The sequence below is a fragment of the Aquaspirillum sp. LM1 genome, from assembly GCF_002002905.1.
Lineage (GTDB): Bacteria > Pseudomonadota > Gammaproteobacteria > Burkholderiales > Aquaspirillaceae > Rivihabitans.
Window position 1 is genome coordinate 1,256,965 of sequence record NZ_CP019509.1, and the last position, 57,671, is coordinate 1,314,635.

Annotated in this window: 49 protein-coding genes and 1 pseudogene (2 of these 50 only partly in view); 18 read left to right on the forward strand and 32 right to left on the reverse strand. The window is 62.3% G+C overall.

What is annotated here, in order from left to right; translation table 11 throughout:
* The 7 genes and pseudogenes from BXU06_RS05465 to BXU06_RS17280 all read right to left on the reverse strand — a co-directional run.
* Positions 1-192, reverse strand: the start of a protein-coding gene (locus BXU06_RS05465; protein ID WP_077297571.1) for an HDOD domain-containing protein. The gene continues 1,149 nt to the left of window position 1, outside the view; the window shows 192 of its 1,341 coding nt (coding positions 1-192); the start codon lies at positions 190-192; its stop codon lies beyond the left edge, outside the window.
* The gene (locus BXU06_RS05470; protein WP_077297573.1) at positions 189-920 is read right to left on the reverse strand and encodes a trans-aconitate 2-methyltransferase; all 732 of its coding nucleotides are present in this window, start codon (positions 918-920) and stop codon (positions 189-191) included. Before BXU06_RS05470 ends, BXU06_RS05465 begins: the two co-directional genes overlap by 4 nt.
* Entirely contained in the window at positions 917-1,831 is a 915-nt protein-coding gene (motB, locus tag BXU06_RS05475; RefSeq protein ID WP_077297575.1) for a flagellar motor protein MotB, read from the reverse strand. Before motB ends, BXU06_RS05470 begins: the two co-directional genes overlap by 4 nt.
* 26 nt (positions 1,832-1,857) lie before the next feature.
* Complete coding sequence (motA, locus tag BXU06_RS05480) at positions 1,858-2,724, reverse strand: flagellar motor stator protein MotA (RefSeq protein ID WP_077297577.1); 867 nt, start codon at positions 2,722-2,724, stop codon at positions 1,858-1,860.
* 154 nt (positions 2,725-2,878) lie between these two features.
* On the reverse strand, positions 2,879-4,264 hold the full coding sequence (locus BXU06_RS05485) for an aspartate aminotransferase family protein (protein WP_077297579.1): 1,386 nt from the start codon (positions 4,262-4,264) through the stop codon (positions 2,879-2,881).
* Between the two features lie 70 nt (positions 4,265-4,334).
* Positions 4,335-5,669: a glutamine synthetase family protein gene (locus BXU06_RS05490; protein ID WP_077297581.1), complete on the reverse strand. Its 1,335-nt coding sequence runs from the start codon at positions 5,667-5,669 to the stop codon at positions 4,335-4,337.
* Positions 5,670-5,693: 24 nt separating this feature from the next.
* Positions 5,694-5,876: pseudogene (locus BXU06_RS17280) on the reverse strand (gamma-glutamyl-gamma-aminobutyrate hydrolase family protein); the annotation flags it as partial.
* Positions 5,877-6,224: 348 nt separating this feature from the next.
* Between BXU06_RS17280 and BXU06_RS05495 the strand changes: the two are divergent.
* The gene (locus BXU06_RS05495) at positions 6,225-6,770 is read left to right on the forward strand and encodes a cupin domain-containing protein (protein WP_077297583.1); all 546 of its coding nucleotides are present in this window, start codon (positions 6,225-6,227) and stop codon (positions 6,768-6,770) included.
* 33 nt (positions 6,771-6,803) lie between these two features.
* Here BXU06_RS05495 and BXU06_RS05500 read toward each other — a convergent pair whose 3' ends face one another.
* From BXU06_RS05500 to BXU06_RS05520, 5 genes are all read right to left on the reverse strand, one after another.
* Positions 6,804-7,412, reverse strand: coding sequence for a TetR/AcrR family transcriptional regulator (locus tag BXU06_RS05500; protein ID WP_077297585.1), 609 nt, complete (start codon positions 7,410-7,412; stop codon positions 6,804-6,806).
* Positions 7,409-8,437, reverse strand: a complete 1,029-nt coding sequence (gene waaF, locus BXU06_RS05505; protein WP_077297587.1) for a lipopolysaccharide heptosyltransferase II — start codon at positions 8,435-8,437, stop codon at positions 7,409-7,411. The genes BXU06_RS05500 and waaF overlap by 4 nt, the downstream gene beginning before the upstream one ends.
* A 107-nt stretch (positions 8,438-8,544) precedes the next feature.
* Positions 8,545-8,748 carry a zinc-finger domain-containing protein gene (locus BXU06_RS05510; protein ID WP_077297589.1) on the reverse strand — a complete coding sequence of 68 codons (204 nt, stop codon included), beginning with the start codon at positions 8,746-8,748 and terminating at the stop codon, positions 8,545-8,547.
* A 98-nt stretch (positions 8,749-8,846) separates the two neighbouring features.
* A complete protein-coding gene (locus tag BXU06_RS05515) occupies positions 8,847-9,770 on the reverse strand; it encodes a branched-chain amino acid transaminase (RefSeq protein ID WP_077297591.1) in 924 nt (307 codons plus the stop codon).
* A 182-nt stretch (positions 9,771-9,952) separates the two neighbouring features.
* On the reverse strand, positions 9,953-11,827 hold the full coding sequence (locus tag BXU06_RS05520) for a methyl-accepting chemotaxis protein (protein ID WP_253189528.1): 1,875 nt from the start codon (positions 11,825-11,827) through the stop codon (positions 9,953-9,955).
* A gap of 298 nt (positions 11,828-12,125) precedes the next feature.
* On the opposite strand from BXU06_RS05520, the gene coaBC reads away from it, so the two are divergent.
* Positions 12,126-13,310: a bifunctional phosphopantothenoylcysteine decarboxylase/phosphopantothenate--cysteine ligase CoaBC gene (gene coaBC / locus BXU06_RS05525; protein ID WP_077297593.1), complete on the forward strand. Its 1,185-nt coding sequence runs from the start codon at positions 12,126-12,128 to the stop codon at positions 13,308-13,310.
* Between the two features lie 24 nt (positions 13,311-13,334).
* On the opposite strand, the gene accD is transcribed toward coaBC, so the two are convergent.
* The 10 genes from accD to BXU06_RS17285 form a co-directional block, all read right to left on the reverse strand.
* Positions 13,335-14,201: an acetyl-CoA carboxylase, carboxyltransferase subunit beta gene (gene accD, locus BXU06_RS05530; protein ID WP_077297595.1), complete on the reverse strand. Its 867-nt coding sequence runs from the start codon at positions 14,199-14,201 to the stop codon at positions 13,335-13,337.
* Positions 14,202-14,287: 86 nt separating this feature from the next.
* Positions 14,288-15,079 carry a tryptophan synthase subunit alpha gene (gene trpA / locus BXU06_RS05535; RefSeq protein WP_077297597.1) on the reverse strand — a complete coding sequence of 264 codons (792 nt, stop codon included), beginning with the start codon at positions 15,077-15,079 and terminating at the stop codon, positions 14,288-14,290.
* 65 nt (positions 15,080-15,144) lie between these two features.
* The gene (gene trpB, locus BXU06_RS05540; RefSeq protein WP_077297599.1) at positions 15,145-16,344 is read right to left on the reverse strand and encodes a tryptophan synthase subunit beta; all 1,200 of its coding nucleotides are present in this window, start codon (positions 16,342-16,344) and stop codon (positions 15,145-15,147) included.
* Positions 16,331-16,957 carry a phosphoribosylanthranilate isomerase gene (locus tag BXU06_RS05545; protein WP_077297601.1) on the reverse strand — a complete coding sequence of 209 codons (627 nt, stop codon included), beginning with the start codon at positions 16,955-16,957 and terminating at the stop codon, positions 16,331-16,333. The genes trpB and BXU06_RS05545 overlap by 14 nt, the downstream gene beginning before the upstream one ends.
* On the reverse strand, positions 16,957-17,748 hold the full coding sequence (truA, locus tag BXU06_RS05550) for a tRNA pseudouridine(38-40) synthase TruA (protein WP_077297603.1): 792 nt from the start codon (positions 17,746-17,748) through the stop codon (positions 16,957-16,959). Before truA ends, BXU06_RS05545 begins: the two co-directional genes overlap by 1 nt.
* Positions 17,745-18,431, reverse strand: a complete 687-nt coding sequence (locus BXU06_RS05555) for a CbiQ family ECF transporter T component (protein WP_077297605.1) — start codon at positions 18,429-18,431, stop codon at positions 17,745-17,747. Before BXU06_RS05555 ends, truA begins: the two co-directional genes overlap by 4 nt.
* A gap of 1 nt (position 18,432) precedes the next feature.
* Positions 18,433-21,471: a FimV/HubP family polar landmark protein gene (locus tag BXU06_RS05560; RefSeq protein WP_216352546.1), complete on the reverse strand. Its 3,039-nt coding sequence runs from the start codon at positions 21,469-21,471 to the stop codon at positions 18,433-18,435.
* Between the two features lie 206 nt (positions 21,472-21,677).
* Positions 21,678-22,646 carry an Asd/ArgC dimerization domain-containing protein gene (locus BXU06_RS05565; protein WP_171982117.1) on the reverse strand — a complete coding sequence of 323 codons (969 nt, stop codon included), beginning with the start codon at positions 22,644-22,646 and terminating at the stop codon, positions 21,678-21,680.
* A gap of 202 nt (positions 22,647-22,848) precedes the next feature.
* Positions 22,849-23,082, reverse strand: a complete 234-nt coding sequence (locus BXU06_RS05570; protein WP_150125112.1) for a hypothetical protein — start codon at positions 23,080-23,082, stop codon at positions 22,849-22,851.
* A 258-nt stretch (positions 23,083-23,340) separates the two neighbouring features.
* The gene (locus tag BXU06_RS17285; protein WP_150125113.1) at positions 23,341-23,598 is read right to left on the reverse strand and encodes a hypothetical protein; all 258 of its coding nucleotides are present in this window, start codon (positions 23,596-23,598) and stop codon (positions 23,341-23,343) included.
* 326 nt (positions 23,599-23,924) lie between these two features.
* Here BXU06_RS17285 and BXU06_RS05575 point away from each other — a divergent pair, with 326 nt between their 5' ends.
* Positions 23,925-25,967 carry a methyl-accepting chemotaxis protein gene (locus tag BXU06_RS05575; protein WP_077297614.1) on the forward strand — a complete coding sequence of 681 codons (2,043 nt, stop codon included), beginning with the start codon at positions 23,925-23,927 and terminating at the stop codon, positions 25,965-25,967.
* Positions 25,968-26,062: 95 nt separating this feature from the next.
* Here the strand turns inward: BXU06_RS05575 and BXU06_RS05580 are convergent, their stop codons facing one another.
* The 3 genes from BXU06_RS05580 to BXU06_RS05590 all read right to left on the reverse strand — a co-directional run bounded on the left by BXU06_RS05580 (position 26,063) and on the right by BXU06_RS05590 (position 29,330).
* On the reverse strand, positions 26,063-26,539 hold the full coding sequence (locus BXU06_RS05580; protein ID WP_374754325.1) for an acyl-CoA thioesterase: 477 nt from the start codon (positions 26,537-26,539) through the stop codon (positions 26,063-26,065).
* Positions 26,540-26,568: 29 nt separating this feature from the next.
* Positions 26,569-27,462 carry a DMT family transporter gene (locus BXU06_RS05585; protein WP_077297618.1) on the reverse strand — a complete coding sequence of 298 codons (894 nt, stop codon included), beginning with the start codon at positions 27,460-27,462 and terminating at the stop codon, positions 26,569-26,571.
* A 197-nt stretch (positions 27,463-27,659) separates the two neighbouring features.
* On the reverse strand, positions 27,660-29,330 hold the full coding sequence (locus BXU06_RS05590) for a SulP family inorganic anion transporter (RefSeq protein ID WP_171982118.1): 1,671 nt from the start codon (positions 29,328-29,330) through the stop codon (positions 27,660-27,662).
* A 321-nt stretch (positions 29,331-29,651) separates the two neighbouring features.
* On the opposite strand from BXU06_RS05590, the gene BXU06_RS05595 reads away from it, so the two are divergent.
* From BXU06_RS05595 to BXU06_RS05640, 11 genes are all read left to right on the forward strand, one after another.
* Complete coding sequence (locus BXU06_RS05595) at positions 29,652-30,437, forward strand: energy transducer TonB (protein ID WP_077297619.1); 786 nt, start codon at positions 29,652-29,654, stop codon at positions 30,435-30,437.
* Between the two features lie 192 nt (positions 30,438-30,629).
* Positions 30,630-31,205 carry an ANTAR domain-containing response regulator gene (locus tag BXU06_RS05600; protein WP_077297621.1) on the forward strand — a complete coding sequence of 192 codons (576 nt, stop codon included), beginning with the start codon at positions 30,630-30,632 and terminating at the stop codon, positions 31,203-31,205.
* 17 nt (positions 31,206-31,222) lie between these two features.
* Complete coding sequence (locus tag BXU06_RS17290; protein ID WP_150125114.1) at positions 31,223-31,498, forward strand: hypothetical protein; 276 nt, start codon at positions 31,223-31,225, stop codon at positions 31,496-31,498.
* 202 nt (positions 31,499-31,700) lie between these two features.
* Positions 31,701-32,966 carry a CmpA/NrtA family ABC transporter substrate-binding protein gene (locus BXU06_RS05605; protein WP_077297623.1) on the forward strand — a complete coding sequence of 422 codons (1,266 nt, stop codon included), beginning with the start codon at positions 31,701-31,703 and terminating at the stop codon, positions 32,964-32,966.
* Positions 32,967-32,981: 15 nt separating this feature from the next.
* Entirely contained in the window at positions 32,982-33,875 is an 894-nt protein-coding gene (ntrB, locus tag BXU06_RS05610; RefSeq protein ID WP_077297625.1) for a nitrate ABC transporter permease, read from the forward strand.
* 15 nt (positions 33,876-33,890) lie between these two features.
* Complete coding sequence (locus BXU06_RS05615; RefSeq protein ID WP_077297627.1) at positions 33,891-34,685, forward strand: ABC transporter ATP-binding protein; 795 nt, start codon at positions 33,891-33,893, stop codon at positions 34,683-34,685.
* A 100-nt stretch (positions 34,686-34,785) separates the two neighbouring features.
* The gene (gene nirB, locus BXU06_RS05620; RefSeq protein ID WP_077297629.1) at positions 34,786-37,254 is read left to right on the forward strand and encodes a nitrite reductase large subunit NirB; all 2,469 of its coding nucleotides are present in this window, start codon (positions 34,786-34,788) and stop codon (positions 37,252-37,254) included.
* A complete protein-coding gene (nirD, locus tag BXU06_RS05625) occupies positions 37,254-37,562 on the forward strand; it encodes a nitrite reductase small subunit NirD (protein WP_077297631.1) in 309 nt (102 codons plus the stop codon). Before nirB ends, nirD begins: the two co-directional genes overlap by 1 nt.
* Positions 37,563-37,809: 247 nt before the next feature.
* The gene (locus tag BXU06_RS05630; protein ID WP_171982119.1) at positions 37,810-40,506 is read left to right on the forward strand and encodes a nitrate reductase; all 2,697 of its coding nucleotides are present in this window, start codon (positions 37,810-37,812) and stop codon (positions 40,504-40,506) included.
* A 383-nt stretch (positions 40,507-40,889) separates the two neighbouring features.
* On the forward strand, positions 40,890-41,654 hold the full coding sequence (gene cobA, locus BXU06_RS05635) for a uroporphyrinogen-III C-methyltransferase (RefSeq protein ID WP_253189529.1): 765 nt from the start codon (positions 40,890-40,892) through the stop codon (positions 41,652-41,654).
* A gap of 647 nt (positions 41,655-42,301) precedes the next feature.
* Positions 42,302-43,963, forward strand: coding sequence for a methyl-accepting chemotaxis protein (locus BXU06_RS05640; protein WP_077297635.1), 1,662 nt, complete (start codon positions 42,302-42,304; stop codon positions 43,961-43,963).
* 24 nt (positions 43,964-43,987) lie between these two features.
* Here BXU06_RS05640 and BXU06_RS05645 read toward each other — a convergent pair whose 3' ends face one another.
* The 7 genes from BXU06_RS05645 to BXU06_RS05675 form a co-directional block, all read right to left on the reverse strand.
* On the reverse strand, positions 43,988-44,272 hold the full coding sequence (locus BXU06_RS05645) for a hypothetical protein (protein ID WP_077297637.1): 285 nt from the start codon (positions 44,270-44,272) through the stop codon (positions 43,988-43,990).
* A gap of 509 nt (positions 44,273-44,781) precedes the next feature.
* Positions 44,782-45,567, reverse strand: a complete 786-nt coding sequence (locus BXU06_RS05650) for an enoyl-CoA hydratase-related protein (protein ID WP_077297639.1) — start codon at positions 45,565-45,567, stop codon at positions 44,782-44,784.
* Between the two features lie 126 nt (positions 45,568-45,693).
* A complete protein-coding gene (locus tag BXU06_RS05655) occupies positions 45,694-46,485 on the reverse strand; it encodes an alpha/beta fold hydrolase (RefSeq protein ID WP_077297641.1) in 792 nt (263 codons plus the stop codon).
* A 298-nt stretch (positions 46,486-46,783) separates the two neighbouring features.
* A complete protein-coding gene (gene nagZ / locus BXU06_RS05660) occupies positions 46,784-47,863 on the reverse strand; it encodes a beta-N-acetylhexosaminidase (RefSeq protein WP_077297643.1) in 1,080 nt (359 codons plus the stop codon).
* 153 nt (positions 47,864-48,016) lie between these two features.
* Entirely contained in the window at positions 48,017-48,613 is a 597-nt protein-coding gene (locus BXU06_RS05665) for a CoA pyrophosphatase (protein ID WP_077297645.1), read from the reverse strand.
* A 79-nt stretch (positions 48,614-48,692) separates the two neighbouring features.
* Positions 48,693-48,920, reverse strand: coding sequence for a SlyX family protein (locus BXU06_RS05670; protein WP_077297647.1), 228 nt, complete (start codon positions 48,918-48,920; stop codon positions 48,693-48,695).
* A 99-nt stretch (positions 48,921-49,019) separates the two neighbouring features.
* On the reverse strand, positions 49,020-50,501 hold the full coding sequence (locus tag BXU06_RS05675; RefSeq protein WP_077297649.1) for a methyl-accepting chemotaxis protein: 1,482 nt from the start codon (positions 50,499-50,501) through the stop codon (positions 49,020-49,022).
* A gap of 539 nt (positions 50,502-51,040) precedes the next feature.
* Here BXU06_RS05675 and BXU06_RS05680 point away from each other — a divergent pair.
* From BXU06_RS05680 to BXU06_RS18055, 4 genes are all read left to right on the forward strand, one after another.
* Positions 51,041-52,621 carry a methyl-accepting chemotaxis protein gene (locus BXU06_RS05680; RefSeq protein WP_171982120.1) on the forward strand — a complete coding sequence of 527 codons (1,581 nt, stop codon included), beginning with the start codon at positions 51,041-51,043 and terminating at the stop codon, positions 52,619-52,621.
* A gap of 197 nt (positions 52,622-52,818) precedes the next feature.
* On the forward strand, positions 52,819-54,090 hold the full coding sequence (locus tag BXU06_RS05685) for an O-acetylhomoserine aminocarboxypropyltransferase/cysteine synthase family protein (protein WP_077297653.1): 1,272 nt from the start codon (positions 52,819-52,821) through the stop codon (positions 54,088-54,090).
* Between the two features lie 445 nt (positions 54,091-54,535).
* Positions 54,536-56,344, forward strand: a complete 1,809-nt coding sequence (locus BXU06_RS05690) for a calcium-binding protein (RefSeq protein ID WP_077297655.1) — start codon at positions 54,536-54,538, stop codon at positions 56,342-56,344.
* 537 nt (positions 56,345-56,881) lie between these two features.
* On the forward strand, positions 56,882-57,671 hold the 5' portion of the coding sequence (locus BXU06_RS18055) for a cache domain-containing protein (protein WP_150125116.1). 179 nt of this gene lie beyond the right edge of the window; the window shows 790 of its 969 coding nt (coding positions 1-790); its start codon is at positions 56,882-56,884; its stop codon lies beyond the right edge, outside the window.

The window sequence follows — 57,671 nt, forward strand, 5'->3', positions numbered from 1 at the left end:
GCGCGTGCGTTCAATGCGCCCGGTGCTGCGCAGCACCTGGAACGCCATCAGCGGGTCGGCCAACACCACATTGGACAGATCGGCCAGATTGAACTGGTCGCTGGGCATGCGGCGAAATTCCTCGACGCGGGTGCATGTGGCCTGCAACACCGGCAGGCGATGGAGGGTCAGGGTGTCGAGCCAGGTAGTCATGTTGTCAAACGCCAAATGAACAGGGTTGAAGCGGTTGCATCGTCAATCGGGATGCATTCGTCAGGTTGGACATCCGGAACGGCAAAAGAGTTGCTGATGAACCAGGCGCCCGGCACAGCTTCTTGTTGAACTTTATGCCAGATTCGTGCCATCGGCTCGGGGGATAAATACGCATAAATCACATCATGCCCGGCCAGTGGTGCTTGCCACAGATTGCCCAAGGTAATGCGCACTTGGGGTAAGCCGGCCAGCCGCGCCCGCAGGTAAGCCCACAACCACGGCAGCCAGGCGCTTTCCACCCCATGCAGCTGCAGGTCGGGACGGCGCTGGGCCAGGCCAAACAGCAAACGCCCGGTGCCGCAGCCCAAGTCAAGCAGGCGGGCACCCGGCGGCAGACGGGCGGCCAGCACCTCCAGCACCGCGCGGGAGGTCAGAAACAGCGGAACACGGTCGGTCAGCACATTGCGGCTCAGGCCAAACAGCAGCAAGGCAGCCAGCAGGTAGGCCCACGCCGGCAGCTGGGCATCCAGCGCCAGCACCATGGCCGGCAACATCAGCAGGTGCAACAGCCACCACCAGCGCGGTGCCTGACGCCAGATGGCCAGAGCCAGCGCCAGCGGCGGCTGCAGCCAGACCAGCGGCCAGGGCGCACCCAGCAGGCCCAGCAGAACGGCCAGCGCCAGCGCCATCGCAAAGATGGACAGCTGGCGCAGATAAAATACCGTCATTGTGCCGCAGGTTGGCTAGGTGCAGCCGGGGGAGATCCTGCCGTGGTCAGCCCTGGCGGCGCGTAGACCGTGGCCCCAGCTTCGCTTTCCCGCATGATCGAGGCTTCGGTTTCCTTGTTCAGCACCACAATGGAAATGCGCCGGTTGATCGGATTGAGCGGGTTGGCCTTGTCCATCGGCGTGGCCGACCCCTGGCCCACCACGCGCAGCAGCTTGCTGTCCTGCAGTCCGCCGACAATCAGCTCGCGACGGGCGGCATTGGCCCGATCCGCCGAGAGCTCCCAGTTGCTGAAGCCCTTGTCGCCTGCTGAATACGGCGAGGCGTCGGTGTGGCCGGAAATTGACAGACGGTTTTGCACTTCATTGAGCTGCTTGCCCAGCTCACGCAGCAGTTCACGCGTGTGCGGCAGCAAGTGTGCGCTGCCCGAATCGAACATGGGCCGGTTTTTCTCATCGACAATCTGCACGCGCAGACCTTCGGTGGTCATTTCCAGCAGCAGCTGATTTTTATACTGCTGCAGCACCTTGTTGTTTTCAATGGCTTCCTTGATGCGCTGCTGCAGCTTTTGCAAGACCACTTTTTCCTTGGTTTTTTCATCCAGCACATCTTGCGACTTGCGCTTCTGGCCATCGGAGCGGGTGAAGTCCGGGCCACCGCCCTTGATGGCGCTGGTGGTATCACCTGAGCGGCTACCGCCCATCAGCGCCACCTTGAGCGGGGTGCGGAAGTATTCTGCAACCCCGTTCAGCGCCCCCTGCGATACCGAGGACAACAGCCACAGCAGCAGGAAGAAGGCCATCATGGCCGTCACAAAGTCGGCGTAGGCAATTTTCCAGGCACCACCGTGATGGCCGCCATGACCCTTCTTGATGCGTTTGACAATAATGGGGCGTTGAGATTCGTCTGCCATGATTCCTGCCTTGTCTCAACCTGCGATCAACGACCGCCGCTGCGAGCTTTCTTGAGGTGTTCTTCCAGTTCCAGGAAGCCCGGACGATCTTCGCTGTTGAGCGCCTTGCGACCAAATTCCACCGCCACCGGCGGTGCGTAGCCGTTCAGGCTGGCCAGCAGGGTGACCTTGATGCACTGCAGGACGCGATGCACGTCGTTCAGGCGGTGTTCCATGCGGTTGGACAACGGACCGATAAAACCGTAGGAGATCAAGATACCGAGGAAGGTACCCACCAGCGCGGCGGCAATCAGCCGGCCCAGTTCTGCCGGGGAAACCCCCACCGATTCCATGGTGTGCACCACCCCCATCACCGCCGCCACAATACCGTAGGCCGGCAGGGAGTCGGCCATGCGGGCCAGGGCACCCACCGGCATGCTGCCTTCGTTGTGATGGGTTTCGATTTCGATGTCCATCAGGTTTTCGATTTCGAAGGGGTTCAGGTTGCCGCCCACCATCAGGCGCAGGTAGTCACACAGAAACTCGATGGCCACTTCATCCGCCACCACAATCGGGTATTTGGAGAAGATTGGGCTGTTTTGCGGGTCGTCGACGTCGGCTTCAATCGACATCAGGCCTTCCTTGCGCACCTTGGACAGCAGTTCATAGAGCAGGGCAAACAGCTCCATGTACAGCGCCTTGTTGTAGCGCGAGCTGCGAAAGCAGTCCGGGATGGCCCTGAAAATGGCTTTCATCGGCGCGCCACCGTGGGCGGTGATGAAGGCCCCGACAGCGGCACCCACAATGATGATGAATTCTGCCGGTTGCAGAAGGGCCGCAACGTGACCGCCAGCAAAAATGAAGCCGCCGATAACGCTGGAAAAAACGATGATGTAGCCGATGATTACAAACATGTACCGAGATCCCTGGGTTTTGTTATCTATCGTCTGCTTCCGCCTCAAGTTAAGACGGGACGCAACAAACAGAAAAGCGGGTCGATTCTATCAAACCCGCTCGCCATTGCGAAAACTTTTATCCTCATTGAATTGAGGGGGTTTCGCTGGCAGCTTACACCAGCCCGCGTGCTTCCAGTGCCTGGACGGTCAGGTCAACACAACGTGCGGCCAGTGCAATCATCTCATCAATTTCTGTCGTGGTCATTACCAACGGTGGTGCGCAGACCATGCTGTCGCCGACGGCACGCATGATAATGTTGTTTTTAAAGAAGATATCCCGACAGATTGTGCCGACAGTTCCCGGTTCGGCAAACAGCTCGCGCCGCGATTTGTCCTTGACCCAGGTAAAGGCTGCCAAAAACCCCACACCGCGCACATCGTCCAGATACGGATGGCCGGCAAAGGTTTCCCGCCATTTTTGCTGCAAATACGGGCCGGTTTTTTCGCGCACCTGATCAACAATGCCCTCATCGCGGAGAATTTTCAGGTTGGCCACTGCCACGGCAGCCGCCACCGGATGACCGGAATACGTCATGCCGTGGTTAAAGTCGCCGCCTTCCTGAATCAGCACCTGGGCCACCCGGTCGCTGACCATCACCCCGCCAATCGGCTGGTAGCCGGATGACAGGCCCTTGGCAATCGGCATCAGATCGGGCTCGATGCCAAAATGCTGGCTGCCAAACCACTGCCCGGTACGGCCAAAGCCGCAAATCACTTCATCGACCACCAGCAGGATGTTGTACGCGCGGCAGATGCGCTGGATTTCCGGCCAGTAGCTGTCTGGCGGCACAATCACCCCGCCCGCGCCCTGAATGGGCTCGCCAACAAAGGCGGCAACATTGTCTGCGCCCAGCGCCAGGATTTTGGCCTCCAGCGCCTGCGCGGCTTTCAGACCGTAGTCGTGCGGGCTCAGCTCACCGCCATTGACATACCAGTATGGCTGCTCGATATGCTCGATGCCGGGAATGGGCAGGTCGCCCTGTTCGTGCATATAACGCATGCCGCCCAGCGAAGCGCCGCCGATGGTGGAGCCATGGTAGCCGTTCCAGCGGCCAATCAGCACCTTCTTGCTGGCCTGGCCTTGTGCCGCCCAAAAGTGGCGGACCATGCGAATCACCGTATCGTTGGCTTCCGAGCCGGAATTGGTGAGAAACACATGGTTGAACTGCGGTGGGGTCAGTTCGGCCAGCAGCGCCGACAGTTCGATCACCGGCGGGTGGGTGGTCTTGAAAAAAGTATTGTAGAACGGCAGTTCGCGCATTTGCTGGTAGGCAGCGTCAGCCAGTTCCTCGCGGCCATAGCCCAGATTGACGCACCACAGCCCGGCCATGCCGTCGATGATGCGATTGCCTTCAGAGTCCCAGATATACACGCCATCGCCCTTCACCACGACGCGGCTGCCGGTCTGGTTCAGCGATTGGGTGTCAGAAAACGGATGCAGGTGGTGGGCAGCGTCCAGCGCTTGCCAGTCAGCGGTGCTGCGGGTTGCTAAGGTCATGGGCGTATCCTTGTGCAAGGGCAATCGCCTGCTGCCGGGTCAGGGCCGGGCAGCAGGTACAGACAGATGATCAGACATGCAGCAGCAGGAACTTGCGTTCCCACGGGCTGATGACCCGGAAGTATTCAGAAAACTCTTTTTCTTTCATGGCAATGTACAGCTCGACAAAACGCGGGCCCAGAATCTCGGCAATTTCCGGGCAGCCCTTGAGCCGGTTCAGTGCTTCTTCGGTGCCATGCGGCATTTCGTAGGGCAGCGAGTAGGCGTTGATCTGCACCGGCTCGGCGCAGTCAATCTGCTTGACCATGCCCAGATAACCGCAAGCCAGCGACGCCGCCATGGCGATGTACGGGTTGACATCCACCCCCGGCACGCGGTTTTCCACCCGGCGTGCTGCCGGGCTGGAGTGCGGCACGCGCAAGCCCACGGTACGGTTGTCAAACCCCCATTGCACATTGGTCGGTGCCGCCGAGTACGGCGTCAGCCGCCGGTAGGAGTTCACATACGGGGCAAAAAACGGCATGGTTTGTGGCAGATAGTGCTGCAGGCCGCCAATAAAATGGAAAAACGCCTGCGATGGCTCGCCGTCTTCATTGGAAAACAGGTTCTGTCCGGTGGCAGTGTTGATCACACTCTGGTGCATGTGCATTGCGCTGCCCGGCTCGCCTTCCATCGGCTTGGCCATGAAGGTGGCGTACATGCCATGGCGAAACGCCGCCTCGCGCACGGTGCGCTTGAACAGGAATACCTGGTCGGCCAGATCCAGCGGATTGCCATGCAGGAAATTGATTTCCATCTGCGCGGTGCCGATTTCGTGAATCAGCGTATCCACTTCCAGATTCTGCGCGTGGCAGTAGTCGTAAATATCCTCAAACAGCGGGTCGAATTCGTTGACCGCATCAATCGAATACGAGCGCCGGCCAAATTCGGCCCGACCGGTGCGCCCCACCGGCGGCGTGACCGGAATATCCGGGTCCGGGTTGGTGGCAATCAGGTAAAACTCCATTTCCGGCGCAATCACCGGCGACCAGCCGCGCTGGGCGTACAGATCCAGCACCCGGCGCAACACGGCGCGCGGGGCCGCTTCGGACATCTGCCCGTCCGACTTGTAGCAGTCGAAGATAATCTGCGCGGTGGGATCCACTGCCCATGGCACAAAGCGGATGGTGTTCTGGTCTGGCTGCAGGATCATATCGGCGTCCACCGGGTCCAGCACGCTGTCATCCGGATAATCGCCGGTCACGGTCTGGATCAGCACCACCTCGGGCAGGCGCATTTCCGGTTCGCTGATGAATTTATCCTTGGGCACGATTTTACCCCGCGCCACGCCGGTCATGTCCGGCACGATACATTCCACTTCGGTAATCCGATGCTCTCGCATCCATTCCACCATATAGCTGCTCATGCGAGTTCTCCTTGCGGGCGTGTGTCAAAACCAGGGCGGGCACATGGCCCGGCCCGGCGGGCCCGGTGCTGCCGACAGGCAGCGTCCAGGGCGGTAAATAGGGCCAGCGAGGCTGGAGGGGCCTGATAACTGCCATTCCGGATGCCATTGCACAGCATACGTCCAGCCGGGAGCGCCGGGAAGCCTGAATGCTTCAATCAGCCCATTCCGTGCGCGGGCGTCCCCCGATGACGGTTCAGGCCAGCGTCAGCATGCGACGGCGACGCTGACGCATGGATTAAGTTGTTAATTTCTGCGCCAACTGCGATTACCATGTGGCATGGTGGCGGCTAAGCCATACGACAATGGCAGCGGGCAAGGCCGGCGGCAGATCGCAGGATTTGTTTAAAAAAATCTACAATTCAGACAGATTGTCGGTGAATTCTGCCGATAAACAACGCGACATGCCAAGAAAAACGGTTTTTGCCATGCAGCATTCGTGCCATCGTCGCGCCAGCAGGCCGCAGATGCGTCTAGAATTGTGAACAGTGTGATCAAATTGCAGAAGGGGTTGTCATGGATGTGGGCGCGCGCTTGCGCATGGTGAGGGACAAATACGGACTGTCACAGCGTGAACTGGCCAAACGGGCCGGGGTCACCAATGGCACCATTTCCCTGATTGAACAGAACCGGGTCAGCCCGTCGATCAGCTCGCTGAAGAAGGTGCTGGAAGGTCTGCCCATGTCGCTGGCCGATTTCTTCACCTTTGATGCCGAGCCGGCGGCGCAGCAAGTGTTTTATGGCCGTGATGAACTGCCCGACCTGGGCAATAACGGCATTGAGCTGCGTCTGGTGGGCGTGGGCCATGAACGGCGCGATATCGCCATCCTGCGCGAGCGTTACGAGCGCAATGCTGACACCGGCCCGGACATGCTGCAGCATGATGGCCAGGAAGGCGGCGTGGTGATTTGCGGCCAGATTGAAGTCACTGTCGGCAGCGAATCGCGCGTGCTGGGGCCGGGTGATGCCTATTACTTTGACAGCCAGCAGCCACACCGTTTTCGCAATGTGGGCGATACCCTCTGCGAAGTGGTCAGCGCCAGCTCGCCGCCCACCTTCTGAGTCGTTCTGAGTGGGTGGGCCAAGGCAGCCCGTTCAGTCGGCGGCGGGTCGGGCCGGGCCAAGCACCAGCTTGAGCATGCGCTCGGCCAGCGCATCCACCGAATCCTCGCCATCGCGCTTGAACCACTGCACCGACCAGTGCAGGCTGCCCAGCAGCATGCGCCGCAGCAAACGGGTGTCCTGACCGACCACGCCAGCGGCAGCGGCTTCGTCCAGCGCGGTTTGCCACAGCGCTTCGTAGCGGTCACGCAGAATGATCAGCCCTGGCCGCTGCGCTTCCGACACGCTGCGCCATTCATACAGCATCACTTCCAGCGCCGCCTGGTTTTCTCCCAGCAGGGAATTCAGATGGACATGAATCAGCGCCGACACCTTGTCGTGGGCGGTAGCCGCCACATCCAGCGCGGCGGCCAGTTTTTCGGTGGTGCTGGTAATGCCCAGCGCCATCACCGCCACCAGAATTTCTTCCTTGGTGCGAAAGTGATAGAACAGGCTGCCCGATTGCAGGCCGACGGCATTGCCCAGGTCGCGCACGGTGGTGCGTTCGTAACCTTGATCGCGAAACAGGCGCGCAGCCGTGCGCACCAGTTCGGCGCGCCGGCTGTTGTCTTCGGGAGGGGGAGGTGCGGCTTTACGCGTCATGGCAACATATCAGGAAGAAGTCGTTGGGCCGCAGACCACACCCGTTCCGGGGCGAGCTGCGTCAGACAGTGCGTATGCCCCAGCGGGCATTCGCGTTTGAAACACGGGCTGCAGTCCAGCTTCAGGCTGACAATTTCGGCCCGGTTGGTCAGCGGCGGGGTAAAGCCGGGGCTGGACGAGCCATACAGCGCCACCAGTGGCACATTCAGCGCAGCGGCAATATGCATCAGACCGGAGTCATTGCACACGGCCAGTTGCGCCAGCGACATCAGATCAATGGCCTGATCCAGCCCGGTGCGGCCACACAGGTTGACCAGCCCAGTGGGCTGACCCGCCAGTTGGGCAATTTCCTGGCCCATGGCCTGATCCTTGGCCGAACCAAACACCCACACCTGCCAGCCACGCGCCAGAAAATCCTGTGCCAGCCGGGCAAAATGCGCGGTTGGCCAGCGCTTGGCCGCGCCGTATTCGGCCCCCGGGCACAGCGCCAGCACCGGGCGCGCCGCATCCAGGCCCACTTGCGCCAGCGCCTGTGTCCGGCTGTCTGCGGCCACCTGCAGTTGCGGGTGGGCAATCGGCTTGGCGGGCAAAACGCCCGGCGCTTCGGCCAGCGCACAGAAGCGCTCCACCATGGTGGGCAGCGCGGTTTTGTCCAGCGCGCGGGCGTTGTTGAGCACGCCGCGCCGCCATTCGCCCACAAAGCCGGTGCGCAGCGGAATGCCGGCAAACCACGGCAGCAAGGCCGATTTGAGCGAATTGGGCAGCACCACGGCCTGATCGTAGCCCTGTGCCGCCAGTTGACGGCCCAGCCGCCAGCGTTCGGCCAGGCGCAGCGCGCCATGGCCAAACGGGTTGACCACGCCTTGCCGCACAGAGGCCATCCGCGCCGCCAGTGGCAGGGTCCACGCCGGGGCAAAGAGATCAATGGCCACGCCAGGGTGGCGCTCGGCCAGCCGGCGGTACAGCGGCTCGGCCATCACGGCGTCGCCCACCCAGGATGGGGCGATGACTAGAATCTGTTGCATGCACTCACTGTCGACAGCCCGGCCTGCGCCCAGGGGCAGCGCCGGTCAAAAAATGAAAAAGGTGCGGCCAGGCCACACCTTCTCGTGCTGTGGCAGCCGGCCACGGCTCAATGGTGATGCTTGACCTCGCCCACCAGCTTGTAACGGGTGCCACAGTAGGGGCACAACGCTTCGCCGCCGTTTTCCACAATGGGCAGGAACACGCGCGGGTGCTGGTTCCAGGACACCATATCAGGCATCGGGCAATGCAGGGGCAGATTATCGGCGTTCACTTCAATGAAGCGGGCGCGGTTTTCTTTCAGTTCGCTCATGGTCGTGCTCGGTAGTATAGGGGGAAAAAACCGCCAACCGGCACATCCGGTCAGCGGATACGGTCAGATGACGCTGCCACGCGAAATCAACGACAGGGTCAGACCACCAGGGTCAGCCAATCTGCGTGCGTGCTGTCTTCACCCTTGACGCAGGCAAAGTAGCGACGCTGGATTTCGGTGGTGATCGGGCCGCGTTTGCCTTCGCCAATCTGGCGGCGGTCGAGTTCGCGAATCGGGGTGATTTCAGCGGCGGTGCCGGTAAAGAAGGCTTCGTCGGCGCTGTACACTTCGTCGCGGGTGATGCGTTTTTCCACCAGTTGCAGGCCCATTTCCTGGGCAATGGTCACCACGGTGTCGCGGGTGATGCCTTCCAGCGCGCTGGTCAGGTCCGGGGTGTACAGCTTGCCCTTGCGGATGATGAAGATGTTCTCGCCCGAGCCTTCGGCCACGTAGCCTTCCACGTCCAGCAGCAAGGCTTCGTCGTAGCCGTCGGCAGTGGCTTCGTTGTTGGCCAGGATGGAGTTCATGTAATTGCCGTTGGCCTTGGCCTTGCACATGGTGATGTTCACGTGGTGGCGGGTAAACGAGCTGGTTTTCACCCGGATGCCCTTTTCCAGACCATCTTCACCCAGATAAGCACCCCACGGCCAGGCGGCGACAATCACTTGCACGTCGTCTTTTTTCGGTGCCACGCCCAGCTTGCCCGAGCCATAAAACGCCATCGGGCGGAAGTAGCACGACTTCAGGCCGTTGGCCTTGACCACGTCCAGGTGGGCAGCGTTGATCTGTTCCTTGCTGAACGGCAGGCTCATGCCCAGGATGTGGGCGGAACGGAACAGACGGTCGGTGTGATCCTGCAGACGGAAAATCGCCGGGCCTTGTGCGGTTTCGTAAGCGCGCACCCCCTCGAACACGCCCATCCCGTAGTGCAGGGTATGGGTCAGCACATGGGTGTTTGCCTCGCGCCAGGGCACGAGCTTGCCATCAAACCAGATAAAACCGTCGCGATCAGCCATCGACATGAGAAACTCCGTTCACTCGCTAGTGTGCAAAATAATCGGCGATTATACCGCCACACACGGGCGTGTGGCGCGTTGGCGCACGACAAAATTGCCAGATCGGTGCAGCCCGGCGCATGGCCCGCCCAGAACAATCGCCCCTGCCGGTTTTGCCGGCAGGGGCGATCAAGGTGGCCAGCGCGGCATTACAGCCGGAAGCGCGCCACCAGGGTTTTCAGCGCTTCGCCACACTGGGCCAGGCCATGGATGGTGTGCAGCACATCCTGCAGGTTTGCGTCGGTTTGCTGGGTTTTCACATTCACCCGCTCGGCGCTGCGCGCCATATCGTGGGTGGCGCTGCCCTGTTCGGCGGTGGCCAGCTTGATATGCGCCATGCGCTGGGCAATGTCGTCAGCGCGTTCGCGCACGGCGGCCACCCGCAGGGCGGCGTCTTCGGTGTGTGCCATGCTGTGGCTGACCCGTTGCTGGGTGGCACCGACATGCTCGACAGCGTCGCCGGTCTGGTCAATCACCTGATCCATGATATTGGCAATCTGCACGGTGGCTGCCGACGTGCGCTCGGCCAGCTTGCGCACCTCATCGGCCACCACGGCAAAGCCGCGTCCCTGCTCGCCGGCACGCGCGGCCTCAATCGCCGCATTCAGCGCCAGCAGATTGGTCTGGTCGGCAATGTCGTGAATGGTGTTCACAATGCCGCGAATCGCTTCGGACTTGCTCGACAAGCCGGTCATCACCGTTTGCAGCGCGCTGATGGCACCGACCACCGCCTGCATTTCTTGCGCCACCGCCTGCATGCCATCCTGCGAACTGACCGAGCCCTGGCGCGACTGCGCTACCAGCGCTTCGGTTTCGCCGACATGCTCGGCAATCTGGTTGATGCTCACCGTCACCTGCTCAATGGTGGCGGCGGTGTTGGCCAGCTCGCTGGACTGAATGCGCGAATCGTCGGCAATCTGGCCGGCGCTCTGGTCCAGCCGTTTGGCCGTGTCGGCCAGCGATTCGGCATGCTGGCGCACGCTGGTGAACATCTGCTGCAGCGCGGCGACAAACTGGTTGAACGCCTGGGCAATTTCCGCCAGCTCATCCTGGCCTTTCACCGGCAGGCGCAAGGTCAGGTCGCCCGAGCCGCTGGCCACGCTGCGCATGGCGTCGCGCATTACCGCCAGGCCGCGCATCATCCGGGCAATGCCCATCCAGGCGGCTACCGAAGCCACCAGCATACAGCCGGCCAGCGTGGCCAGCATGGTGTACAGCATCTGCTTGACCGGTTCCATGGCGGCAGCCTGTGGCACCAGCACACCCATCAGCCAGCCGGTTTTGCCCACCGGCTGCAGCACCGCCAGCATGGTGGTTCCGGCCAGATCCAGCGTATGAATCGCGCCGTCTTTGGGCACCGCGTCCGGGCTCAAGCCGGGCACCACGTCGCCAATTTTTTTCAGTGCAGAATCTGCCGTCGGGTGGGCAATGATTGCGCCGTCCTGGGTCATCAGAAACGCATAGCCATTGCCGGGCAACTGAGTGGCCACCACTTCTTCCACCACCCGCTTGAGGGTCACATCACCGCCAATCACGCCGACCAACTGACCATTGCGGCGCAGGGCCTGGGCAAAGGTGATGATTGGCTGCTTGGTCGAGGCGTCGATATACGGCGGCGAGGCAATCGGACCTTCGCTGGCTGCGGCGGCCACATACCAGGGCCGCACAGTCGGGTCGTAGCCTGCCGGCACCAGCACCGCCTGGGTAAATTGGGTCATGGTTTTGTCTGGCTGGCCAAAATAGGTGTCGTCAAAGTGGCCGGCGTCATGGGTCTGGTCGAGAATGCCCTTCAGCTCGCCGTGGCCCACACGCGGCAGTGCCGCACCAATAATCAGCTGGCGGGTGCTGACCCATTCGCTGACAAACGCTACCTTGCTGGCGGTGGCCTGGCTGATGCTGTGGCGCACCCCTTCTTCGGCGGCAGCGTAGGTGTGTACATAAGCCACCGTGGTCAACACCGCCGCCAGGCCGGTGACCACCAGCAGAACAAACGCCAGCAGGCGATGACGCAGTGAATTCATCATGATGAGATGCTTTCTTATCGTGTACCTGGGTGAGGCTCAGGTCAGCAGGCCCTGGTCAGGGTAAGGCCAGGGCGCAGGATAGGCTAGGTAAAATTACTGTATATGGATATAGCAAACTCTTAACTAATTTGCCGGCACAAAACACGGCGCGTGGATGCCATCCCGTCTTGCCAGGGCAGGTGTGCGCAGCCAGAGCGCATGGCACAATACACGCCAGCACAGGCTGCGCCGGCGCACGCGGGCGCAGCCAATGGCCAGACATCAACCTGGTATTTTGACTTAATTAAAAGATGAGACGATGACAGCACAGCATTTTCTGCTTGGAGTCACTGGCGGGGTGGCCGCGTATAAATCTGCCGAACTGGTGCGCCTGCTGATCAAGGCCGGACACAGTGTGGAAGTGGCGATGAGTGAATCGGCCACCCGTTTTGTCAGCCCGGTGACGTTTCAGGCGCTGTCTGGCCGGCCGGTGTACACCGACCTGTGGGACAGCCGGCCAGACAACAATATGGCGCATATTGAGCTGACCCGGCGCGCCGATGGCTTTTTGATTGCCCCGGCTACTGCGGATGTGCTGGCCCGGCTGGCGCACGGCCAGTGCAACGACCTGATCACCACCCTGGCGGCGGCGCGCACCTGTCCGCTGGCGGTGGCACCGGCAATGAACAAGCAGATGTGGGACAACCCGCCCAATCAGCGCAATATCGCCCAGTTGCGTGGCGATGGCGTGGCGGTGTTCGGACCGGGAACGGGCGAACAGGCCTGCGGTGAAGTGGGCGATGGGCGCATGCTGGAGCCAGAGCAACTGGCTGACCTGCTGATCGGGCTGACCCAGCGCAAAAGCCTGGCGGGTCGGCGGGTGCTGCTGACGGCTGGCCCTACCTTCGAGCCGATTGACCCGGTGCGCGGCATTACCAACCTGTCCAGCGGCAAGATGGGCTACGCGCTGGCGCGCGCCTGCCGTGACGCGGGTGCCCAGGTGACGCTGATTTCCGGCCCCACCGCGCTGGCGTGCCCGCCCGAGGTGAGTTATGTGGCCGCCGGCAGCGCACTGGCCATGCATGCAGCGGTGATGGCGGCGGTGCCGCACCACGACGTATTCATTGCCGTGGCCGCCGTTGCCGACTACCGGGTGGCCAATTTCAGTCAGGAAAAGATGAAAAAAACCCCGGGCGATACACCCGTGCTGCAACTGACCGAAAACCCGGACATTCTGGCCAGCGTGGCGGCCCTGCCCGACGCGCCATTCTGCGTGGGCTTTGCCGCCGAAAGCCACAACCTGATTGCCCACGCCCAGGCCAAGCGCCAGCGCAAGAAAGTGCCGCTGCTGGTGGCCAATCTGGCCCAGCATGCCATGGGCGCTGACGACAATGAAATTGTCCTGCTTGACGCGGCAGGCGAACACCCGCTGCCGCGCATGGACAAGCTGGCCACAGCCCGCGCCATTGTCAGCTATCTGGCCAGGCTGTTGCCAGAACGCTGAAAACGGGTTAGCAGCCAGCCGGCGTTATGCCACCGCTGGCTGCCGGGTCAGCAGAGTCAGCAGATCCGCCAGGCGCTGACGCAGTTCGCGCCGATCGACGATCATGTCGATGGCACCTTTTTCCAGCAGGAATTCCGCCCGCTGAAAACCTTCCGGCAGGGTTTCACGCACGGTTTGCTCAATCACCCGTGGGCCGGCAAAGCCAATCAGCGCGCCCGGTTCGGCAATCACCACATCGCCCAGAAAGGCAAAGCTGGCGGAAACGCCGCCCATGGTCGGGTCGGTCAGCAGCGAGATGAACGGCAGCTTGTGGTCGGTCAGCAGCTGCAGGGCGGCGCTGGTCTTGGCCATCTGCATCAGCGAGTTCAGGCCTTCCTGCATGCGCGCGCCGCCGGAAGCAGAAATGCAGATGAATGGCGCGCGCTGTTCAACCGCCGCCCGCACGCCGCGCACAAAGCGCTCGCCCACCACCGACCCCATCGAGCCGCCAATAAAGCGGAACTCAAACGCCGCCGCGACCACCGGCACATTGTGAATGCTGCCCTGCATCACCACCAGCGCATCGTCTTCGCCGGTGCTGGCCTGGGCGGCGGTCAGCCGTTCCGGGTATTTCTTGCTGTCCTTGAACTTGAGAATGTCCACCGGGGTGACGTCACTGCCAATTTCAAAGCGGCCTTCGCCATCCAGCAGCATGTCCAGCCGCGCGCGCGCGCCAACGGCATTGTGGTGGCTGCATTTCGGGCAGACATGCAGATTGTTTTCCAGATCGGTGTGGTACAGCACCGCTTCGCAGGCGGCGCACTTGCTCCACAGCCCTTCCGGCACGGCGGACTTGTTGCTTTTGCTGTCTTTGTTGATCTTCGGGGGAAGGAGCTTGTTCAACCAGCTCATGATATCTCCAGGGCCTGACGTCATTCGGGCCGACGTCAGACGGGGGTTGGGTCAGGCAGGCGCGGGCGGTGGCCCGCGCCGTCGGGTCAGGCGTCCAGCGCGGCGCGAATATCCGCCAGCAGGGCTTGCAGGGTGGCGGCGGCCTGGTCCAGCGGTGCGTTTTCCACCGCCTGCACCAGCCGGCTGCCAATCACCACGGCGTCGGACACATCGGCCACCTGGCGGGCCGTCTGGCCGTCGCGAATGCCAAAACCCACGCCAATGGGCAGCTGGATATGCTCGCGAATGGCCGCCACCCGGCGGGCCACTTCGCTGACGTCCAGATTGGCTGCGCCAGTCACGCCCTTGAGCGACACATAATAGACATAGCCGCGCGCATGGCGGGCAATATCGGCCAGACGCGCCGCCGGTGTGGTGGGCGCAATCAGGTAAATCGGTGCCAGCTGTTCGGCGTGCAGCGCCAGCGACAGCGCTTCGGCTTCTTCGGGCGGGCAGTCCACCGTCAGCAGGCCATCCACCCCGGCGGCGCGGGCGGCCTGGGCAAATTCGCCGTAGCCCATGGCTTCCACCGGGTTCAGATAACCCATCAGCACCACTGGGGTGGTGGTGTTGTGCTGACGGAACTCGGCCACCAGTGCCAGCACGTCGCGCAGGCCCACGCCGTGGACCAGCGCCCGTTCGCTGGCGCGCTGAATTACCGGGCCGTCGGCCATCGGGTCAGAAAACGGCACGCCCAGTTCAAGGATGTCGGCCCCCCCGGCCACCAGCGCGTCCATCAGCGCTACGGTCAGGCCAGGGTTGGGGTCGCCTGCAGTGATAAACGGAATCAGGGCCTTGCGGCCTGCCAGTTCGGCAAAACAGCGGTCAATACGGTTCATGCAGTATCCATTTCTGCCCGGCGCGGTCAGCACGCCGGGGTCAATACGGTACGGAGGCTGGCAGCTTACAGCGTCATGCCCACCAGGCCGGCCACGGTGTTGATGTCCTTGTCGCCCCGGCCCGACAGATTGACCAGAATCACCTGATCCTGGCTCAGGGTGGGGGCCAGCTTGGCGGCGTAGGCCAGCGCATGGCTGGACTCCAGCGCCGGAATAATGCCTTCGTAGCGGCACAGGTCGTGGAAGGCCACCAGCGCTTCGCTGTCGGTCACTGCCACGTATTCGGCACGGCCACTGTCTTTCAGATGGCTGTGCTCCGGCCCCACGCCAGGGTAGTCCAGCCCGGCGGATACCGAATGGGTTTCGATGATCTGGCCATTGGCGTCCTGCATCAGATAGCTGCGGGTGCCGTGCAGTACGCCAGGGCGGCCAGCTGACAGCGGTGCAGCGTGACGGCCAGTGTCCAGGCCATCGCCGCCGGCTTCCACGCCAATCAGGCGCACGCCTTCCACCGGGATGTACGGATAAAAAATTCCGATGGCGTTGGAGCCGCCGCCCACGCAGGCCACCACGGCATCCGGCTGGCGGCCAATCATTTCCGGCATTTGCACCTTGGATTCTTCGCCAATCACCGACACAAAGTCGCGCACCATCATCGGGTAGGGGTGCGGGCCGGCGGCGGTGCCCAGGATGTAGAAGGTGCTGTCAACGTTGGTCACCCAGTCGCGCATGGCTTCGTTGAGCGCGTCTTTCAGGGTTTTCGAGCCGGATTCCACCGGCACCACGCTGGCACCCAGCAGTTTCATGCGGAACACATTGGGGGCCTGACGCTTGACGTCCTCGGCACCCATGTACACCACGCATTCCATGCCGTAGCGGGCGGCCACGGTGGCGGTGGCCACGCCGTGCTGGCCAGCACCGGTTTCGGCGATCACCCGCTTCTTGCCCATGCGCTTGGCCAGCAGCGCCTGGCCAATGGCGTTGTTGATCTTGTGCGCCCCGGTGTGGTTGAGGTCTTCGCGCTTGAGGTAGATCTGTGCGCCGCCGCAGGCTTCGCTGAGCCGGCGGGCGTGGTAGATCGGGCTGGGGCGGCCAACGTAGTGCTTGAGTTCGTTCTGGTATTCGGCCAGAAAGTCTGGGTCGTCTTTATAGCGGGCGTATTCGCGCTTCAGTTCGTCCAGCGCAGCCATCAGGGTTTCGGCCACATAAGTGCCGCCGTAGCGCCCAAAGTGGCCTTGTGCGTCGGGAAGGTCATACGGATGCATTCTGAACTCCTGCAATAAATGCCGCCATGCGGGCAGCGTCCTTGATGCCTTTGCTGGCTTCCACGCCGCTGGAGACATCCACGGCGGCCGGGCGGGTGGCGCGAATGGCCTGGGCAATATTGTCCGGCTCCAGGCCCCCCGACAGAATCAGCGGCAGCGGCAGGGTGTCCGGCAGCAGCGCCCAGTCGAAGGTGGCCCCGGTGCCACCGGGCACCCCCGGCACAAAGGCATCGGTGAGTAAACCACGCGCCCCGGTGTGGGCAAGCGCGTATTGTAGCAAATCCAGGCCGGGCTGAACGCGCACGGCTTTCAGGTACGGGCGGGCAAACTGGCGGCAAAAGGCCGGTGATTCGTCGCCATGAAACTGCAGCAGGTCGATGGGCACGGCGTTGAGCACGGCGTGCACTGCGTCTGGTTCAGGATCGACAAACAGCGCCACCACGCTGACAAACGGTGGCAGCGCGGCCACAATCGCCTGCGCCTGCTCCAGGCTGACATGGCGCGGGCTTTTCGGGTAGAACACCAGTCCAATGGCGTCCGCGCCCAGCGCAGCGGCCAGTTGGCCATCTTCGGGGCGGGTGATGCCGCAAACCTTGATGCGAACGGCAGACATTACAGATCCTCTCGACGCGGGCCATACAGGCCGGCAGGGCTGGGCAGGCCAAATTCAGCCGGATAGCGCACCCCGGTCAGGTAGAGCCCGTCGGGCATGAAGGTAGGGGGGGCGATGCGGCGGTTGCGCGCGGCCAGCAGCTCGGCCATCCAGGCCGGCGGCTGCTTGCCCTTGCCCACCACCAGCAGCGCGCCCACCAGATTGCGCACCATATGGTGCAGGAAGGCATCGGCTTCCAGGCTGAAGGTCAGGGTGTCGCCGTCGGCGTCGATGTCCAGCCGGGTGAGGGTTTTCACCGGGGTCTTGGCCTGGCATTCGGCGGCGCGGAAGCTGGAAAAATCATGCTGGCCCAACAAATACCTGGCGGCCTCGCGCATTCGCGCGACCTCCAGCGGCACATGAAACCAGCCCACCTGGCCGGCGGCAATCGCCGGGCGTACCGGGCGGTTGAGCAACACATAGCGGTAGCAGCGGGCATAGGCCGAGAAGCGGGCGTGAAACTGCTCGGGCACCGGTTTGGCCCAGCACACCGCCACGCCTGATGGCAAATGGCTGTTCACCCCGCGCACCCAGGCACCGGGCGGGCGCGCCACGTCGCAGTCCAGGTGTACCACCTGGCCGCTGGCATGCACCCCGGCGTCGGTGCGCCCGGCCGCATGGCAGCGCACCGGCACGCCAACAATCGCGGCAATGGCGCGCTCCAGCGCGTCCTGCACGGTATTGCCCTTGGGCTGGGTTTGCCAGCCGGCAAATCCACGCCCGTCGTATTCCACCCCTAATGCAATTCTCATCCGCTATATAACCACCCGGACAGCCCCACCGCCAGCAGCAGGGCGATCAGGGCCAAGGTGTCCCACCCAGTCAAAACACGCAATTGTAACGTCAACACCTGCTCGCCGTCCTGTGTGGCAGCAGGCGGGGCGGATAACAGCTGCCAGACATCGCGCCAGTGCGGCGATGCGCCGCCGGTCAGCCGCTCGGTTTCGGCCAGGGTCAGCCACAGCCGCAACGCAGCGCGGTTGACGTCCAGCCCCAGCCCCACCAGCGGCCAGCACAGGCTGCGCAGCCCCAGCAGCCAGTCCTGGCGCGACTGGCGGGCAAACAGCCATTTCATGCACCACAGCAAGGTAAGCAGGCGCAGCGCATGCGCCAGCCCTTCCATCACTCCTTCGCGGGTGGGTGCCCAGTCAGCGCTCCACAGCGCCTGGCCGGGCACGCTCCAGCCCATGGCCGCCACCAGGGTGATCAACAGCCAGCGCACCCGGCGCAAAGCCTGCCACGGCACCGCCGGCTGTCGCCAGCCGGCCAATAGGGCCATCAGGCCAGCGGCCAGCAACTGGCATGGCCCTGACCACAGCGGCAGCATCAGCGCCAGCGCCAGCCAGCCGGCCAGCGGCACCAGCGGATGAAAAAACCCCGACCCGGTCAGCGGGTCGGGGCGGGAGGCGGTCAGCTTCACCTTGTCCTCGGGCAATTCAGAGTTTTTCCAGCAGGCTCATGGCGGTGTCACGCTGGGCGTCAGTGCCTTCCGACAGCACTTCAGCCAGAATTTCCCGTGCGCCATCCTGGTCGCCCATGTCGATGTACACCTTGGCCAGATCCAGCTTGGTGTCTACCTGTTCCGGGGTGACAATCGGGCCATCGTCATGCGGCAGCTCTTCGTCGGGCAGCTCGTCCATCGACGGCGCATCCGCCAGTGCAGCGGCCAGCGCCCCCCGGTCAAACGATGGCGTCATGGCCGGAATGGCGTCCTGGAACACCGCATCAAAGTCAAACGCCAGGTCTGGTGCCGACAGTGGCATGGCCGGCGGCGGGGCCGGTTCGCTCATTTCGTCCTTGAGCGGATTGTCGTCGGCGGCGTTCTCGTCGATCGGCTCGGCCAGTTCGGCAGCCAGTGCGCCATCGTCCGGCATTTCCAGCGGCATGTCGGCGGCTTCCAGCACGGTGTCGTCCGGTGGCGGCAGGTCGTCCATCGACGGCGCATCTTCCAGCGCAGCCGCCAGCGCGGCCAGATCCAGCGCCGGGACTTGTGGCACGGTGTCTTCCAGAATGCCATCAAAATCCAGCGCCATGTCTTCATGCAAGCGCTTGGCCGCTTCTGCGGCCGCCGCCGCTCGGGCGGCTTTTTCGGCCTTGGCTTCGGCTTCCTGCTTGGCCTGCTCGGCGGCAATCAGCGCGTCGATGTCGAGTTCTTCTTCCGCTTCCTCGACGGGTGCCGGCTCGGGGGCCGGGGCGCTGGCCGGGGTGGGCTGGGCAAACAGGTCGTCCAGATCGTTCTGGCTGAGCGTGTCGGCCACCGGGTCGGCAATCGCTGCCGGGGTGGCGGGTGCCACGGGTTTCGGTGCCGCTTCGGCTGCCGCTGGCGCAGCAGCGGCTGGCGCGGTACCCACATCGCCAAAGTCAAACAGCTCATCCATCGAGAAGTCTTGCGAGGCTGGCGGTGGCGGCGGCGGCGGGGCCTTGACTTCTTCGGCTTGCTTGCCCTTGTTTTCCAGCTGGAAATCGTAATTGAGCAGCGGTTTTTCTTCCTGCTCAATGTCGGAAGCATCCGGGGTAAAGCTGCCGCCACCCTGCATCACGGCATCGTCAGGCAGCAGGAAGTCGTCGCCGTCCATGCCAAACGGGTCTGCCTCAACCGGAGCCGGGGCCGGCGCGGCTGGCGCGGGCTTGGCAGCTGCCACTTCGACCGGGGCGGGGGCGGGTGGTGGCAGATCGGGTTCATCAAAACCAAAATCAACGGCATCGACCGGTGTGCTGACCACGGGTGCGGCGTATAGCGGATGATTCGGGTCAAGGCTGCGACCCATTTCCAGCGCCTGCAGCCACAACGGGCTGGTCTTGCTGACGGCATCCAGCAGGCGGGCGGCCTGGGCATTGAACTTGTCCACCAGCGGGGTGGCGTAGTACACCTTGAGCAGTTTCAGGCGCAGTTCATGGCGGTCTGGGGTTTTTTGCAGCGCGGCCATCAGCACGGTTTCGGCCTGGGCCAGTTTGCCGTATTCAATCAGCCGATCGGCCACCTGCAGCGGGTCTTCCTCGCTGGCGTCGCTGGCCACAGCTGCCACACTGGCCGGCAAGACCTCATCTGCCGGTGCGTCTTCCTTGGGCTTGCGTGGACGACGGGCCAACAGGCGGGCAAAAAAGGCTTTCAGCGCATCCTGGCGGCGGTGGGCGTAGGCCAGCCCGGCGGCCAGAATCGCCGCTGCGCTCAGCCCGCCAACCAGCACCATGCTGTCGCTGCTGCCAAGGCTGCTGGCACTGGCCGGGGCGGCGGCAGAAGCCGGTTTTTTCGATTCACCGCCAGCAGCAGCGGCTTCGTTGTCTTCGGCCTGTTTCTGCGCCTGAGCACCCGCTTGCGAGCGCAGCGCCAGCAGGCTGCGCATTTCTTCCAGCTGGTTTTCCAGCACGCCAATGCGGTCGCCGGCTTCTTTCAGCTGCTTTTCCCGGGTGACCAGTTCTTCTTCCAGCTGGGCCGCGCGTTCCTGCGGCTCTGTGGGCTTGCCCTCTACCTTGGACAGTTTCAGCACATCCTGCTTGCTGTCGGCGGGGGCCACTTGCGCACTGGCGTCGGTTGGCGCGGTTTTGCCCTGACTGGGTGGCTGCGCCGCGCTGGCGCTGGCGGCGTCAGCCGAGCGCAGCACATAGTTGCGCCAGTCCTTGACCTGGGCACGCACGGTGTCCAGCGCCTGGGCGGGCGGAATGGCGCGCACGCTGGCGGCGGTGGGCACGTCCAGGGTTTCGCCGGCACGCAGCTTGTCCATATTGCCGGCAAACGCCCCGCTATTATTGCGGTACAGGCCGACCATCATTTGTTCCAGCGACGCGTCGGCGGGCTTGAGCCGGGCGGCAACGCCCGACAGGGTTTCGCCGGGCTTGACTTTGTGCTGCCCCGCTACGGGCAATGGTTCATTGCTGGCCTTGCTGTCTTGCGGCGGGCTGGCAGGGGCGGGCTTGCTGGCGCTGGCCGCAGGGGCTACTGGTGCAGGAGAGGTTGCTGCCGGGGTGGCCGGGGTGGCTGGCGCAGGGGCAGCGGGGGCGGGCGTTGCCGCTGGTGCCGGGTTGGCGGCAGGCTTGGCCTGCTCGGCGCTCACCGGCAACGCTGGCAAGGGGCCTTCCACCGGCTCAAGCAGCGCGGTGAATTCCTTGAAGATGCGCGCGCCGTCGTCGTTCAGCTCCAGCAGCAAAAACAGAAAAGGATCGCTGATGGGCTGGCTGCCCTGCACCCTGGCCACCAGCTTGCCATCCGCTTTGCGGCTGACGCTGACTTTCAGGCTGTTGAGCACCTCAGGGTAATCCATCTGCATTTCGGCAAAGGCGCTGGGCGGTGCCAGGCTGACCTTGAGCTTGCTCAGGTCCTGGGTACGAATGCCGGTAATGTCCACTTCTGCCCGGAACGGCTGGCCCAGCCCGGATTGCACATGCATGCGCCCCAGCCCGCCGGCAGCAGCCGGGAGCGTCGTGCTGATAAGCGCCAGCGCCAATGCACTGGCGGTAAGTTTCGATCGAATCGCCACGAAGCCTGCCCTTACGAGTGTCTGAAACAGGTCCATGCACCGCCCACGCGGCGTGCTGGACACGCGTCAGCCCACAGTCGGGCCAACGCTAATCTCACGGATGATAACCAGCATGGAGGTAAAATGCCATGCGAATTCAGTGTTTCTACCACCAGTCTGCCGGCATTGGCCAGGCGGACAGGCGCTTATATATATCAGAAAAACCCTCAGGCTGGCTGATGCAGCGCCGCCAGCGTGCGCGCCGACAGGCGCAGCGCATGCAGCGCCGCCCAGCGCACCGGGTCAAACGCCACCCAGGCGCACAGTTGGCTGCCCTGCTGCTGCAAGCCGGCCACGGTGAGATCGGGCCGGCTGGCGGCGTCAGCCGGGCTGAGTGCCGCGGCGTCGTCTTCCAGCCGGATCAGCGTATTGGCCGCCCACACCGTGCGCACCGCATCCAGGCTGACGGCGCTGCCGCGCAAGGTCAGCGCCAGGGTGGCACCAAAAAACAGCGGGGCAGTGGCCAGGTTCAGGCTGATGCCCACTGCCGGGCTGCCCAGCAGGCGGCTGATGTCGGCATGCTGGCGCTGATGCTCGGCCAGCGAGGCCGGCAGCAGGTTGAACGCCATGCGCCGGTCGAATACCTGCGTGGTGGTTTCGCTCAGGTTGAACAAGGCGGTGGTTTGCCCGGCCAGTTCGTCCATGGCCGCCCGGCCATGCGCCGAGACCGGCAGCAGTGCGGTGATATCGGCCATTTCCACGCCGGCTGGAGCCAGGCCGTCCAGCAGCGTGGCCAGCGCCAGGCTCAAACCGTCCGGACAGACCACTCGCTGCCCAGCCGCCGGGCCGTTGCCGTTCAGGTCGGCCAGCACCAGCGCCGGGTTATGCCGCTGGGCGGCAGACAAGTCCAGCACTGCTGCGCCGGCTTCGGTGGCATCTGCTGCCAGGCCATCGGCCAGCGCCGCCGGCACAGCCAGCAAGACCAGCTGAACCTTCGCAAAATCAAAGCCTTCGGCGTCTCCCACACTCAGGTCATGACGACGGAAGGTCACCGTGTCACCTTCGGCTGCTGCCCGTTCGCTGGCCAGCGGGTAGAGTTTTCCCACCGGAAAACGGCTGTCGCCCAGCACCTCCAGCAGGGCCCGGCCCAGGGTGCCGGTGGCACCGACCACGGCGATGTCAAGGGTAGCGCTCATTGATGTCATCCTTGTGAGAAACAAATACGTGAAACCTATAAGCACACCATTGTATCAGGCCAGGGGCAAAAATCGGGGCGGTGGCCGACAGATTGTGCATCCACTGCGCCTGTGCCCGGCGGGCGGGTGCCACCGTCGGATTGGGCAAAACAGCCGGTCCGGGTGGGGCAAACCGCCGGAAAAAATGCAAAATATTTATCCATTAACCTTGGCCAAACCCGCCTGGTGTCAGCGTAAATTTCCCTTGCTGCATAATACCGCCACCCAGGAAGGGCCTGAACCCCAGGGCCTCCGCACTCGGAATGAATATTGTAGAAACAGGCCATTTTGCACAAATTTTAGGCAGAAAAGCATCAAAAAAGTACCTGCCAAGCGTGGCGATCATTCCGTTTTTGAGATTCCAGAATAAGTCAAGAAAATTTTGAGTGGTATTCATTCAGTTTTGAGCAGTCAAAGCCATTTTTTGGGCTGTCTGCACCATAGGTCTGCTTAAATTTTGTGCAGATTTCCTACTTTGTACGCTGCATGTCATCCGAATGCGGAAGCCCTGGCCTGAACCCGCAGGCAAGACAGGCCGCCCTCCCTTGAGCACCCGCCGGCAAGGGTCATCAGCCAACATGGCTGGCCGACGGCAAGCTTATTGTGCAAAAACCGGGTTGGATTCCATAAAAGTCAATGTAAATCATGGCTTTATTTAATTTGGTTTGATAGCCATCTGCTGATCTGGCTTCACCTGGTTCACCGGCCATGCCAGCCCCTGCCGAGCAACGGACATTTTGCGCCATCTCCCCCTTCTGGCCAGGGCCTCCGCACTCGGAATGAATATTGTAGAAACAGGCCATTTTGCACAAATTTTAGGCAGAAAAGCATCAAAAAAGTACCTGCCAAGCGTGGCGATCATTCCGTTTTTGAGATTCCAGAATAAGTCAAGAAAATTTTGAGTGGTATTCATTCAGTTTTGAGCAGTCAAAGCCATTTTTTGGGCTGTCTGCACCATAGGTCTGCTTAAATTTTGTGCAGATTTCCTACTTTGTACGCTGCATGTCATCCGAATGCGGAAGCCCTGCCCTTCTGGCCACCCCCTTCAGGCGGCTGCAGCATTGCACGATAATGCTAATCATTATTTATTTTTTGTGAAAAACTGCTTGTGTCATAGCCGGGATTTTTGGTATCACTGATTTGCCAGGCAAGCACAACCGGGGAGTTTGTCTGATTGTTTTCACAAAAAAAGACGCGGCCCCTGTGCGCCAGCGTCTCCCCGCCAAGAGGAGAGTTACCTTGCGCATCAAGAATTTGCCACTGGCCACCGCCATTGCCATCATGGCTTCGCTGGTGATTGCGGTTGTTTTTTCCGCCCTGATCGGTTTTTTATCCTGGTCGTCCAACCGCACGGCGGTCAGGCAGGTGCATGAGCATCTGTCCCAGCAAATGAGCGCGATTGCCATTGCGCTGGAAGACAATTTTCTGGCCGCCCAGCAGTCGGCCAAGCTGCGGCTGAACATGTACAAAAACATGCTGCCAGCGCAAAATTTCAGCCTGAGCCAGGAAGGCATCACCACTGAAGGCTCGCTGGCCGGGGTGCCGGTCATCAAGGTGGGCGATCTGGCGCTGAACAACAACATGGCTTTCCTGGAAAAAGTGAAAACCATGCTGGAAGCCGATCCGGCTGTGATGGTGCTGCACAATGGCAAGTTTGTGCGGGTGGCCACTTTCCTGAAAAAAGACGGCAAATCCCAGATTGGCGTGCCGCTGGCCAACGACAGCCGGGAAGCGCAAACCCTGCTCAAGGGCGAAACCTTTTATGGCATGGTCAACCGCAGTGGCGTGTACTACATGTCGATTTTCGAGCCGGTTTACGACAGCAAAAAAACCCTGATTGGTGCCATTTCGGTGCGGGTGGGCGTGGATGACATCATGGCCCGGCTGCGCCAGAGCATCAGCGGCATCAAGGTGGCGCAAACCGGCTATGCCTATGTGATGCAACCGGGCAAAACGGTGGAAGATACCATCATGCTGGTCCACCCCTCGCTGGCCGGCAAACGGGTGGGCGACCTCAATAACACCCAGCTGACCGAGACGGTAGGTGCGCTGATCAATGTGCGCAATGGCGTGCTGCACTACCCATGGACCGACAGCAAGACCGGGGTGAGCGGCGACAAGATTGCCGCAGTAGCCGAAGTGAAACATGCTGGCTGGATTGTTGGCTCGGGCAGTTGGGAAGCCGAATTCACCGCCGAAGCGCGCAGCCTGCGCAACGGGCTGATTCTGGCGGCGGCGCTCTGTGGCGTGCTGACCGTGGCGCTGATTGCCTGGGCCATCCGCCGTGGCCTGGCCCCGGTGCAATTGCTGGTGGAAAGCGTGCGGGAAATGGGCGCGGGCAATCTGTCGCGTAATCTGGCCGATGTGCCGGCCAATAGCCACAATGAGGTAGACCGCCTGCAGGGCAGCCTGAGCCGCATGCAGCAGGACATGGCCGGGGTGATCCGGCGGATTACCCAGTCGGCGCAGGCGCTGGGCCAGGTGGCAGGCCAGCTGGACCAGGGCTCGGATCGGGTGCTGACCAGTTCTGGCCATCAGGCTGATGCCGCCAGCACGCTATCCAGCGCGGTGGAAGAAATGGCCAGCAGCATTGGCCATGTCAGCGACAACGCCAGCCGCGCCGAACAACTGGCCCAGCACACCGCCGACGCCGCCCAGGCCGGCAGCCGCAAGGTAAGCGAAGTGGCCAGCGAAATGCACCAGGTGGAAGCCGAAATCATGTCTGCTGCCCAGGTGGTGCATGCACTGGGTCAGCGCACCAGCGAAATCAGCCAGGTGATCCAGATCATCAAGGAAGTGGCCGATCAGACCAATTTGCTGGCGCTCAACGCCGCGATTGAAGCTGCCCGTGCCGGTGAACAAGGCCGGGGCTTTGCCGTGGTGGCCGATGAAGTACGCAAGCTGGCCGAACGCACCACCCAGTCCACCCTGGAAATTTCCCAGTCGATTGGCTCGGTGCAGCAGGAGTCCGGCGAAGTGGTGCGCCGGATCGAGCAAGTGGTCGAGCGCATCGGCAGTGGTGTGCAGGCGGTGGAAGACGCGGGCCGGGTGCTGGGCGAAATTGAAAGCCAGAGCAAGCAGGCGGTGGATGCGGTGGCCGGGATTGCCAGCAGCATGCGCGAGCAGAGCGGGGCCAGCCAGAGCATTGCCGACGGGGTGGAAACCATTGCCAATATGTCGGAAGCCAATAGCCAGTCCTGTCGCGACAACCGGGAACACACCCAGCAACTGGGCCAGCTGGCCCGCGAGCTGGACAGCATGGTGTCGGGGTTCCGGGTGTAAATCACCACACGGCAACCCAATCAGTGCCAAGGCCCGTCTGCAACCATGCAGGCGGGCCTTGGTGTTTTACCATCGGGCAAAAGCCTGCGCAGCGCTTACACATCGGTCAGCAGCGTCTCTTCCGCCAGTGCCCGGCGCAGCGCCTTGCGCCGCACGGCCTTGGCGAAGCGGGCGCGTTCTTCTTCATTGGCGGGCTCAAAGCCGGGAATCTCCACCGGGCGGCCCTGTCCGTCCACCGCCACCATGCTGAAATAACAGCTGTTGGTGTGCCGGCTGACGCGGGTGTGGATGTTTTCCGCCACCACCTTGATACCCACTTCCATCGAGGTGCGGCCCACATGATTAATGGCGGCCAGGAAGGTGACCAGCTCGCCCACATGAATCGGCTGCTTGAACGTCACCTGATCCACCGACAGGGTGACCACATACTGGCCGGAATAGCGGCTGGCGCAGGCGTAGGCCACCTGGTCCAGCAGCTTGAGAATGGCCCCGCCGTGAACATTGCCAGAAAAATTGGCCATGTCCGGGGTCATCAGCACGGTCATCGACAAAAAGCGGGTATTGTCTTGCAGGGACATTGGCAAACACTCCAGTTCAGGGTTCAGGCGGCGCGCCGGGCGCGGTAGAGGGTCAATCCGGCAAGCATACTCAATGCCAGGGCAATCAGGCCCATGCCGGTAAATTCAGCCAGCGACGGGCGTTCGCCCAGCTGCAGCCAGGCGGCCAGCACGGCAATGGCCGGAATGATCAGCACATTCAGCCCGGCGGCACCGGCAGACAGCCGGCCCAGTAAAATCAGCCACACCAGCCAGCCCAGCCCGCCAGCAAAAATGCCGGCAAAGCCCAGCGTCAGCCACAGCCCCGGCTGTTGCCAGGCAATCGCCGGGCCGGGCAGCCAGAGTGTCAGCAGCAGCAAGGGCAACAGGCCGTAGAGCATTTGCCAGAAGGTCAGCGCCAGCACATCCACCGGCTGGCGGGCGCGTAGCTGCTTGGCCACAATGGCGCTGATGGCCCAGCTGATGCCCGCAGACAAGGCCAGCAGATCGGCCGCCCAGGCACCGTGAAACTGCCAGGGCTCCAGAATGGCCAGCAGGCCAAGCAGCGCCAGACCAATGGCCAGCCACTGCGCGCCGCGCATGCGCTCGCCCAGCCATAGCCAGGCCAGCGGCAAGGTCCAGAACGGCATGGTGTACACCAGCACCGATACCTTGCCCGCGCCCCCGGCCAGCAGCGCCAGATTGGACAGCCCGGTAAACCCGGCGGTCTGGGTCAGCCCCAGCAGGGCGGTGGCCCGCCACGGTGGCGGGGCCAGCGGGCGGCCACTGAACAGCAGGATGATGCCCAGGGTGAGGGTGGCAAGCATGGTACGGCCCAGGGCAAACTCCAGCGGCCCCATCCAGGCCAGGCCAATTTTGGTGGCCACCCAGTTGTAGCCCCACACCAGCCACAAGGCCAGCAGCAGGGCCGGGTAGGCCCAGGCAGCGCGAAACGACATGCACGACAATCCATTGGGGGAAAAAAACGGCCACCGCGCCATCACTCGGGCGGGGCATGGCCAAGGCCGGCAGGGTAACCCAGGCGGGCGGGATGCGCCAGCGCAGGGCCAGGGGAGTGTGCAGATGAAAGAGCGCCGCCACCCGGCAGTGTGTCACCCGGAAAGGGCGCACACTGCCAGACAGACACCAGCAGGGTTTACACGCTGTCGGTTTTCAGCAGCTCATTGGCGCGCACCAGCGCGGCGGCCAGGTCGGGCTGCACATTGCGTTCGCCCACATGGGCGGCCAGTTGCGAGTCAACCAGCATCTTGGCGGTGTCGCCGCCCGCGCCGCACAGCACCAGCGTGCGGCCAGCGTGGTGCAGCTTGCTGTACAGCTCGTCCAGCGCCAGCAGGCCTGTGGTGTCCAGCAACACCAGCCGGTGCAGTTGCAGGATCACCACCTTGCAGTTGCCGCTGTCCACCAGCGCGGTGTCCAGGGTGTCGGCAGCGCCAAAAAACAGCGCGCCCTCCACCCGGAACGCGGCGCAGCCTTCCGGCAGGGTTTTGCCGGCAATCGAGTGGCGCTCAAACAGATAGGCGTGGTCGGGCACCAGCTTTTGCACTGTGGTGCTGCTGGCCATGCGCTGGATGAAGAACACCGCCGCCAGCAGCAGGCCAATCTGTACCGCCACGGTCAGGTCGAAGGCCACGGTCAGGGCAAAGGTCATGGCCACAATCAGCGTATCGCGCTTGGGAAAATGCAGCGCCTTGCGGATGTCCCAGTCGCCCATTTTCAGTGCCACCGAAATCAGAATCGCCGCCAGCACCGCCAGCGGGATATAGCGCGCCAGCGGTGCGGCCACCAGGATGATCAGCAGCAGCAAGAGCGCGTGAATGATCCCGGCCATGGGCGTTTTGCCGCCGTTGTTGATATTGGTGGCGGTGCGGGCAATAGCGCCGGTGGCAGCAATGCCGCCAAAAAACGGCACCACCATATTGGCGATGCCCTGGGCAATCAGCTCCTGGTTGGCATCGTGCTTGTCGCCGGTCATTGAGTCGGCCACCACGGCGCACAGCAGTGATTCGATCGCGCCCAGCAGGGCAATGGTGAACGCCGGGGCCAAGAGGTCGGACAGGTGATTCAGATCCAGCGTCAGCATGCGAAACTCGGGCAGGCCCTGCGGAATGCCGCCAAACTTGCTGCCGATGGTAGCCACTGGCAAGCTCAGCACCACGGCCAGCACGCTGGCCAGCACCAGCGCCACAAACGGCGCAGGCAGAATCTTGCCCAGCCGCTTGGGCCACAGCAGAATCAGCGCCAGGCTGCCACCCGACAGGATCAGCGTGGCCGGGTCAAACTGGGCCAGATACTGGTTCAGGGTTTGCAGGGTGGCAAAAAAGCCGGAAGGCATTTGCGCCACCGGCAGGCCGAAAAAGTCTTTCAGCTGGGTCAGAAAAATCAGCACGGCAATGCCGTTGGTGAAGCCAGTCACCAGCGGCATCGGAAAAAACTTGATGATCTGGCCCATGCGCAACAGGCCCATGGCAATCAGCATCAGCCCGGCCAGAAAGGTGCATAGCAGCAGATTGGCCACGCCATACTTCACCACAATGCCGTAGAGGATGACAATATAGGCTCCGGTGGGGCCGCCAATGCACAGCCGGGTGCCGCCCAGCGCCGAAATCAGGAATCCGGCAATCACCGCAGTAAAAATGCCAGACTGGGGCGAAACGCCACTGGCCATGGCAAACGCCATGGCCAGTGGCAGGGCAACAATGCCAACCACCACGCCGGCGGCCAGGTCGTCGCGAAATTCGCTGACGGAATAATGTTGCAGATAATCGAGTAAACGTGGCCGGAACAGCCGCGAGGTCAGGGCAGACATGGTGGGGCTTCCTTGTGCCGGCGGGTGCGCCGGGATAGTGTCTCTCTCCAAAATGCCGCGCGCCCGGCCCACCCGCCAGGCGGGCGCATGCGCGGCTTCTCCTGAAGGCTCGTGGCGGCCTTCTTGATTGATCAGAAGCCACTGACGCTGGCGCATGGCCAGCGTCAGTGGCTTCCTGAGGGCATGGGCCACTGGCCTGGGAGGTACACGGTCACCCGGCAGGCTGCCATGTGGTGGCCAACCGATTTATGCCAAAAGCTTATTTGTCCCCGGCCACTATGGTAACACTTTATTTTCATGGCAAAACAGGATTGACCACACATGCCAGAAGGATTTTTGCTTTCTTCCGCGTCCACGCTGCCGCCATTTCGGTATGGTGCGGGTCTGGATGCCCGCTGGTGCGCCTGTGCGCTGGGCTCTGTGCTGCTGCACGGGCTGGCGCTGGCGCTCTGGCCCAGCAGCCCACCGCCTCTGAGCGTGCCGCCCGAACCCCTGGCGGTGCGGCTGGCGCTTCCTGGCCCTTCTGCCCCAGCGGTGATGCCCGCGCCAGTGCCACCCCGCGCAAGCCCCGCTCGCCCCAGCCAGAGCAAGCCCGCGCCCAGCGTCCCCATACGGCACACCACCCGCGCAATGGCCTTGCCCATCAGCTCACCGGTGCCAGCCAGCCCAATGCCAGCGGCACCGGCAGCGGCAGCGGCAGCGGCAGCCCCCAGCGCTGTTGCCAGCAATTCAGCCCCCGTTGCCAGCCCGGCCAGCAGTGGCGCAGGCGACAGCAGCCGTCCGGTCAGCACCACCCCGGCGCGCTGGCAGGCGGCCTATCTGCATAATCCGCCACCGGAGTATCCCTGGCAGGCGCGTCAGCGCAGCCAGCAAGGCGTGGTGTGGCTGAGTGTGGAGGTGTTGGCCAGCGGGCAGAGCGGCCAGGTCAGTGTCTTGCGCTCCAGCGGGGTGCCATCGCTGGATCAGGCGGCGCTGCGTGCCGTCAGCCGCTGGCGCTTTGTGCCGGCGCGACAAGGGCAGACCACGGTGGATTCCAAAGTGGAAATCCCGATCCGCTTTCGCTTGAGCGACGAAGACAGCCCGACCGACTCCGACTCAGCCCAATAAGCGAGGCCAGCTGATTGACATCCTCCCCGGGTCAAACGCCAGCCTTGTGGCGAGGGGTGTGCCAAGAGGCACTTACTGGTGCGCATGAGCAAGAATGGGGCGCGAGCGAGCGCTAAAATGGGGCGTACTACTGAGATTGCGCACGATTCTTGCATGGTCTTACCCTGAAACCACGCCATCCCCGAGGGAAACATGCTCAAAGTCCTGTTGGTCAACGACACCCCCAAGCATCTGGGACGGTTAAGGGATGCCCTGACCGCCGCCGGCTGTCTGGTGGTGGGAGAAGCCGACAATGCCTTTGTGTTGCCTGGTCAGGTGTCGGCGCTGGCACCGGATGTGATTATTGTTGATACCGAATCGCCCAGCCGCGATACGCTGGAGCAGGTGTGCGTGGTCAGTCAGTCTGCCCCGCGTCCGATTGTGATGTTCACCGACGACGGCGGCAACACCAGCATCCGCGCGGCGATTCAGGCCGGGGTGACCGCCTACGTGGTGGAAGGGCTGGCCGAAGCCCGCCTGCTGCCCATTTTGCAGGTGGCGCAAGCCCGCTTTGAAGAAGAGCAGCGCCTGCGTGCCCAGGTGACCGCTGCCGAAACCCGGCTGGCTGAACGCAAAACCATTGAACGCGCCAAGGGCTTGCTGATGAAAAGCCGGGGCTTTAGCGAGGCCGAGGCCTATAACGTGTTGCGCAACAAGGCAATGCAAAGCAATGTGAAGCTGGCCGAAGTGGCGCAGCGGATCATCGATATGGCCGATTTGCTGGGGTAAACCGGCAACGGGCCGGCGTGTTGTCCCTGACGGCCAGCGCCAGGGGGCGACAACGCGGGCTGACGTTGGCTTTCTTGCCTGTTTATGGTGCAGCCCACCCTGTTATGGTGCGTGCCGTTGCGGTAGCGCCGGCTTTTCTGGTGGATTCCCTTGTTGATGCGCCAGGCCAGACCAGGCTGTTTGCGCAATCTTCCGGGCTTTATATTGCAGTGCAGCAGTATTTTCTTGCTGCTGTTTGGGCAAAACAGCCATTGACACGCTTTGCCAATAAACCTGGCACACTCCATGCTTAATGCTGAACCAAGCACCAAAGGCGGTGCGTGATAGTTCAGCATTACCCCAAATATAACGGGCGAGGCCACCAACGGCGGTGGGCTCGCTTCAGGACAAAGGCGTCCCTCAAGCTGCAGCACTGCTGCGCGCTTGACGGACGCCTTTTTTATTGCCCAATTTTTTTTGAAACACCCCATAACCCCTCTGAACTGGAGTGCCCTCATGAGCGATACAAAGCCGCTGGCGACCCCTAGCCGCCGTGATTTTCTCAAGACCTGCGCCGCAGGCGTGTCCGCCTCGGCCATCACCACGCTGATTCCAGCCGGGGTCAAGAGTGCCGCCTATGCAGGGGGGTCGGATGCACCGGAAAAAGCCGCCGTCAAAATCGGTTTTATTCCGCTGACCGATTGCGCGCCGATTGTGGTGGCCGCCACGCAAAATTTTGGCAAGAAATACGGCCTGACCATCACCCCGAGCAAGGAAGCCTCGTGGGCGGCGGTGCGCGACAAGCTGGTCAACGGTGAGCTTGACGCCGCGCATGTGCTGTACGGCCTGATCTACGGCGTGCAGATGGGCATTGGTGGCCAGCAAAAGAACATGGCCACGCTGATGACGCTGAACCAGAATGGCCAGGCCATCACCCTGTCCAACCAACTGCGTGACGAGAAAAAAGTGGTAGACGGTGCCAGCCTGAAAAAACTGATCACCGCCGAACCGCGCGAATACACCTTTGCCCAGACCTTCCCCACCGGCACCCACGCCATGTGGCTGTACTACTGGCTGGCCAGCATCGGCGTAAACCCGATGAAGGATGTGAAAACCATCGTGGTGCCGCCGCCGCAAATGGTGGCCAATATGCGCATTGGCAATATGGACGGCTACTGTGTGGGCGAGCCGTGGAATGCCCGTGCCGTGGCGGACAAAATCGGCTTCACCGTGGCCACCAGCCAGGATATCTGGGCCGGCCACCCGGAAAAAGTGCTGGGTGCCACCGCCGACTTTGTCAAACAGTACCCCAACACCGCCCGCGCCATGGTGGCGGCGATTCTGGAAGCCAGCCGCTATATCGACGCCAAGGCCAACCGCGCCAGCGTGGCCAAGCTGATTGCCGACAAGGCCTATGTCAACGCCCCGGAAGACGTGATTTTCCAGCGCTTCATGGGCAACTACGACAACGGCAATGGCAAGCGCTGGCAGGATGCCAACCTGATGAAGTTCTACGACGAGGGCAAGGTGTCGTTCCCCTACTTGTCTGATGGCATGTGGTTCCTCACCCAGCACAAGCGCTGGGGCCTGCTCAAGTCCGATCCGGATTATCTGGCCATCGCCAAACAGGTGAACCAGATCGAGCTGTACACCCAGGCCGCCGCCATGGCCAAGGTGCCGGTGCCCAAGGATCCGATGCGTTCGGCCAAGCTGATTGACGGCAAGGTATGGGACGGCAAGGACCCGAAGGGTTACGCCAACAGCTTTGCCATCAAGGCTTAAGGAAAGGGGCGCGAGATGACGCAATCTGCCACTGCGGTGCTGGATGCCGCCAAAGAAACCGCCGCCCCGGCGGCGGCCAAAGTAGCGACCGCCCGCCCGGTGCCCGCCGCTCCCGCTGCCGAGGTGAAACCCGGCATCGACTGGCGCGAGTTGATTGGCCAGCGGGTGATTCCGCCGATTCTGGGCTTTGCCCTGTTCATTGCCGTGTGGGCGCTGGTGGCGCAAGTCACCAAGGGCATTCCTGGCCCGCAATCCACCTTTGCGGCGGCGGTGAAACTGTTTGCCGACCCGTTTTACAACGCCGGCCCCAACGACGTGGGCATTGGCTGGAAGATTCTCAACTCGCTGTCGCGGGTGGGGCTGGGCTTTGGCCTGGCGGCGCTGGTGGGCATTCCGGCGGGCTTTTTGCTGGGCCGCTTCATGTTCCTCAATCGCATGCTGTCGCCGGTAATTGGCCTGTTGCGCCCGGTCAGCCCGCTGGCCTGGCTGCCGATTGGCCTGCTGGTGTTCAAGGCGGCACAACCGGCGGCGATCTGGGTGATTTTCATCTCCAGCATCTGGCCGATCATCCTGAATACCGCCGCTGGCGTGTCCACCGTGCCGCAGGATTACCTGAACGTGGCGCGTGTGCTCAAGCTGTCGGAATGGAAAGTGTTCACCACCATTCTGTTTCCGTCGGTGCTGCCGCACCTGATGACCGGCATTCGTTTGTCGATTGGCGTGGCCTGGCTGGTGATTGTGGCCGCCGAAATGCTCACCGGCGGCGTCGGTCTGGGCTTCTGGGTATGGGACGAGTGGAACAACCTGAACGTGGAACACATCATTGTCGCCATCTTTGTGGTGGGGATCATCGGCCTGGCGCTGGAACAAGGGCTGATGATGCTGGCCCGCCGCTTCCAGTACAACTGATTGGGGAGACTGAACATGGATAACCGCTACGTACACCTCGAACAGATCGGCATGGCGTTCGACACCAAAAAAGGCCGCTTTGTCGCGCTGCAAAACGTCAATCTGGACATTGCCCAGGGCGAATTCATCTCGCTGATTGGCCACTCCGGCTGTGGCAAGTCCACCGTGCTGAACGTGATTGCCGGCCTGCTCACCCCCACCTCTGGCGTGGCGCTGGCCGCCGGGCGCGAAATCGACGGCCCCGGCCCGGAGCGCGCAGTGGTGTTCCAGAACCATTCGCTGCTGCCGTGGCTGAGCTGCTTTGGCAATGTTTACCTGGCAGTCGAACGGGTGTTTGGCAAAAACGAAAACAAGACCCAGCTCAAGGCGCGCACTCACGCCGCGCTGGACATGGTGAAAATGACCCACGCCAGCGACAAGCTGCCCAATGAAATTTCCGGCGGCATGAAGCAGCGCATCGGCATTGCCCGTGCGCTGGCGATGGAACCCAAAGTGCTGCTGATGGACGAGCCGTTTGGCGCGTTGGACGCGCTGACCCGCGCCCACCTGCAGGACGAGCTGATGCGCATTGTCCAGGCCACCGGTTCCACCGTGGTGATGGTGACCCATGACGTGGACGAAGCCGTGCTGCTGTCGGATCGCATCGTGATGATGACCAACGGCCCGGCGGCCACCGTGGGGGACATCCTGTCGGTGACGCTGGCGCGACCGCGTGACCGGCTGGCGCTGGCCAACGACCCGGAATACCACCGCTACCGTTCGGCGGTGCTGGAATTCCTCTACCACAAAGAGCTGCGCCCGGCAGCCTGACCCCCGAACTGAACCGATGCTGAATGGATGGCGAACCGGTGCACACCGGCCCGCAGGCCCGAGTCACGCCCGCCATCCGCTGCCGAAGAGTGGAGCAACCATGAAAAAACCCAAACTTGTGATGGTCGGCAACGGCATGGCCGGGGTGCGCACGCTGGAAGAGCTGCTCAAGCTGGTACCGGACATGTACGACATCACCGTCTTTGGTGCCGAGCCGCACCCCAACTACAACCGCATCCTGCTCTCGCCGGTGCTGGCGGGCGAACAGACGGTGAACGACATCATCCTCAACCCGCTGAGCTGGTACGCCGAACACCATATCCGGCTTTACCTGAATCGCAAGGTGGTGCAGATCGACCGCCAGCGTCGGGTGGTGGTGGCCGATGACGGCACCGAAGCCGAATACGACCGCCTGCTGCTGGCCACCGGCTCCACCCCATTCATCCTGCCGGTGCCGGGCAACCAACTGGACGGGGTGATTGGCTACCGCGACATCCACGACACCGAAACCATGATCGAGACGGCCACCCGCTACCGCCACGCGGTGGTGATTGGCGGCGGCCTGCTGGGCCTGGAAGCCGCCAATGGCCTGAAACTGCGCGGCATGGATGTCACCGTGGTGCATCTGTCCGACTGGCTGCTGGAACGCCAGCTGGACCGCACCGCTGGCAAGCTGCTACAAACCTCGCTGGAGGCCCGTGGGCTGAAGTTCCTGCTGGCCAAACAGACTGCCGAGCTGATTGGCGGTGAGGCAGGCCGGGTTACGGCAGTGCGTTTCAAGGATGGCGAGGAAATCCCGGCGGATCTGGTGGTGATGGCCGCCGGCATCCGCCCCAACGCCGCGCTGGCCGAAGCTTCCGGCCTGTATTGCAACCGTGGCGTGGTGGTTAACGACACCCTGCAAACTTACGACCCGCGCATTTACGCCGTGGGCGAATGCGCCAACCACCGGGGTATTGCCTACGGCCTGGTGGCCCCGCTGTACGAACAGGCGCGGGTGGCGGCCAACCATCTGGCCGGCTTTGGCATTGGCAAATACCAGGGTTCGGTGACCTCGACCAAGCTGAAAGTGACCGGCATTGACCTGTTCTCTGCGGGCGAATTCATCGGCGGCGATGGCTGCGAGGAAATCCTGCTCTCCGACCCGGTAGGCGGTGTGTACAAAAAACTGGTCATCCAGAACGACAAGCTGGTGGGGGCCTGCCTGTACGGCGACACCGGCGACGGTGCCTGGTATTTCCAGCTGATCCGCGAAGGCCACGATATTCATGAGGTGCGCGACCACCTGATGTTTGGCGAAAACCACCTGGGTGACGCCGGCCACGCCGGACAAAGTAAGGCGGCCACCATGGCCGACGACGCCGAGGTATGCGGCTGCAATGGCATCACCAAGGGCACCATCGTCAAGGCCATTCAGGAACACGGTCTGACCAGCGTGGACGATATCAAGCGCTGCACCAAGGCCGCCAGCTCGTGCGGCTCCTGCGCCGGGCTGTGCGAACAAATCCTGATTGCCACCGTCGGCGGCGCGGCTGACCTGACGCCCAAAACCGAAAAACCGATTTGCGGCTGCACCGACCACAACCACGCCAGCGTGCGCAAGGCCATCAAGGACTTGCAGCTGACCCGCATTCCCGATGCCATGCGCGCGCTGGAATGGCGCACCCCCAACGGCTGCGCCACCTGCCGCCCGGCGCTGAACTATTACCTGATCTCCACCTGGCCGAAACAAGCCCGTGACGACCCGCAAAGCCGCTTTATCAACGAACGCGCCCACGCCAATATCCAGAAGGACGGCACCTATTCGGTGGTGCCACAGATGAAGGGTGGCGTGACCAACGCCGCCGAACTGCGCCGCATTGCCGATGTGGCCGACAAGTACGCCATTCCGATGGTGAAGATGACCGGCGGCCAGCGCATCGACCTGCTCGGGGTGAAAAAAGAAGACCTGGTCAATGTGTGGAAAGACCTGGGCATGAACTCCGGCCACGCCTACGGCAAGTCGATCCGCACGGTAAAAACCTGTGTGGGTCAGGAGTTCTGCCGCTTTGGCACCCAGAACAGCACGCAAATGGGCATTGAGCTGGAAACCATGCTGGCCAATATGTGGAGCCCGCACAAGGTCAAGCTGGCGGTGTCTGGCTGCCCGCGCAACTGCGCCGAATCCGGCATCAAGGACGTGGGCATTATCGCGGTGGATTCCGGCTGGGAGCTGTATATCGGCGGCAACGGCGGCATCAAGACCGAAGTGGCGCAGTTTCTGGTCAAGGTGACCAGCGCTGACGAGGTGAAGCAATACACCGGGGCTTTCCTGCAGCTGTACCGCGAAGAGGCGTTTTATCTGGAGCGCACCGTACACTTTCTGCACCGGGTGGGCATGGAATACATCCAGAGCCAGGTGCTGGCCAACGCCGAACAGCGTCAGGCGCTGTACGAACGGCTGATCTACTCGCTGGAAGGCTTGCCCGACCCGTGGGCGGCGCGGATTGCTGGCGCGCAGGCACATGAATTCATCCCGCTGACTGTGGTCGAGCCGACCGCGCCGGTGGCCGAAAAGGAGATGGCATGATGCGCACATGGCACACACTCTGCCGGCTGGAAGACATCCCGGTGCTGGGCAGCCGGGTGGTAAAACGCGCTGGCGGCGATATCGCGGTATTTCGCAATGACCAGGATGAAATCTTTGCCCTCCACGACAAATGCCCGCACAAGGGCGGGCCGCTGTCGCAGGGCATTGTGTTTGGCCAAACCGTGACCTGCCCGCTGCACAGCTGGCAGATCAACCTGGCCAGCGGCGAAGCGCTGGCACCGGATCATGGCTGCACCACCCGCTTTGAACTGAAAGTGGAAAACGGCGAGGTGTTGCTCGCCTTGTAAGCCCTCTGCCCCCGGCCAGCCGGTCGGGGGTGCCTGGCAGACTGTGGGCAGTCTGCACAGATGGGCACAGTTCTGTTTGCACGGCAATCGCAGCCCGGTGGTGGACGACTTGTTCCCCCCTCTCTCAGGTGCGTTCACCTCGCATGGTCCCCCCTGCCATGCCCGGATGCTGGCCGTGACCCCACAAGCGGTGACTGTGCCCTTCTCTGCCGTTTGCCCGGTATCTTTTGTTAAGGATGTAGTCATCATGATGACCGTCAAATCCACCTGTTGCTACTGCGGCACCGGCTGCGGTATTGAAATCGACGTCTGCGATGGCCAGGTGTGTGGCGTGCGCGGCGACCCCGACCATCCGGCCAATTTTGGCCGGCTATGCACCAAGGGCCTCACCTTGCCACACACCCTGCACACCGCCTCGCGCCTGGCCGAGCCACGCCTGCGCCCAGGCCGCACCGGCCTGGGCGAGGCGGTCAGCTGGGATATTGCGCTGGACGCCGTCAGCGACCGGCTGGCGGCCATCATCGCCGAGCACGGCCCGGAATCGGTGGCGTTTTACCTATCCGGCCAGATGCTCACCGAAGACTATTACGTCTACAACAAGCTGGCGCGTGGCCTGATTGGCACCCCGCATGTGGACACCAACTCGCGGCTGTGCATGTCCAGCGCTGTCACCGGCTACAAGCTGGCGCTGGGTGCCGACGCGCCGCCGTGCAGCTACGAAGATTTTGACCACGCCGACTGCGTGCTGATTGCCGGCTCGAATATGGCCTACGCCCACCCGGTGCTGTTTCGCCGGCTGGAAGCCGCGCGCACCGCCAACCCGAATATGAAGCTGATTGTGGTCGATCCGCGCCGCACCGACACCGCCGCCAGCGCTGACCTGCATCTGGCCATCCAGCCGGGCACCGATGTGGCGCTGTTCAACGGCATGCTGCATGCGCTGATCTGGGACGACCGGCTGGATCGGGGCTTTATCAGCGAACACACCGAAGGCTTTGCCGAGCTGCGCCACGCCGTGCGCGAATACACCCCGAAAATGGCCGCCGATATTTGCGGCATCAGCGAAGACGCCCTGCTCACCGCCGCCCGCTGGTTTGGTGAAGCGGGCGCGGCACTGTCGCTGTGGTGCATGGGCCTGAATCAATCGGCGCATGGCACTGACAAAAACCTGGCGCTGATTAACCTGCACCTGGCCACCGGCCAGATTGGCCGCCCCGGTGCCGGGCCGTTTTCGCTGACCGGCCAGCCCAATGCCATGGGCGGGCGCGAAGTGGGCGGCCTGGCCACCGCGCTAAGCGGCCACCGCGACCCGGCCAACCCACAACACCGCGCCGAAGTGGCTGCCCTCTGGGGCGTGGACGCGCTGCCGGCTACGCCAGGCAAAACCGCCATTCCGATGTTTGACGCCATCGCCGCCGGCCAGATCAAGGCGCTGTGGATTGTCTGCACCAACCCGGCGCACTCGATGCCGGATGCCAACCAGGTGCGCGAAGCGCTGGCCGCCTGTGAATTTGTCATTGTGCAGGACGCCTACGCCGACACCGACAGCATCGACTACGCCGATGTGCTGCTGCCGGCAGCCGGCTGGGCAGAAAAAGATGGCACGGTAACCAACTCCGAGCGGCGCATCTCGCGCGTGCGCCGCGCCGTGGCCGCGCCGGGCAGCGCCCGCGCCGACTGGGACATCGGCATCGACGCCGCCCGTCGCCTGGCTGCCCGGCTGGGTCGGGGCGGGCATTTGTTTCCCTATGCCGGCCCGGATGAAGTATTTGCCGAGCATTGCCTGACTACCGTTGGGCGTGATCTGGATATTGGCGGCTTGTCGTATGCCGTGCTGGAAGCCGAAGGCCCGCAGCAATGGCCGCGCCCGGCGGGGGCCAGCCAGGGCGCTGCGCGGCTGTATACCGACCACCGTTTTGCCACCGACACAGGCCGCGCCCGCTTTCACCTGACCCCCTACCATGGCGTGGCCGAAGCGGTGACGGCGCGCTATCCCTTCCATCTGCTGACCGGACGCCTGCGTGACCAGTGGCACGGCATGAGCCGCAGCGGGCGGGTGCCGGCGCTGTTTGCCCACACTGCCGAAGCGGTGCTGAGCATGCACGCCGGTGACATGGCCCGTCGTGGCCTGAGCGAAGGCGAACTGGTGCGCATGAGCAACCAGCACGGCGACTGGGTGCTGCCGGTGCAGGCCGACAGCGGCATGCTGTCTGGCCAGTTGTTTGTGCCGATGCACTGGTCATCAGGATTTGTGGCCAGCGCCGGCAGCAATGCGCTGACCGCCGGCAAGATGGACAAGCGCTCGTTTCAGCCTGAGCTCAAGCACGCGGCGGTGCGGCTGGACAAGATCGAGCTGGCCTGGCAGTGCGCAGCGGTGTCGGCGTGTGGCGACCCGGTCAGCCTGCTCACCGCCCTGCGCCCCCTGCTGGCCGAATGCCGCTTTGCCAGCGCCACCCTGCTGGATGGCGATACACCGGCAGTGCGTGTGCGCTTTGCCCACCCCACCCTGCCTTCGGCGCATTTTCTTGCTCAGCTGGATCGTGCGCTGGGGCTGGAGGGTGAAGCTGGCGTGCAACAGCTGTTCAGCGACCCGCGTCGGGGCATCCACAAACTGGCGGTCTGGCAGGGCAGCCGCTTGCGCGGCGTGCGTCTGGCTGGCGAGTGTTGTGCGCTGGGCTGGCTGGGCGAGCGCATTGTCAGCGGTGGCGACATGGGCGAGCTGCGCGCGCTGGTGTTTGCCCCGCAGGCCAGCCCCGCCGGGCTGACCCGCCGGGCGCGCATGGTGTGCCATTGCGCCAAGGTGGATGAAACCGCGATTTATCAGGCGCTGGCCAAGGGCGCCAGCGCTGACAGCCTGCGCGAGACGCTGGGCTGTGGCAGTGGTTGTGGTTCGTGCATGCCGGAGGTGCGGCGGATGGCGGCGGCGGTGAGCAAGGCGGCGTGAGGTCGTGAGATTAGCGGTGCCGCGCGATGCGCAGTCTTCTGGTGCAGCTCAATCGTGCTCAGACCGTGGCACCTAACCGCTTTACCCCCCGTGTGCAGCGCCGAGCATCGCAGACCCTCAGGGGGCAGTCCGGCACGGTTGTTTGAGCGTCGGCGCAGCCGACGCGAGTTTCCGGGCCGGCCCTGAGGGTCGAGAAGCACAGGGCACCCAGCCGCAGGCTGGGCGCGGAAGTCGGGTCGCCTTTCTTTGCCTTCTTTCTTTGGCGAAGCAAAGAAAGAAGGGCGGATGCGAGACGCACTCTCGCCTTAATTCAGCTGCCGCGCATGCGCGGCATCCAACATAAAACACCGTCCACGTAGCGGTTACCCCCGCCAAGGAGAACCATGATGACATCCCCCGGAAAAGTCTGGCTGATCGGTGCCGGTCCTGGCGACCTGGAGCTGCTCACCCTCAAGGCCGTGCGCGCACTGGGCGAAGCCCGCATCTGGCTGGTTGACGACCTGGTCAACCCCGACATCGCCCAGTTTGCCCTGCCCGGCACCCGCATCATCGGCGTGGGCAAGCGCGGCGGCTGCCGCTCCACCCCGCAAAGCTTCATCAACCGGCTGATGGCGCGCTACGCCCGCCAGGGCCAGATTGTTGCCCGGATCAAGGGGGGCGACGCCATGCTGTTTGGCCGGGGCGGCGAAGAAGTGGCCTATCTGCAGGCACGCGGCATCGCCGTGGACGTGGTCAACGGCCTGACCGCCGGCCTGGTGGGTGCGACCCACGCCGGCATTCCGCTCACCCACCGTGACTGCACCCGGGGGGTTACATTTGTCACCGCCCACGCTCAGGACCATTCCGAACCGGACTGGGCGGCACTGGCGGCCACCGGCACCACGCTGGTGATTTACATGGGCATGCGCCGCACCGAATCCATCCGCGCCGGCTTGCTGGCCGCCGGACTGCCGGCCAGCAAGCCGGTGGCCGTGATCGAACGCGCAGCGTCGCCGCAAGAACGGGTGCTGCTCAGCTCGCTGGGGCAATTTGCCAGCGACGCCCAGCGCGGCGGCTACGCCAGCCCGGCAGTGATTGTGGTGGGTGACGTGGTTGGCCTGGCCCGGCAGCAGGCCGAGGCCGGGCCCTTGCTGGCGCGTTGCGCTTGATGTTGCGCACCATGTTATGCCAATAACATGGTGCGCTGCCATATGACCGGCTATTTTGTCTTGAATGCCACAATTGAGTGCAGTATTTGCACCAATTTATCGCTTGCGCCCAATTGGCTTGCCTTGTGCCAAGCGGATTTGCCGGGTTTTTTCCAGAAAAGCCGCCTGTCGATAATCTGACAATGCTGCGCCGCATTATCTGACCCGGCCAGATGTATCTGGCTTTTTGCAAGTGCAATCACCTGTAATGGCATGTTTCTTAATTGTTTGTTTGAATATCGCACTGGTGCGATATTTTTTTCACGACTATAATCTTCCTCCTTGCCATATTGAATCTAACCGCGCTGGCTTGCTTGAAAATCAGGATAAAGTAGGCCGGACCGCCTGATTTTATGCACCAGAATGGAACATATTGCTGATAGTGCAAGCATGGCAGAACCTGGCCGCCTGAATGCGTCGCGCCAATTCCATAAAAAAATGTCTCAATACCGGTTTCAGCCTGGACAACAGCTTCGTATGCTCGACTGTTTTTGTCCGCTGGCCAAACCGTCAACCTGTGGGTGACCGGCCTGCCGGGACAGGATGAGACAGAGCTGCCGCACCTGGGTGCGGCAGCTCTCAAAACGAAAACAACAGGAGTGTTAACCATGGCAACCCCTCAGCGCAGCGGATTGGGGCGATTCAGCCTGAAAACCTTGTTTGTGATCATGAGCAGCATGGTCATGCTGGGCTACCTGGCCTTTGGCCTGTGGACCTGGAAAGTGATGGCGCAAGTGCAGGTCAATGGCCCGGAATATCACCGGGTGGTGCTGGGCAAGGATCTGATCGCCGATATTTTGCCCCCGCCAAAGTACATCATCGAAACCTATCTGGTTACCCTGCAACTGGATCGTGCCCAGCCGGCAGAACGCGCCGCGCTGATTGAGCGCACCAAGGTGCTGAAAAAGGAATACGACGATCGCCAGGCGTTCTGGACCACCACCGAGTTTGAGCCAGACCTCAAGAACGCCATGATCAAAACCACGCACGAACCGGCGATGCGCTACTACAGCATCCTGTTCGAGCGCTATCTCCCTGCGCTGCAAGCCGGTGACGACGTCGCCCGCACTGCCGCGCTGGCCGACATGCACACCGCCTACCAGCAGCACCGCAGTGCGGTGGACAGTCTGGTGGCCGATACCAATAAGTTTAACGCCCGAGTGGAAGTGGAAGCCGCACAAAGCATCGTCGAAGGGCGGATTGGCATGCTGACCATCTGGCTGCTGGCCCTGCTGAGCGTGATTGGTTTTTCCGTGCTGCTGGCGCGCTACCTGTTGCGCGTGCTCGGTGGCGATCCGCAGGTGGCCATGCAGGTGGTGCAGGCGATTGCCCACAACGACCTGCACCAGCCGGTCACCGTGCAGGCCGGCGACCGCCATTCACTGCTGGCGGCCATCGGTTCGATGCAGTCGCACCTCAAAACCGTCATCAGCGAGGTGAGCACCGCCGCCCAGGAGCTGTCGGCGTCGTCGCAGCACCTGAACGCCACTTCGCAACAGGTGTCGCTCAGCTCGACCGAACAAAGCGAAGCGGTGATGTCGGTGGCCGCCGCGATGGAAGAAGTGGCCATTGGCATTGCCCATATTTCTGACAATGCCGAAGGCGCGCACCGCCTGGCCAGCGAGTCGCATGACCGTTCGGTCACCGGCATTCAGCTGGCAGAGAGTGCATCGCGGCAAATGGCCGAGCTGCAGGGCACCGTGCAGGCGTCGTCAGAAAAGATCTCTGCGCTGCAAACCAACTCCGAACTGATTCGCAACGCCGCCGAAACCATCCGCAGCATTGCCGACCAGACCAATCTGCTGGCACTGAACGCGGCCATTGAAGCCGCCCGCGCCGGTGAGGCGGGACGCGGCTTTGCCGTGGTGGCCGATGAAGTGCGCAAGCTGGCGGAAAACACCGCCCGCGCCACCGGCGAAATCGACCAGGTGATTCAGGCCATCCATCTGGACATGGGCCACGCCGTGGTGACCATGGACGATGGCGTCAACCGGGTGACCGACGGCGTCAGTGTCACCCGCGAGCTGGGCAGCTCGATGCACGAACTGGCCAGCGGGGCCGACGGCGTGGTCAGCACGGTATCTGAAATCACCATGTCGCTGCGCCAGCAGACCGCCGCCCACGAGCAGGTGGCGGCCAATGTGGAAACCATTGCCCGGATGAGCGAAGCCAATAGCGGCGAGGTGAAGCGGATTGCCAGTGCGGCAGAAACCCTGGCGCAACTGGCCCAGCGCTTGCAGAGCGCAGTGAGTGTGTTCCGGCTGAGTTGAATCAGGCGCGCGGACAAGTTGCTGTTATTTGCCCTCCAGCTGGCGTGGACGCAGTTCGTACAGCAGCATCAGGCAGGCGCTGCATGCGGCCAGCGCGCCCACGGCCAGCAGCAGCAGGCCGCCAGCGGCCATCTGCCCGTCCATGCCCGGTTCTGATTGCTGGAAGAAGTCCAGCGCAATGCGCACCACCCACAGCGTGGCGGCCAGGGTGGCGGCCATCAGGCTGCCCAGCCAGCACAAATCGGCCAGGGTGATCCGCAAATGATGCGCCATCGAGACAGGCGCGTTCAGGCTCAGTCTGGTTTTCATGATGCGCACTCCAAAATGTTGTTGTGCAACATAATGAGCACAAGCCATGCCAGTTTGATGATAAGCAGATGACAGTCTGCCTCGTTGGGTGGCGGCAAAAATCCTTGTTAATACAGGCAGATTGGCCAGGGTTGATACCTGGCGCAGCCGTGCCTGCCGAGGTGACGTGGGCTGCCCGCTGGGTGCGTGCCCCAATCGGCAGCGCGTTGATATTGCGTTGCACCAAAAGCTGGCGTGACTAGTCGTCAATCACCTTCAAGCACAAGGGTTCATACGAGCCAATTTATGCCGGGTATCTCGGTTTAATTTCTGTTAAAACAAAACCTTACTTTGCCACAGCGAACCACCCACCGTCTCCCGCCGCATCATTCCCGCGCAGGCGGGAATCCAATGGCAAACACGATTTTTCTGAATAAATCAGCGTATTCCTAGACCACGCCCCAATACAAAAAAACCGGCTATTGCCGGTTTTTTTGCGGAGCCAAAACAGACTATCTCGCCCTGGCGAATCACTCCTGCCAGTTAGGCTTACGTTTTTCCAGCAGGGCAGCCACGCCTTCACGGCCTTCCGGGCTGCTGCGCACACCTGCCACCTGCTCGGCGGTAAACTCGACCAGCGCCGGGTTGATCACCTTGCCCCACACATCGCGCAGCAGTGCCTTGCTGCCGGCAATCGCGTTAGGGCCATTGCGCACCAGCATTTCGGTCAGGTAGTTCACCTGAGCCTGCAGTGCTTCATGCTCGACCACAATATGCACCAAGCCCAGCCGCTTGGCCTTTTCGGCGTTGAAGCGTTCGGCAGTGATGAAATAGCGGCGGGCAGCGCGTTCACCCATGGCGCGCACCACATACGGGGCGGTGGAGGCCGGAATCAGCCCCAGCCGCACTTCGGAAAAACCAAACAGCGCTTCAGCAGTGGCCACTGCCACGTCGCAGCAGGCCACCAGGCCTGCACCCACGCCAAATGCCGAACCTTGCACACTGGCAATGGTGGGCAGGCGCAGGGTGTCCAGCTTGTACAGCAGGCGTGCCAGGCTTTGCGCATCGTGCAGATGCTCGGCCTCGGTGTAGTCGGTCATCCGGCGCATCCAGTCCAGATCCACCCCGGACGAGAAGCTCATGCCGTTGCCGGTCAGGATCAGCACTCTGGCCGCCGGATTGGCCTGGATGGTGTCGAGCAAGGCGCTGAGCTGGTCGATCAGGCTATTGTCGATGGCGTTGTGCAGTTCGGGGCGGTTCAGCGTTACGGTAGCCACCCCGTTGGGGGCCAGCGAATACAGGATGGAATCAGTCATCGGAATCAGGCTCACGGCGTGCGGGGATAAAGTAGTGCTGATTGTAGCGGCAAGCCACCGGTTGTGGTTGACGCTTTCATGACAAAGCCGGGCGGGCTTTCCCCCTTGCCCGGCAAGCTGCCGAATTTAGCCAGCCAGAAACTGGCTGGTCAGCGCCACAAACTGGGGCAGTGCTTCCAGATGGCTGGCGTGGCCAGCACCAGGCAGCACTTCCAGACGGGCATCAGCCAGACCGGCCAGCAGCGCATCGGCCTGGTAGCGCGGGGTCAGGCGGTCTTCGCTGCCCACCAGCACCAGGCTGGGAATGCGGATGTCGCCCAGCCAGGGGCGGGCGTCGTGCGCCAGAACCCCGGCGCTCAGCCGGGCAATCGGTGCCCAGGGAAACTGCCCGGCCAGTGCGCGCATGGCGTCCAGCATGGGCTGCTGGGTGGCCAGAAACTGGCTGCCAAAAATCCACGGCAGGCTGTCGGTAAAGCGCAGGTCAGCGCCGCCGGCCTGTTCTGCTGCTGCCCAGCTGGCGGCAATGGCGGCATTGGCCGCGTCGGAATACGCCAGCGTGCTGGCCAGCACCAGCCGCTCGACGCTGGCCGGGTGGCGGTGGGCCAGATGCTGCGCCACCATGCCGCCATACGACAGGCCCAGCAGGCGCACCGGGCCAAGATCCAGCGCGGCAATCAGGCTGGCCACGTCGTCAGCCTGCTGGTCAAGCGAATAGGCGTCGGTTTCTGGCTTGCTGCTTTGCCCCTGGCCGCGCAGGTCCAGCGTCAGCACGCGAAACTGCTGGGCATACAGCGGCACATGCCAGCCCCAGGCGGCAGTGGTCATGGTCAGGCCATTGAGCAGCACCAGGGTATGCGGACCGGTGCCAGTGAGTTCGTAGTACAGCGATTGGCCATCGGCCAGCGTATGCAGGGACATGGGGAATATTCCGGATGAAAGTGTGCTCAGTATAGCGGGAAGAGACAGCAGTCTGGCATACGCTTCGGCCAGAAAGAGGGTGATTCATGCAGAAAAATCCGGGCAGCAAAGGCGTGGGCAGCGGGTGGCGTTCCCGTCTTGTGTGCGGGAACGCCGGGGCGCTTTTCAGGGAGAGCCAACATTAAGGAGGCGCTGATTGATGCAGAAAAATCGTGTTTGCCAAAAATAAAATCTAGCAAAATCAACACACTGGATTTCCGCCTGCGCGGGAATGACGGGGTGAGGGCGCGGTGGGTGCTTAGCACGCCTCGCCCACAGCCGGGCCGCGCAGGCTGTCTGCCGGCACCTCCAGTGCTGCTACCTGTGCCTGCAGCGCGGCAAAGGCCGGCGTGGCGGTGTGCGCCTGCCAGTCGGCGGCGCTGCCCTGGCCGGCCATGCCGTCCAGGCGGGCCAGCAGTTCGGGCGGGGCGGCAAAGTCCAGCGTGGCCAGCAGCTGGTCGGCCAGGTCTGGCCGGTTGCACACCAGCGCCATATCGCAGCCGGCGGCAAAGGCGGCCTGGGCGCGGGCGGTGATGTCGCCAGCTGCGGCGGCACCTTCCATGCACAGGTCGTCGCTGAAGATCACCCCGGCAAACTGCAATTGGCCGCGCAAAATATCCTGCAGCCAGCGGCGGGAAAACCCGGCAGGCTGGGCATCCACTGCCGGGTAGACCACATGCGCCGGCATCACCGCCGCCATGCCGGCGGCGGCCAGGCGGGCAAATGGGCGCAGGTCATCGCGCTCCAGCGCCGCCAGCGGGCGTTCGTCCAGCGGAATCACATGGTGGGAATCGCCTTCCACCCAGCCGTGCCCCGGAAAATGCTTGCCGCAGGCCGGCATGCCGCCGCGCGCCAGGCCGGCCTGCAAGGCCAGTGCCAGTTCGCTGACCACGTCCGGGTCACGGTGAAACGCCCGGTTGCCAATCACCGCACAGCGCGACCAGTCCAGATCCAGCACCGGAGTAAAGCTCAGGTCCACCCCGCAGGCGCGCAGTTCGGCAGCCAGCACTTCACCCACCGCCTGCGCGGTGTGGCGGGCGCGTTCGGGCGAGTCGGCCCACTGCTCGCCCAGGGTGCGCATCGATGGCAGTCGGGTAAAGCCTTCGATAAAACGCTGCACCCGGCCACCTTCGTGATCGACGGCAATGATCAGCGCCGGGGTGCGCAGGGCGTGAATGTCGGCGGTCAGGGCGCGCAGTTGGGCCGGCGACTGAAAATTACGCCGGAACAAAATCACCGCGCCCACCAGCGGGTGGCGCAGGCGCTCACGTTCGGCATCGGTAAGGCTGAAGCCGGCAATATCCACCATTACCGGGCCGCGTGGGCAGAGAACGGGCATGACTACTCCTTAAAACGAGAACAGTAGAACAAGAACAGCTTGAAAACACGCAGCGTGTTTGGTTGACGGATCGGCTGATGAATGTTGAAGAGTGCCAGGGGGCAAACATCCATATCCAGCACAACCAACCGTCTGGATTTCCGCGCTTGCCGGTTATTCCGCCAGCGCGGCCAGCAGAATGCGCAGCATGGCCGCCGTGGCCCCCCAGATGAACTGGTCGCCGTGGGTGAGCGACAAATATTGCCCGCGCCGGCCTTCCTGCTGGTAGTCGTGGCGGATGTAGTTGGCCGGGTTGAGCGCCAGCGGCAGCGGCAGCTCGAAAATCTCCGCCACCTCGCCCACCTGGGCGGTCAGCCGCACTGGCGGCAAAATCAAGCCCACCACCGGGGTGACACAAAAGCCGGTGACGGTGACATACGCCGGCAACTCGCCCACCACCGTTACCCGCTCCGGAGCCAGGCCGATTTCTTCGTGTGCTTCGCGCAATGCGGCAGCACAGGCGCTGGCGTCGTCGGCTTCCTGCTTGCCGCCCGGAAAGCTGATCTGCCCGGCATGGTGGCGCAGCCCGGCTTCGCGGCGGGTGAGCAGAATGGTGGGCTGGCCTGGATGCCATAGCAGCGGCACCAGTACTGCTGCCGGGCGGGTGTGGCTGGGCTGGCGGTGGGGAATGTCGCCGGGCAGTTCGGCCAGAGGCCGGGCCAGGCGTTCACTCAGCCATTGGCGGGCGTGATCGGGGTCAAGAGGCAGCATGGTGGACGGTCGCAACACAGAAGGGGCAGTGTAGCGCGTTTTGGCCGGGCAGCGCACCGGCCAACGCTGCGGATACCGCTCAATAATGCGGCGGGATGTCCTGTTGCAGCTGGGCCAGCAGGCTGCCGCCTTCGGGGGCGTCGCCTGCTGGCTGTTGCAGCATGGCGTACAGCTGGCGCAGTTGCTGTTGCTGCAGGTCGAGCTGCTGTTGCTGGCGGTTCAGCGCCAGATTCAGGCTGTCAATCAGTTCATCCTGCAGGGCCAGGCGGATTTCCAGTTCGGTCAGGCGGTGGTCGGTGTCGGTCACGGGTGGGGTCCATTCAGGGCAAAAAATGCCGCAACAGCCGGGCGCTGCGGCGGCTGGCGTGCCGGCATTGTAACGCCAGAAGCGTGGGCCTGGCCGATCTTAACTGGCCTGGCGCTGGGCTTCCAGTGTACGCACCGTATCGCCCAGGTCGGCCATCAGCTTGTCCAGCCGGCGGGTGGCACCGGCAATGATTTCGGTTTCGGCAGACAGGCTTTGCGTGGACTGGCCGATTTCTTCGATGTCGCGGGTAAATTCACAGAACCCCTCCGACTGCGAGCGCCCGGACTCGGACACCTTGGCCAGCACCCGCGACAGATTGCGCGTGCCACTGATGATCTGCCCCAAGCTGTCCTGGGCGCTGCGGGCGTGGCTGGCCCCTGTGGTCATTTTCTGGTTGCCATCGCGCATGGCCAGCAGTGCCTGGGTGGTGCCACTGACAATCAGCGTGGTTTTCAGGTCGATTTCCTTGGTGGCCTTCTGCGTGCGTTCGGCCAGCTTGCGCACCTCGTCGGCCACCACGGCAAAGCCGCGCCCGGCTTCGCCCGCACGCGCGGCTTCAATCGCCGCGTTCAGCGCCAGCAGGTTGGTCTGGTCGGCAATCTCGGCAATCATCTGGGCAATGCCGCTGACCTCATTGCTGCGCCGGCCCAGTTCTTCCATCTGCGCGGCAGCCAGGCCAATCACCTCGCTGGCCTCGGTCAGCCGGCGCATGGCGCTGTCCATCACCTCGCCGCCTTCGCCGGCCTGGCTTTCGGCCTGGCGCGACACCTCGGCGGCCTGACTGGAGGTGTCGGCGTTCTTGCGGGTTTGCTGGTCCATATTCTGCACGGCCACCACCATGGTGGTCGTGCGCTTGGTCTGCTGGGTCATGGTGGTGGCCATCATATGCGCCGAGTCGGCAATTTCCTTGCTTTCCCGGCTGGCGGCACGAATCGAACGGGTCACCTGCTCCAGCATGCGCGACAGCCCGGCGTGCGAGCGTTCGGCTTCTTCCCGCGCCTGCTCCAGCTTGGTAAAGCCCCGGCTCTTGGCCCCTTCAAACGCCAGCACCAGCGCCAGCACGACAATGGTCAGGCCGATCAGCGACTTGGCTTGCAGCGAGGCCAGCGCCTCGGGCGGAATCGGCGACACCGGCAGCCAGTCCGGGTGGCCATGCGCCACGGTAAAGCCGCCGATGGCGATAAAGGTCAGCACGCTCCACACATAGCCGGCGCGCCGCCCGGAAACAAACACTGCCGCCACCGGGATGCAGGCATACCAGATGATGGAGGTGGACATGATGCCGTTGTTGACATACACCATCCAGCTGACCATGGCGAACATCACCGTGGTGACATATTCCGCTGCCAGCCACACCTTGGCGCTGAACTTGAGCAGCGCAATGGCCAGCACCATGCCCACCCCGCCCAGCACAATGCCGTGCGCCATCGGGTAGTGGTGCAGCTTGTAATACGACAGCGCAAACAGTGGTGCCAGTCCGCCAGCCAGCACGGCCACGGTGATGACCGTACGCGCCTGGATCAGTTCGTCCTGTTGCAAGGTATCCGGCAGCAGCCGCTCCAGCAGTGATTTCCCCGCCATGTTTCCCTCTCCTCGTCATCGATTGCCTCAGGGTGCAACGTATCGCCCCTGTTGAGTGGCCCGCCGTCCGATTTTGACTTGCAATACAGGTGTCTGGGCCCGATGGACACCGGTTCGGCGAAGGCGATTATCCACCGTTTTAGCAATAAATCAAACGGATGTTTGAGTTATTTTGCTGCTGCAGTGCAATAGTGTGCCAGGGGACAGACAGACAAAAACATGACTCGATGCGCGGCAAGCCCCGTTGCTCAAGGCTGGGAAGGATAGCGTGGGCGGCGTAGCCGTCCTGAGGCGGTCGTGTGGGAGAAGTGAGCGATGCGGCCAGGTGACCAGCAGCAGGAACCCGCCGAAGCGACGCATGCCGGCTCGATGCCGGGATGAGCGCCGTAGGAATCCCCCGACTTCAGGCGGGGGAGGATGTCAATTTTTTCTGTTGGCCCGTTTTGCCGGCATATTGCAATTAAATGTCATTTCATGGTTTTGCAATCTTGTTCACGCAAGATGGCGGACTTGTTCCCCCCGACATTGACCGCCGTCCGATGAAAATTTCCACCCGTTTATTTGCCCAGGCGCTGCTGGCGGCCATCACCCTGCTGGTGGTGATGGCCACCAGCGCCTGGCAACTGGCCGATATCCGCCACGCCCTGGAACGCGCCCAGCGCAGCCAGCAAGCCGTGTTTCAGCTGACCGCCGCCAAGGCCGCCGCGCTGACCCTGGCCAAGGCCGACCCGATTCTGCCAGACACCGTGCCGCTGCTCACCCACACCGAGCGCAGCGTGGCCCAGGCGCTGGCGCAAGTGGCGGCGCTGGCACCGGGCACCCGTGCGCTGCATGCGCCGTGGCAGGAATACCTGCGCCAGTTTCGCAGCGCCGTGCAGATTGCCAGCGTCAGCCCAGCCGACGCGCTGAGCATTCCCGACCAGATTTACGCCCTGCACCTGCAACCGATGCTGCAACAGCTTGACCGCCACAGCGCCCAACTGAGCGAACAGGCCCGCGCCGACGCCGACGCAGCCAGCGCCGGGCTGAACCGCCTGCTGTGGAGCGTGCTGATTCCACTGGGCTTGTCGGCCCTGCTGATTGTCGGCAGCCAGACCTGGCTGGCCGGCCAGTTGTCGCGACGGCTGGCGGCGCTGTCACGCGACACCCGGCAACTGGCTGCCGGCAACCTGTCGGTGCGGCTGAACGCCCGGCGCAACGATGAAATTGGCCAGCTGGCGCATACCTTCAATGGTTTTATCGACGACCTGGCCAGCCTGATCCATCGCGCCCAGCATGACGCCCAGGCGATTGACGACAATGCCCGCTCGCTGGCCGGCATGGGGGCCAGCGTGTCGGCGCAGGCGCGCGATCAATCGGTGGCGGTGCGCGCTGCCAGCAACCACATCGAAGCCATCAGCCAGGATGTGCACCGGATTGCCCTGGCCGCCAGCCAGGCCAGTGACGAAGCCGCCGACGCCGAACACCTGGCGGCGCAGGCGCGGGACATGGGCGCGCGGGCGATTCAGGCGCTGGACGAATCACAGCAGGCCGTGGGTGACGCCGACAGCCACTTTGCCGTGTTTGCCCAGCGTCTGAGTGGCATTGAACGCCTGGCGGACAGCATTGGCGAGATTGCCGGGCAGACCAATCTGCTGGCGCTGAACGCCGCGATCGAAGCCGCCCGCGCTGGCGAGCAGGGGCGCAGCTTTGCCGTGGTGGCCGATGAAGTGCGCAAGCTGGCTGAACGCGCCAGCTGCTCCACCCAGGACATCAGCCGGCTGGCGGCTGAAGTTCACGGCGACCTGCACGCGGCCCGCCAGGCGATGGACGCCACCCGCGACGCCGTGGAAGGTGCCAGCGCCGAAGGCCAGGCCATGGCCGATGCCCTGGGCTGCATCACCCAGGGGGTGCGCACCGTGGCCGGCCATATTCACCGCATGGCCGAACACACCGAAGCGCAGTCGCAAGCCTGCCACGCGCTGGCCGGCCATCTCGAGCAAGTGGCCAACGGTGCCAACCAGGCGGTGGCCGAGGTGGACGCCACCCACCAGCGGATTGAAGCGCTGGCCAGCATTGCCCAGTCGAAAACCCGTGGCATGTCGCGTTACGCCGGGACAATGCAGGCCAGCCCGGCGTAAGCCATGGGGGGCGTGGTCTGGCATGACGGGCGCGATGCGTCCGGCAGCGGCCTGTGCGCAACGGCAGACCCATTCCGCCAGAACATGCGGCAGATCAAACCACGCTAATGATAGCGCCATGCGGTATTGCACGGCCTGTCCATTCCGGGTAACGTCGCCGGGTTGTCTGACACCTAATAAAAGAGGAGCGAGCTCGCATGAAACTTGAAACCATCGCCGTCCACGGCGGCTACAGCCCGGACCCCACCACCAAGGCCGTGGCCGTGCCGATCTATCAGACTGCCAGCTATGCCTTCGACAGCGCCCAGCATGGGGCCGACCTGTTTGACCTGAAAGTTCAGGGCAATATCTACACCCGGATCATGAACCCGACCACCGATGTGCTGGAAAAGCGCGTGGCCGAGCTGGAAGGCGGGATTGCCGGGCTGGCGCTGGCCTCGGGCATGGCGGCCATTCTGTACGCGATTCAAACCATTGCCGAAACCGGCGACAACATCATCGCCACCAGCACACTGTACGGCGGCACCTACAACCTGTTTGCCCATACCCTGCCGCAGCTGGGTATCGAAGTGCGCTTTGTCGATTATCGCGACCCGCAGGCGGTGGCTGCGCTGGTGGATGCGCGCACCAAGGCGGTGTACTGCGAATCGGTGGGCAATCCGCTGGGCAATGTGGCCGACCTGGCCGCGTTTGCCGACGTGGCCCACGCCAGCGGCGTGCCGTTGATTGTCGATAACACCGTGCCGTCGCCGTATCTGTGCCGCCCGTTTGAACACGGGGCCGATATTGTGGTGCACTCGCTGACCAAATACCTGGGCGGCCACGGCAACAGTATCGGCGGCATCATTGTCGATTCCGGCAAATTCCCCTGGGGCGAGCACAAAGAGCGCTTTGCCCGGCTGAACACGCCGGATGTCAGCTACCACGGGGTGAACTATGTGGAAGCACTCGGCCCGGCAGCCTACATTGCCCGCGCCCGCGTGGTGCCGCTGCGCAATATGGGCGCGACCATTTCGCCGTTCAACAGCTTTTTGATCCTGCAAGGCATCGAAACCCTGGCGCTGCGCATGGACCGCATCTGCGACAACGCCTTGCGCGTGGCCGAGTACCTGGCCGCGCACCCGGCGGTGAACTGGGTGGAGTACGCCGGCCTGGCCGACAATCCGAGCAAGCCGCTGGTGGACCAATACATGGGCGGTCGCGCTTCGGGCATTCTGTCGTTTGGGGTGAAATCCGGCCGCGAAGGCGGCGAGCGCTTCCTGGATGGCCTCAAGCTGATTACCCGTCTGGTGAATATCGGCGACGCCAAGAGCCTGGCCACCCACCCGGCCAGCACCACCCATCGTCAATTGAACGACGAAGAACTGGCCAAGGCCGGGGTGAAGCCGGACATGGTGCGTTTGTCGATCGGGATTGAACATATCGACGATATTCTGGCTGATATCGACCAGGCGCTAGCCACGGCATAAAGCGCACGCTAGCCTACTCGACACAGTCGGTTGATTGATCAAGTGGCACATTCAATATCCTGAATGTGCCACTTTTTTATGCCAATAAATGACAAAGAGAAAATAAAATTCATTTTGCTTGTCTTGCCCGGGGTTAATTTTCAGGTAGGCCTGCACCAGGCAAATGCATGAGATTAAATGCATTAAATAAATTGCTTTATCGACACTCTGTTTTGTTATCGTGCGCGCAGCCTATCAAAAGGTTGACTTTTAAGAAAACTTCCATAAATATAATAAGCCCATCAGGATGTGCATGGGCGTGCTATGTCTTTGGCGTGGTATATACATGTAAAACTACGGTATTTTATATTTGCCGTGGAAATATATTGTGCCTCTGTATCTCTTGCTGTATATATTTTCGGGAAATTCACGTGTTAAGTATTATTAATATGATGCGAGGTCAATCATGAGTGCAGTATCCAGCAGCAGTAGTTATACCTTGGCAGCAGGGGAAGATACCCTCTATCTAACAGGCGGTAGCAATGTTGATGGTGCCGGAGATAATTTGAATAACAAATTGATTGGCAATAGCGGAGCCAATATCCTTTATGGTTACGATGGCCATGATAGCTTGTATGGTGGCTCAGGTAGCGATACGTTATATGGTGGTATCGGTAATGATATTCTTGACGGCCAGGCTGGCGCTGACTTGATGATCGGAGAATTAGGCAATGACTATTATGTGGTCGACTCGCTTGCCGATATCGTCGTGGAACAGGTAGGAGAAGGCACTGATACGGTTCGCTCTGCATTGGTTAGCTATATCTTGCCAGACAATCTGGAATCTCTAGTGCTTTCTTCAAGTGTGGCGATCAGTGGTGTGGGTAATTCGCTGAACAATGCCCTGACTGGCAATAGCCTGGACAATCTTCTACAAGGACTGGATGGTGCCGACACTTTGTACGGTGGTGCAGGTAATGACACGCTGGAAGGGGGCAGTGGCAATGACACGCTGGATGGTCAGGCTGGTGATGATCTCATGAGCGGTGGTAATGGCAATGACAGTTATGGCGTAGACAGCTTGAATGACGATGTTGTTGAGGCTGCAGGCGAAGGGGTCGATACATTGTATTTCCATCTGGCCAGTGATGTTGATGCGCTTTATATGACTGGCTATGTAGTTCCAGATAATGTAGAAAATGTGGTTATCAACTCGGCATTTTATTCTCCTTATATGGAACTGATTGGTAGCAACGCGAATAACCTGCTCAAGGACCTGACGCCCACGGGCATCAGTATTATTCATGGCATGGGTGGTAATGATACTATCTATGGTGGTAGTAGTACGTACGCAGCAAACAATTATCAAGAACTTTATGGCGATGATGGCAATGACACCATCTATGCCTATGGCGCTGACTCGGTATTGGGCGGCTCTGGGAACGATGTGCTGATTTCCATGCAAGGCGCTAATATCTTGTGGGGGGGTGTCGGTGATGACACCTATATCATGTATCAGGGGGCACTCAGTTCAGCCGGGGAACTGGCCAATGAAGGACATGATAGGCTCAAATCGTATGGCAGCTACTCTCTGGAAAACTGGGAGATCGAAGATCTGACCTTGATGGAAACCACCTACTTTACTGAAGGTACGGGCAATCATCTGAATAATGTCCTACAGGGGAGTTCAGCCAGCAACCGGCTGTACGGCATGGAGGGGAACGATACCTTGATTGGCTGGGGCGGCGACGATGAACTGCAAGGTGGGTCAGGTGATGATCTGATCAAGATCGGGGTGGACTCCTTGACGGCGCCAGCTTGGGGGGGAATGCAATGGGTGTATGGCAATGAAGGCCATGATACCTTCTGGATTGGCAATAACTATCGCGGCAACCACGCCATCTACAACACCAGCGGCGTGGATAGCCTGGTGATCAATGACTTTACCTCAGGTGAAGACCATATCCGCTTGGCGCTGTCTCCTACCGCAGCTAATCCGACAACCGTGAATCAGGTGTTCACTCGCCTGCTTGGTGCGCCATTGCAGACCACCGCCGACTGGGATGCCTTGTTGAGTCTGGGATCTGCATCAGGCAGTGCTGCTGCACCGACGCTGACCGCAATCCGCTATGATGAAGATCCTGCATGGCAATACGTGACTTACCTGATTCTGGATCGTAGCGATAGCGCCACGTTCACCAGCGATGATTTGTGCATCTATATCTCGGGTGGTGTGGACTTCCAGGTGTCGGACTTTATTTTTGACCATATGTAACAATGCCATGTCTTGCTCGCTTGGTGAGGTTCAGCCGTGGTGTGCTTGAACATATGCCCACGCTGCAGGCTGCTCGGCCTGATATCGACCAGGCGCTGGGCGGGGCATGATTCACCGGTAGCAGGCTATTGCGTTAACACGGTTTTTTAAAACACAAAAAGGCCATCCTATACCCAGGATGGCCTTTTTGTGTTTTGCTTTGGATAATTTGATTGTTTAAAATATACCTGAATATAAATTAATAATATCACGTATTCAGACACCCTGATTAACGTCCCTCATCTGGCCATGTATCCGGTTGCCAGACCCGGTATTGCGCTGCTGGCTATCACCCTGGTCATTGGCTTGCATTCCACTCGCAGAGAACACTGAATCACTCTGGCATTCGGGGTGATTCAGCGCTTTCTCTTATCTGTGCGGCCTGCACAATCTTGTTCCCATCACCATTATAGGGAGACATGCGTCTATCCGGCGCATGCCAATTACCTGGGTCACCATTCGTGACACCGGGCATCCCATTTCTAAGGAGAGAACCTCATGATGAATTCATTGCGTCACCGTCTGCTTGGCTTTGTGCTGGTGGTGGTGATGAGTCTGGCTGCCGTGCTGACGGCAGTGGCGTATTTGCATGCCTATGCCGCCGCCGAAGTGGAAGTGCGTAACACCATCAGCCAGATCACCAGCAACAAGGTGGCCTTTATCAACGAGTGGGTCAGTTCCCGCCAGCGCATCGTCAACAGTGTGCTGCTGAATGTCGGCCACGGCCTGCTCAAGCCGGTGCTGGATCAGGCGCGCATTGCTGGCGGATTTGACGATTGCTACCTGGGCGAGCCGGATAAGACCATGACCTTGAGTCAGGCAACAGCGCCAGAAAACTACGACCCCACTGGACGGCCCTGGTATGTGGCCGCCGTGGCCAGCGAAGGCCCGATTGCCTCGCCGCCGTATCTGGACGCCACCAGCAAGCAGCCAGTCATCACCTTTGCCCAGGCCCTGCGCCGAAATGGCCAGCTGGTTGGCGTGGTGGGTGGCGATGTGCTGCTCAAGCGGGTGGTGGAAGAAGTGCTGGCCACCCAGCTGCCCGGCAATGGTCAGGCATTCTTACTTGCGCAGGACGGCACGGTGATTGCCCATCCGGAGGCCAACTCGTCGCTGAAAAAAATCAGTGAGGTGATTCCGGGCTTCAGCCTGGATGCCGTGCCCAAGGAGGGTTTGATTCATCCGCTGCAGCTGGACAATCAGCCCATGCTGGCCGTGCTGCAGCCAGTGGGCAAAACCGGCTGGCTGATGGGCGTGCTGGTGTCGCAATCCGCCGCCATGGCCCCGG

Coding starts and splice junctions, on each gene's coding strand:
- BXU06_RS05470 (WP_077297573.1), bottom strand. CDS start 920: ATGACGGTATTTTATCTGCGCCAGCTGTCCATCTTTGCGATGGCGCTG.
- motB (WP_077297575.1), bottom strand. CDS start 1,831: ATGGCAGACGAATCTCAACGCCCCATTATTGTCAAACGCATCAAGAAG.
- motA (WP_077297577.1), bottom strand. CDS start 2,724: ATGTTTGTAATCATCGGCTACATCATCGTTTTTTCCAGCGTTATCGGC.
- BXU06_RS05485 (WP_077297579.1), bottom strand. CDS start 4,264: ATGACCTTAGCAACCCGCAGCACCGCTGACTGGCAAGCGCTGGACGCT.
- BXU06_RS05490 (WP_077297581.1), bottom strand. CDS start 5,669: ATGAGCAGCTATATGGTGGAATGGATGCGAGAGCATCGGATTACCGAA.
- BXU06_RS05495 (WP_077297583.1), top strand. CDS start 6,225: ATGGATGTGGGCGCGCGCTTGCGCATGGTGAGGGACAAATACGGACTG.
- BXU06_RS05500 (WP_077297585.1), bottom strand. CDS start 7,412: ATGACGCGTAAAGCCGCACCTCCCCCTCCCGAAGACAACAGCCGGCGC.
- waaF (WP_077297587.1), bottom strand. CDS start 8,437: ATGCAACAGATTCTAGTCATCGCCCCATCCTGGGTGGGCGACGCCGTG.
- BXU06_RS05510 (WP_077297589.1), bottom strand. CDS start 8,748: ATGAGCGAACTGAAAGAAAACCGCGCCCGCTTCATTGAAGTGAACGCC.
- BXU06_RS05515 (WP_077297591.1), bottom strand. CDS start 9,770: ATGTCGATGGCTGATCGCGACGGTTTTATCTGGTTTGATGGCAAGCTC.
- BXU06_RS05520 (WP_253189528.1), bottom strand. CDS start 11,827: ATGATGAATTCACTGCGTCATCGCCTGCTGGCGTTTGTTCTGCTGGTG.
- coaBC (WP_077297593.1), top strand. CDS start 12,126: ATGACAGCACAGCATTTTCTGCTTGGAGTCACTGGCGGGGTGGCCGCG.
- accD (WP_077297595.1), bottom strand. CDS start 14,201: ATGAGCTGGTTGAACAAGCTCCTTCCCCCGAAGATCAACAAAGACAGC.
- trpA (WP_077297597.1), bottom strand. CDS start 15,079: ATGAACCGTATTGACCGCTGTTTTGCCGAACTGGCAGGCCGCAAGGCC.
- trpB (WP_077297599.1), bottom strand. CDS start 16,344: ATGCATCCGTATGACCTTCCCGACGCACAAGGCCACTTTGGGCGCTAC.
- BXU06_RS05545 (WP_077297601.1), bottom strand. CDS start 16,957: ATGTCTGCCGTTCGCATCAAGGTTTGCGGCATCACCCGCCCCGAAGAT.
- truA (WP_077297603.1), bottom strand. CDS start 17,748: ATGAGAATTGCATTAGGGGTGGAATACGACGGGCGTGGATTTGCCGGC.
- BXU06_RS05565 (WP_171982117.1), bottom strand. CDS start 22,646: ATGAGCGCTACCCTTGACATCGCCGTGGTCGGTGCCACCGGCACCCTG.
- BXU06_RS05570 (WP_150125112.1), bottom strand. CDS start 23,082: ATGAATACCACTCAAAATTTTCTTGACTTATTCTGGAATCTCAAAAAC.
- BXU06_RS17285 (WP_150125113.1), bottom strand. CDS start 23,598: ATGAATACCACTCAAAATTTTCTTGACTTATTCTGGAATCTCAAAAAC.
- BXU06_RS05585 (WP_077297618.1), bottom strand. CDS start 27,462: ATGTCGTTTCGCGCTGCCTGGGCCTACCCGGCCCTGCTGCTGGCCTTG.
- BXU06_RS05590 (WP_171982118.1), bottom strand. CDS start 29,330: ATGTCTGCCCTGACCTCGCGGCTGTTCCGGCCACGTTTACTCGATTAT.
- BXU06_RS05595 (WP_077297619.1), top strand. CDS start 29,652: ATGCCAGAAGGATTTTTGCTTTCTTCCGCGTCCACGCTGCCGCCATTT.
- BXU06_RS05600 (WP_077297621.1), top strand. CDS start 30,630: ATGCTCAAAGTCCTGTTGGTCAACGACACCCCCAAGCATCTGGGACGG.
- BXU06_RS05605 (WP_077297623.1), top strand. CDS start 31,701: ATGAGCGATACAAAGCCGCTGGCGACCCCTAGCCGCCGTGATTTTCTC.
- ntrB (WP_077297625.1), top strand. CDS start 32,982: ATGACGCAATCTGCCACTGCGGTGCTGGATGCCGCCAAAGAAACCGCC.
- BXU06_RS05615 (WP_077297627.1), top strand. CDS start 33,891: ATGGATAACCGCTACGTACACCTCGAACAGATCGGCATGGCGTTCGAC.
- nirB (WP_077297629.1), top strand. CDS start 34,786: ATGAAAAAACCCAAACTTGTGATGGTCGGCAACGGCATGGCCGGGGTG.
- nirD (WP_077297631.1), top strand. CDS start 37,254: ATGCGCACATGGCACACACTCTGCCGGCTGGAAGACATCCCGGTGCTG.
- BXU06_RS05630 (WP_171982119.1), top strand. CDS start 37,810: ATGATGACCGTCAAATCCACCTGTTGCTACTGCGGCACCGGCTGCGGT.
- cobA (WP_253189529.1), top strand. CDS start 40,890: ATGATGACATCCCCCGGAAAAGTCTGGCTGATCGGTGCCGGTCCTGGC.
- BXU06_RS05640 (WP_077297635.1), top strand. CDS start 42,302: ATGGCAACCCCTCAGCGCAGCGGATTGGGGCGATTCAGCCTGAAAACC.
- BXU06_RS05645 (WP_077297637.1), bottom strand. CDS start 44,272: ATGAAAACCAGACTGAGCCTGAACGCGCCTGTCTCGATGGCGCATCAT.
- BXU06_RS05650 (WP_077297639.1), bottom strand. CDS start 45,567: ATGACTGATTCCATCCTGTATTCGCTGGCCCCCAACGGGGTGGCTACC.
- BXU06_RS05655 (WP_077297641.1), bottom strand. CDS start 46,485: ATGTCCCTGCATACGCTGGCCGATGGCCAATCGCTGTACTACGAACTC.
- nagZ (WP_077297643.1), bottom strand. CDS start 47,863: ATGCCCGTTCTCTGCCCACGCGGCCCGGTAATGGTGGATATTGCCGGC.
- BXU06_RS05665 (WP_077297645.1), bottom strand. CDS start 48,613: ATGCTGCCTCTTGACCCCGATCACGCCCGCCAATGGCTGAGTGAACGC.
- BXU06_RS05675 (WP_077297649.1), bottom strand. CDS start 50,501: ATGGCGGGGAAATCACTGCTGGAGCGGCTGCTGCCGGATACCTTGCAA.
- BXU06_RS05680 (WP_171982120.1), top strand. CDS start 51,041: ATGAAAATTTCCACCCGTTTATTTGCCCAGGCGCTGCTGGCGGCCATC.
- BXU06_RS05685 (WP_077297653.1), top strand. CDS start 52,819: ATGAAACTTGAAACCATCGCCGTCCACGGCGGCTACAGCCCGGACCCC.
- BXU06_RS05690 (WP_077297655.1), top strand. CDS start 54,536: ATGAGTGCAGTATCCAGCAGCAGTAGTTATACCTTGGCAGCAGGGGAA.